The sequence below is a fragment of the Paracoccus aestuariivivens genome, assembly GCF_009711225.1.
Classification (GTDB): Bacteria; Pseudomonadota; Alphaproteobacteria; order Rhodobacterales; family Rhodobacteraceae; genus Paracoccus; species Paracoccus aestuariivivens.
On record NZ_WMIE01000001.1, the window covers coordinates 389,830 to 447,317 of the forward strand.

The window sequence follows — 57,488 nt, forward strand, 5'->3', positions numbered from 1 at the left end:
GCCAAATGGATGCGCGACCGCCCCGGTGTCGAGCCAGAACTGGTCGTGCGCGAGGGCGAGCCGGGCAATGAACTTCTGGCGCAGCTTGGCGACGACCCCGAGATCGGCATCGTCGTCCTAGCGGCTTCGGTCGAGAATACCGGCCCCGGGCCGCTGATTTCGCGCCTCATGCGCGAGATGGCGACGCTGCCCTGCCCGATCACCATCGTTCCCGGCGACATCTCTCGCGAACGACTGGAAGAAATCACCTGATGGATCGCCATCTAGCGCGGGCTGCCCTTGTGGCAATCCCTGTGCTGGCGGTCCTGTTCCATAGGCTGGCGCTCAGCGGGCTGCGGCCTTTGACGGCCTGCATGATCGGGTTGGCCGTTTATTGGTCTTGCCTGATGATCGCCCTGCTGTGGCGCAGGGCATGGTCATTGCGGCCGCGCTGGCCGGGGTATTGGATCGGCTTGCCGCTGATGGCGCTGGTCCTGTTTGCAGCCATCGCCAGTGCAGGCGATCTTGCGCGGCTTTCGTCGCATGTCCTTGCGGCGGTCCTGATTTGTGCCGCCATCAATGGCACGCTGGAGGAAGCCTTCTGGCGCGGCGCGCTTGTCCCGCATATCCGATCCGGCGAAGAAGCCGAAGCCTTGAAGGCCGTCGGGCTGTTCACGCTATGGCACGTCGCTCCGGCAGCCACGCTGGTCGCGCTGGACGCGCCCGGCGGAATTGCCGGAATGCTGGTCGGTGCCCTCGTGCTGGGCGGGCTTGGCATGGCTGCGCGGATTTCCTCGACAACGGCCGGATTCGGAGCGATCTGCCATGTGGTGTTGAATATCTGTACGTTCGGCGTCCTTGCCGCGACAAACAGAACCGCGCCTTTTCCTTGACTATCCCCCCCTACAATCCCCATATCCTCCGCAAAGGAGCGCGCCCATGTTCATCCAGACCGAAACCACCCCGAACCCCGCCACGCTGAAATTCCTGCCGGGCGAGACCGTTCTGGGAACCGGCACCGCCGACTTCCCCGAAATCGACTCGGCCGTCACCAGCCCGCTTGCCCGCCGCATTTTCGCCGTGCCGGGCGTTGCCGGTGTCTTTCTTGGTTCAGACTTCGTGACTGTAACCAAAGCTGACAGCGCGGTCTGGGATCACCTGAAGCCCTCGGTTCTGGGGGCGATCATGGAGCATTTCCAATCCGGCGCTCCGGCGATCGAAGGCAACTCGACCAGCGGTCACAACGATCAGGACGGCCCCGACGCCGAGATCGTGACCCAGATCAAGGAACTACTTGATACCCGCGTCCGCCCCGCCGTGGCGCAGGATGGTGGCGACATCACCTTTCACGGCTTCGACCGTGGCGTCGTCTATCTGCACATGCAAGGCGCATGCGCGGGCTGCCCGTCCTCGACCCTAACGTTGAAGATGGGGATCGAAAACCTGCTGCGTCATTATATCCCCGAGGTGACCGAGGTTCGTCCCGTTGCCTGAGGCGATTTCGCTGGGATTTGATACATCGGCCGCGCATTGCGCGGCCGCTTTGTTGCAAGGCGACCGGGTGCTGGCCACCCGCCACGAAGAGATGTCCCGCGGTCAAGCTGAACTGCTTTTTCCCCTGCTGACCGAGATCATGGCCGAAGGCGGCGTCGATTGGGGCGACCTTGCCGTGATCGGCGTCGGCACCGGACCGGGCAATTTCACCGGCATCCGCATCTCGGTTGCGGCGGCGCGCGGGCTGTCGCTGTCCTTGGGGATTCCGGCCATCGGCGTGGGCATCACCGAGGCCGCCGCGCTGGATCTGCCCCGTCCCTGCCGCGTTGCCGTGCCTTCCCGTGCTGGCGAGGTCATCTGGCAGGACTTCGGCACGGGTGTCGAAACCGCGCCGGATCAAGGCGCGCTGCCAGACCTGCCCGCCGGACCGGCTTTGCTGTCGCCCCTGCATCCCGTGGCCGAGGCGATTGCCCGCATCGCGCTGACCCGTCGTCACCAGACCGGTCTGCTGCGACCCGCGCCGATCTATCTGCGCCCCGCCGACGCCGCCCCCGCCCGCGACCGTGGTCCCGTCATCCTGACATGAGCGCTGATCTTCTGGCCGATCTGCATCTGCGCTGCTTTCGCGCCTATCCCCGCCCGTGGTCGGCGGCGGAAATCGAGGATCTGCTGGCCAGCAGGCTCAACTTTCTGCTGCACCGGCCGAACGGCTTCCTGATCGGACGCAACGTCGCGGACGAGGCAGAGCTGCTGACGGTCGCCGTATCTCCTGATTCCCGCAGGCAGGGGCTGGCCCGCTCGATGCTGGGCGAGTTCCACGAAACCGCGCGCGCACGCGGCGCAATCGAGGCTTTTCTAGAGGTCGCGTCGGATAACGAGCCGGCACGCGCATTGTATCTGTCCGAAGGCTGGGCCGAAGTCGGTTTGCGTCGGAATTACTATGCAAGAGGCATAGATGCGGTGCTGATGCGGCGCGCGCTCTAGCCGCGCAGAAGGCTGTTGACGCAAGTTGGCCCATGCGCCCTAATCCAATCATCACTCGGGCTGATCTGCCCGCAAACAGGTTGAGGTTCTGGAATGTCCCTGATGAAAACGCTGCTGGCAGGTGCCAGCCTGTCCCTATTGCCGCTGGCCGCAATGGCCGATCCGGCACTGATCTTCGACCTGGGCGGGAAATTCGACAAATCCTTCAACGAAGCGGCCTTTAACGGCGCCGAACGCTGGAAGGCCGAAACCGGCGGCAGCTACAAGGAACTCGAGATGCAGTCCGAGGCGCAGCGCGAGCAGGCTCTGCGTCGTCTGGCCGAGACCGGCGCCAACCCGATCGTCATGACCGGCTTTGCCTTTGGCGAGGTTCTGAACAAGATCGCGCCGGACTATCCGGACACGAAATTCGCCATCGTCGACATGGTCGTCGAACAGCCGAACGTGCAATCCATCGTCTTCACCGAGGAACAAGGCTCGTATCTGGCGGGCGTGATGGCGGCCAAAGCCTCGAAGTCGGGCACGGTCGGCTTTATCGGCGGCATGGATATCCCGCTGATCCACAAATTCGAATGCGGTTATGCGCAGGGTTTCAAAGCCACGAATCCCGAAGGCAAGGTCATCATCAACTATACCGGTACAACCCCCGCTGCATGGAACGATCCGGTGAAAGGCGGCGAACTGGTCAAAGCCCAGATCTCGCAAGGCGCGGACGTCATCTACGCAGCGGCGGGCGGCACGGGTATCGGCGTCCTGCAAGCCGCTGCGGATGCCAACATCCTGTCGATCGGCGTCGACAGCAACCAGAACCACCTGCATCCGGGCAAGGTCCTGACCTCGATGGTCAAGGGCGTCGACAACTCGATCTACGAGGCATTCAAGGCAGGAACCGATCTGCAGCCGGGCATCAAGGTCATGGACCTTGCTTCGGGTGGCGTTTCGGTTGCGCTGGATGACAACAACAAGCCTTTGGTCACCGAGGACATGACCGCCGCCGTCGATACCGCAAGCAAGGGCATCACCGGCGGCGAGATCAAGGTTCATGACTACATGACCGACAACACCTGCCCGGTGCAGTAATGGCGGGCCAGCCCGGCGCCGCGAACCCGTCCCCCGCAATCGAATTGCAGGGGATATCAAAGGCTTTCGGGCCGGTGCAGGCGAACAAGGACATCAATCTGGTCGTGCCGAAAGGCACGATCCACGGCATCATCGGCGAAAACGGGGCCGGAAAATCGACCCTGATGTCGATCCTTTATGGCTTCTACCGTCCCGATTCCGGCGAGATCCTGATCGGTGGCCAGCCCATCGCGATCACCGACAGCCAGACTGCCATCCGCGCGGGTATCGGCATGGTGTTCCAGCATTTCAAGCTGGTGCAGAACTTCACCGTGCTGGAAAACATCATCCTTGGTGCCGAGGATGGCGGTCTTTTGCGTCCCTCGCTGTCCCGCGCGCGCGGCGAGTTGAAACGGCTGGCCAACGAATACGAATTGCAGGTCGATCCCGATGCCTTGATCGAGGATCTTTCGGTCGGCCACCAGCAGCGGGTCGAAATCCTGAAAGCACTGTACCGTCAGGCCGACATCCTGATCCTTGACGAGCCGACCGGCGTCCTGACACCGGCCGAGGCCGATCACCTGTTCCGCATCCTGCGCGGGCTGCGGGACGAAGGCAAAACCATCATCCTGATCACGCATAAGCTGCGCGAGATCATGGAGATCACGGATAACGTCTCGGTCATGCGACGCGGCGAGATGGTCGCCTCGGTCAAGACCTCGGACACCAGTCCGGCGCAGCTCGCCGAATTGATGGTCGGGCGGAAGGTGCTGCTGCGCGTGGAAAAGGCCCCTGCCCGACCCGGAGCGCCGGTCCTTGAGGTGCGCGGTCTGCGCATGGTCGATGCCTCGGGCGTCGAGCGGCTGCGCGGCATCGATCTGGATATCCGCGCCGGTGAGGTTCTGGGAATCGCGGGCGTCGCGGGCAATGGCCAGACGCAATTGCTGGAAATCCTGGGCGGCTATCCCGAAACCGGCGCGAAGCTTGAGGGACAGATAAAACTCAAGGGCCAGCCTCTAGCGCTTGCCGGATCGGATGCACGGGCGCGGCGGCAGGCCGGCATCGGCCACATCCCCGAGGACCGGCAGGTCGAAGGGCTGATCATGGATTTCGCCGCGTGGGAAAACGTCGCCTTCGGCTATCACGACGCGCCCGAATTCCAGAATGGAATGCTGATGAACCAATCCGCGATCCGTGCGGATGCCGCCGCCAAGATGCAGCGCTTTGACGTGCGCCCGCCGAACCCCGAACTTGCGGCCAAGAACTTCTCGGGCGGAAACCAGCAAAAGATCGTCGTCGCGCGCGAGGTCGAGCGCAATCCCGATCTGTTGCTGATCGGTCAACCGACACGGGGCGTGGATATCGGCGCCATCGAGTTCATCCACAAGCGGCTCATCGAATTGCGGGACGCGGGCAAGGCTGTGCTGCTGGTTTCGGTCGAACTGGACGAGATCCTCGCGCTTTCGGACCGGATAGCCGTGATGTTCGACGGTCGTATCATGGGCGAACGACTGCCGCATGAAGCGACGACCGCCGATCTGGGCTGCCTGATGGCCGGAGTCGATCCCGCCACCACCGCGCCCGAGGATGCGATCCCGCCAGCCGCCGCCCATGTCGGGACACTGCCCGGACATACGGGATGAGACGCCGTCTGCCTCGGGCAGCGGTAACTGGAAAACAAAGAAGCCAAACAAGGCGCGTAAGGGGTAGGTAATGGACCGAATGCCGAAATGGGCGGATGTGATCCTGACGCCGCTGCTCTCATTGCTGCTGGCCTTTGCGATCTCGGCGCTGGTGATCGTGGCGATCGGAGAAAGTCCGGTCGAGGCGCTGAAGGTCATGGTCGAGGGGGCTTTGGGTTCCAGCTATGGCTGGGGCTTCACGCTGTATTACGCGACGAATTTCATCTTCACCGGTCTGGCCGTCACGGTCGCCTATCATGCCGGACTGTTCAACATCGGCGGTGAGGGCCAGGCAGCCATGGGGGGCTTGGGAGTCGCCTTGGTCCTGCTTGCCGTGCCATGGCCGCATTGGGCGCTGGCTTTACCAGCCGCGATGGTCGGGGCAGCGGTCTTCGGGGCATTGTGGGCGCTGATTCCGGCATGGCTGCAAGCCAAGCGCGGAAGCCATATCGTCATCACCACGATCATGTTCAACTTCATCGCGGCGGCGCTTTTGAACTACATGCTGGTGAACGTTCTGCGACCGGTCGGCAGCATGGATCCAGCCTCGGCCAGTTTTGCCGCTTCGACACATTTGCCCAAGATCTCGGACATGGCGCTGGCCTTCGGGATCACATGGGGCAAGAACACGCCCGCCAATGTCAGCTTCTTCGTCGCCGTCATCGCCTGTCTGCTGGTCTGGCTGCTGATCTGGCGCAGCCGTCTGGGATTCGAGATCCGCGCCCTTGGCAAATCCGAGCGCGGCGCGGTTTACGCCGGTATCTCTCCGGTCAAAATCACGGTCATCGCCATGCTGATCTCGGGCGGCTTGGCCGGACTGATGGCGATCAACAACGTCATGGGCGAAGCCGAGCGGCTGGTCCTGAACGCGGTCGAGGGCGCGGGCTTCATCGGAATCGCGGTCGCCCTGATGGGCCGCAACCATCCCGTCGGCGTATTGCTGGCGGCGCTGCTGTTCGGGTTCCTCTATCAGGGCGGAGGCGAACTGGCGCTATGGACCTCGGTCCCGCGCGAACTGATCGTGGTGATTCAGGCGCTTGTTATCCTGTTCACCGGAGCTTTGGACAATATGGTCCGCATTCCGCTTGAGCGGATATTCGCGGCCCTGCGCCGGAAGGGGAAAGCATGATGGATTTCCCGACGATCCTTCAAATTCTGGACTCCGCCGTCCGGCTGATGACCCCTTTGCTGCTCGCCTGTCTGGCCGGACTGTATTCCGAGCGCGCGGGCGTGTTCGACATCGGGCTGGAAGGCAAGATGCTGATGGCCGCATTCACCGCCGCCTCGGTTGCCTATGCCACCAACAGCGCATGGCTGGGCCTGTGCGCGGGGATACTTGGTGCGCTGGCGATGTCGATGATCCACGGGCTGGCGGCCATCACCTTCAGGGGCAACCAGTTGATCTCGGGGGTGGCGATCAACTTTCTTGCCTCGGGATTGACGGTGTTGCTCGGGCAAAAGATCTTCGGGCTAGCCGGGCGGACGCCTTCGCTGCAAGGCCCCGCGCGGTTCGGCGAAATCACTCTGCCCTTTGTCGATGCACTCAGGCCCGTGCCGATCATCGGCCCGATCTATGCCGAACTGATCTCCGGTCATTCGATCCTTGTCTATGTCGCCTTCGCGATGGTTCCGCTGACATGGTGGGTGCTATACCGCACCCGCTTTGGCCTGCGCCTGCGGGCGGTAGGCGAAAACCCCGCCTCGGTCGATACGGCTGGCGTCTCGGTGGCGCGGATGCGCTTTGCCGCCGTCGCGATCTGTGGCGTGCTATGCGGCATCGCCGGAGCTTATCTGGCCACCGGCATCTCGGCTGGATTCGTCAAAGAGATGACTGCCGGACGTGGCTTCATCGCGTTGGCCGCACTGATCTTTGCCAAATGGCGGCCGTGGAGCGCCTTGGGCGCAACATTCCTGTTCGGCTTGCTCGAGGCCTTGGCGAACCGCTTCCCGAATCTCGATCTGGGTATCGTCACCGTGCCCTCGATGTTCATGAGCGCACTGCCCTATATCCTGACCGTAGTCATTCTGGCCGGCTTCGTCGGCCGCGCCGTCCCGCCCCGCGCCGGAGGAGAGCCCTATGTCAAAGAGCGCTGAACTGGCCCGCCTGATCCGCGACCGTGCAGGTGAAGCCGCGCCGGAATTCGGGCTGATCCTTGGATCGGGTCTGGGGCATCTATCGGGCACGGTCGATGGAGTTGCCATCCCCTATTCCGACTTGGCCGGTTTCCCGCATGCCGGAGTCTCGGGTCATGTGCCGCAACTGGTGATCGGCGAACTCGAAGGCCGTCGCGTCGCGGTGTTTGGCGGTCGGGCGCATTACTATGAAACCGGTCGCGCCGATGCCATGCGCCTGCCGCTCGAGGTACTGCGTGAACTGGGGTGCGAGCGGATGATCCTGACCAATGCAGCCGGATCGCTCAGGGCCGATCTGCCGCCCGGATCACTGATGCTGCTGAACGATCACATTGCCTTCGCAGGTACCAATCCCTTGATCGGGGAACCGTCCGAGGCAAGGTTCGTGCCGATGACCGCGGCGCATGACCCCGACATCCGCGCGGGGCTGTCAGCCGCCGCAGCAGCCGAGGGCGTCGATTTGCCCGAGGGCGTCTATTGCTGGTTCTCGGGTCCGAGCTTTGAAACCCCTGCCGAGATCCGCGCTGCGAAAATTCTTGGCGCGGATGCCGTCGGCATGTCCACCGTCCCCGAGGTGATCCTTGGCCGGTTTCTTGGCCTGCGCTGTGCGGCGGTGTCCGTCATCACCAATATGGGCGCGGGACTGTCCGACGAATCGATCAGCCATGAACATACCAAAGCGATGGCGCCGCTGGGTGCAGCCAAGCTGGAAAAGGTGCTGCGGCGTTTCCTGCGCGCCTAAAGCGCGGCCAAGGCGCGTTCCACCTTGGTGGTCGCCGCGTCCAGATCGGCAAGATCTGACAGTTCGACAACAGGGATCTGCCCGTCATCATGTCGCGCGCGGTGACGGGCATAGCGCGGATCGTAGTGATCGTGCATAAGCCCTTCGGCCAGTCCGTTCCAATCGGCGGCATCGGCCTGCTTCAGCCATTCAGCGATGCGGTCCGCCGGATGCAGCGGCCGCAAACTGTCCAGTATCGCGGATAGCCGCGTCGCGTCCTGCGCAGCTTCGGAATAGGCTCCGGCAGTATAGGCCGCGCGGGCGGCCAGCGGGACAGACAACCGCAAGCGGGGTGCCGCGATGATTGCCTGCCAGATGCTGCGCGGCAGGTTCAGATCGCCGATACGCGAGCTTTCCCCCTCGAGAAGCAGGGGCCGCGTCGGGTCCAAGCATTCAAGCGCCATCGCAAGGCGGCTTTCGAACAGCTTCTGGGACGGTTGCCCGCCGGGCATCGCGCCGAACAAGCTGCCGCGATGGTTCGCCAGCCCCTCGAGGTCGATCATCTGATGCCCGCGTCGGGCCAGCCTTTGCAGGATCTCGGTCTTGGCGCTGCCGGTATTGCCGTCCAGCACGATCACCGGTGAGGCAATGGGCGTATTCTGCATCCGCTCGACAACCAAAGCGCGCCACGCCTTGTAGCCGCCCTCGATCCGTCCGACCCGCCAGCCGATCTGGGCAAGGATCGTGGCAAAGGCACCCGAGCGTTGGCCGCCGCGCCAGCAATAGACCAACGGCCGCCAGCCACCGCCATAACCGGAAAGCGGGCCAGCGATATGGCGCGAGACATTGGCCGCGACCATAGCTCCACCCAGTTTGCGGGCATCGAACGGAGAGATCTGCTTGTAGATCGTACCGACCTGCGCGCGTTCGTCGTTCGACAGGACCGGCAGGTTGATCGCACCCGGTAAATGATCCTCGGCGAACTCCAAGGGCGAGCGGGCGTCGATGATGGTGTCGAACCCGGCCAGCGCCGGATCCGACAACGATGTCAGACGAATGTCCAATCAGTAGACGTAGACGGGCGTTCCGACCGGAACTTGCTCGTACAGGTCCATGACGGCCTCGTTGCGCATCCGCAGGCAGCCGTTCGAAACCGCGCGACCGATCGAGCCCGGCTCGGTCGTGCCATGGATGCGGATCGAGGTGTCGTTACCCTTGGCGTCGTAAAGATACAGCGCGCGTGCGCCCAGCGGGTTGGTCGGGCCACCCGGCATACCGTCGGCCCATTTGCCATATTGCTGCGGCTTGCGCTTGATCATCGCGGGCGTCGGAGTCCAGCTGGGCCATTCGGTCTTGCGGCCAACACTGGCGCGCCCGCGCCAGATCAGTTCGGCGGTGCCGACGGCAACACCGTAGCGGATCGCGCGGCCCGGAGCGACGACGTGGTACAGGAAGAAGTCTTTCGAGACGACGACAATGCTGCCCACCTCGAAATCAGGGCGGATCGCCACCTCGGTCGGGGCATAGGGGTCACGCTTCGCAACCGGCTTGGCAGCAGGCGCAGCGGGCAAGTTTTTGGTTTGCGCCAGCGCCAGCGACGGCGCGGCCACCAGCGGCAGGGTAAGCATCAGCATCTGACGGCGGTTCATCATCCATTCCTGACTTCGGGCAAAGGTTGGGTTTCGGGTAACGATTCGCGGAGCCAGGATCAACTCAAAGCGCCGTGACGCGGTTGAAAGCTTGCGGAATCGTGCCTAGCTTGCATCGGGAAGGAGCCCGCAGATGTGCTGTGCGACCCAAATCACGCCAAAGCCGCGCCGTCGCGCCCATGCGCGACCCGAACATCTGTGTCGGGGCAGTGGCAATCGCGGTTGTCGCTGTCACCTTTCCGCGCGGCCACGGCTGTCCCATGCACCTGTCCTTCCTCCGGTCCGGTTGCGTGTTCCCGTAGCTGATGCGCCACAGCGCGCTCCAAGACGACCGCAAGCCCCGCCGCTCCTTGCCTGAAGCGCGTTTTCGCAATTCAGACAGGAACAGGAACCATGACAAAACATTCGAATATCCCGAACGGTGATGCACAACTGGCCATCACCGGAATGAGCTGTGCCTCATGCGTGGGTCGCGTCGAAAAGGCCCTGAAAGCCGTGCCGGGGATCAGCGCGCCCAGCGTGAACCTTGCGACCGGTCAGGCACATTTCCATCTGACCAGCCCCGACGGCATGGCCGATGCGGTGGCCGCGCTGGAGAAAGCGGGTTATCCGGCTGCGCTACTGGAAACCCGACTTGCGATCGAGGGGATGAGCTGCGCCTCATGTGTGGGTCGCGTCGAAAAGGCGCTGTCGGCCTTGCCCGGTGTCACCTCGGCCACCGTCAACCTTGCTACCGGAGCCGCGGCGATCAGCCACTCGCCCGCGACTGCACCGCAAGCACTGGCGGATACCGTGACCGCCAAGGGCTATCCCGCCAAGGTGATCGTCCCCGACCAGCACCACCATATGCACGATCACGGTGGCGATGCCGCCACCTTGCGCCACAATTTCTTGCTCGCGCTGGCTCTGACTATACCCGTCTTTCTGGTCGAAATGGGTGGCCATGCCTTTCCCGCGCTGCATCACTGGCTATATGCAACCATCGGCCGGACACCGCTTTGGTTCTTCGGGTTCTTGCTGACGACAGCGGTACTCGCCGGACCGGGCAAGGTCTTCTTCCGCGTCGGTATCCCCGCCTTGCTGCGCGGCGCACCTGAAATGAACAGCCTTGTCGCGCTGGGGGCGGGTGCGGCCTGGCTATATTCGACGGTCGCGACCTTCCTGCCGCATGTGCTGCCCCAAAGCGCGCTGCATGTCTATTTCGAGGCCGCCGCCGTCATCGTCACGCTGATCCTGATGGGCCGCTGGCTGGAGGCGCGCGCCAAAGGCCAAGCCGGAGCCGCGATCCGGCGGCTGGTCGAACTGACGCCCGATACCGCGCTTGTGGAACGTGGCGGACAAGCGGTCGAACTGCCGGTAGCCCAACTCGCAGCAGGTGACATCGTGCATCTGCGCCCCGGCGAACGGGTTGCCGTCGATGGCCTCCTGACCGTAGGCAGCGGAGCAATCGACGAATCCATGCTGACCGGAGAGCCGGTTCCAGTCACCAAATCCGCAGGGGATCCGGTCACGGGGGGCACGGTCAACGGCATGTCCGCCCTGACCTATCGCGTCACGGCCACCGGCGCGGATACCGTACTGGCGCGCATCATCCGGCTGGTCCAGGACGCGCAGGCCAGCAAGCTGCCGGTTCAGGCAGCCGTCGACCGTATCACCGCCATCTTTGTGCCGGTTGTGATCGGGCTGGCGCTGCTTGCCTTTGCAGGTTGGTTGCTGGCGACGGGCTCGTTGGGTCAGGCGCTGGTCGCCGCGATCTCGGTCCTGATCATCGCTTGCCCCTGTGCAATGGGGTTGGCCGTGCCGGTCTCGATCATGGTCGGAACCGGACGCGGGGCCGAACTCGGGATTCTGTTCCGCCGCGGCGACGCCTTGCAGCATCTAGCGGATGCCGAGATCGTCGGCTTCGACAAGACCGGCACGCTGACCTTGGGACGCCCTACCCTGCGGGAACTGATGACGAATGGCCTGTCCAAGGACGAGGCTTTGCGCCTTGCCGCCTCGGCCGAGGCCCGCTCGGAGCATCCGCTTGCAGCGGCAATCGTCGCGGCGGCCAAGGAACGCGGGCTTGGATTGGCCGATGCTCAGTCCGTCACGGCCAGCGTCGGGCGCGGCCTGACCGCCCGCGTTGACGGGCATGATCTGTTGATCGGCAATGCCGATGCCATGACCGAGGCCGGAATAACCCCGGATGCGACCTTGATCGACCGCGCCCGCGATTGGGCCAGCGAAGGCGCGACGCCCGTGCATCTGGCCTGTGATGGCCGGCACATCGCAGCGATGGCTCTGGCTGATCCGCTGCGCCCCGAGGCCGCCCAAGCCATCGCCGAACTGGATGCGATGGGGCTGCAAACAGTGATGATCTCGGGGGATGTGCAGGCCACGGCCGATGCGGTCGGGCGAAAACTGGGCATCGACCGGGTGATCGCAGGCGTTTTGCCGGAGGGCAAATTGCAGGTCATTCGTGACATGGGCAAGAATACGGTTTTTGTCGGCGACGGGATCAACGACGCCCCTGCCCTTGCGGCGGCACGAACCGGAATCGCGATCGGAACCGGCACCGATGTCGCCATCGAATCAGCCGAAGTCGTCTTGTCCGGTGGTGATCCGCAGGGCGTTTCGCGCGCCATTCGGCTTTCGCGAGCTGTCATGCGGAACATCAGGCAGAACCTTTTCTGGGCGTTTGCCTATAATGCTGCGCTGATTCCGGTCGCGATGGGGATACTTGTGCCTTTCGGAGGGCCGCAGCTTTCCCCTATGCTTGGAGCGGGCGCCATGGCGCTTTCTTCGGTCTTCGTGGTGACAAATGCATTGAGGCTTAGACGTTTCGCATGATGCTACGTATCCTTGCCCTTCTGATCGGCCTTGGCGGCATTCCTGCCGCCAGTTGGGCGGATCCTGTCAGGCTTCTGGTCTTTGGCGACAGCCTCACCGAGGGCTATGGTCTTGCCACCGATGACGGTCTGGTCCCGCAGCTGCAGCAATGGCTGGTCGCGCGGGGCCATGATGTCGAAGTGATCAATGACGGGGCATCAGGTCACCAGACCTCGGATGGCAAGAAACGCATCGCATCTTCGCTGGAACGGTTCTCGCCTGATGCGGTCATCGTCGAACTGGGCGGGAACGACCTGATCTCGGATGTCGATCCGAAGGTGACCGAAGCCAATCTGGATTCGATTCTGGCGCAGGCAGGCACGGACGGCAGGCCGCTGCTTCTGGTCGGGATCGCCCGACCCGAGCGTGACCGCATCCGACGTCAGGCATGGGCCGATATCTGGCCAAGGCTGGCGCAGAAACATGACGCCCTGCTGCTGGAAAACCTGTACGGGCCGTTCTTTGGCCTTACGAGGCGACAGCAGGCCAAGATGTTGCAACAGGACCGCATTCACGCCTCGGCGGAAGGGATCAAGCTGATCATCGAAAGTCTTGGCCCTAAGGTCGAGGAACTGGTCCATGAGGTCGAGGCGATGAAGGTCGGTACAAACTGACCAGTCACAGAGTTCACATCGCACTTGCTAGAAACGACTTCACCCCGCCTTTTCGGGCAGGGTGTGGTCACTGTCATTTCCGCCGACCGCGAATCGATCGATCAGCGGAGGCAGGAGCGGATCAGGCTTTCGCCAGCTCGCGTTTGATTTTCAGCGCGCGGTCCGAAAGCTCGGCTTCGCGGGCTTTGATCAGGAACGCGTCCAGACCACCACGGTGGTCAACCGAACGCAGAGCAGCAGCCGAAATACGCAGCTGGTAGGTACGGCCGAGTTTTTCCGAGATCAGCGAGACCTCGTTCAGGTTCGGCAGAAACCGGCGGCGGGTTTTGTTATTGGCGTGGGACACGTTGTTGCCGCTCATCGGGCCCTTGCCGGTCAGTTCGCAAACGCGCGACATGATCTTTTTCCTTCGATTCGATCCTGCACGGGCGGTTGCCCGCAATATGAAAGGGCGCCGCGTGGCAGCGCCCGGAAATCTGTCTGCGGGGAAATACGGGTTGATTGGGGGCGCGTCAAGTCTTTTTGCCAGCGTTTCCTGAGCTGGCGCGGGGTTGAAGCAGCTTTCCCATGCGTTTTCCGACAGTTCCCCACATATAGGCCAATGCAGCAGCGGTGTGAAGACGCCGAATCCGGGCGAATCGCAGCGATCCGATGGATGACCGCCCACGAATCCCGATCACCCGCCTTGCCGAGCACCTGACCGGTAACTAGCTTCGCCTGACATGAAACCACGTTTCGACCATATCACTCGCCGCTCACTTCTGGTCGGCATGGCAGCGACAGGCTGGACCGCAGCCGCGCAGGCCAAAGACGCAACCGCGCTGCGGTTGATGATGGTACGCCGCAAGGGCTGCGTCTACTGTGCGCAATGGGATCGCGAGATTGCTCCGATCTACGGCCAGCACCCCGAGGGGCGCGCCGCACCTTTGGTCATGCTGGACATAGACGGCCCCTATCCCGATGGATTGGCGCTGGACCGGATGCCCTGGCTGACGCCCAGCTTCATCCTGCTGAATGGCGGTATGGAAATCACCCGATACGAAGGCTATCCCGGCGCCGACCACTTCTTCCCGATGCTGGGAACGATGTTGGCGCGGGCCCGCGCCTCTGGCTGAGGCTTTCACCCTGCGCAGGCTTGCGCTATCTGATGCCCCGTAACCAATTTGATGAACGGGGCAGCCATGCACGACATCCGCGCTATCCGCGAAAATCCCGCCGCTTTTGACGCAGCCCTCGGTCTGCGCAACATGCCGCCGGTTTCGCCCGAGATCCTGTCGCTGGACGCCGACCGCCGCTCTCGCATCACCGCCGCAGAGGCCGCTCAGGCCGAACAGAACAAGGCCAGCAAGGAAGCCGGAGTTGCCAAGGGCCGCGGCGACGATGCCGAGTTCGAACGTCTGCGCGCCTTGGTTTCGGCCAAGAAGGAAGAAGTCGCGCAGATGCAGGCCGAGGCCGCCGCGCTGGACGAGCGTCTGAACGAGATGCTGCAAGGCATCCCTAACCTGCCGATCGAAGGCGTTCCCGCCGGTGCGGACGAAAATGACAATGTCGAAATCCGCCGCTGGGGTGAGCCGCGCAGCTTCGACTTCACGCCGCGCGAACATTACGAGATCGGTTCCGTCGTTCCCGGCATGGATTTCGAAACGGCGGCCAAGCTTTCCGGCTCGCGCTTTGTTCTGCTCAAGGGCAGCGTCGCCCGCATCCACCGCGCGCTTGGCCAGATGATGCTGGATCTGCATACCGAAGAACACGGCCTGAACGAGACATGGACTCCGGTTCTGGTCCTGTCGCGCATGATGGAGGGCACCGGACAGCTGCCGAAATTCGGTGAGGACAGCTACCAGACCCGCGAAGGCTGGTGGCTGATCCCGACGTCAGAGGTGACGCTGACCAACACCGTTCATGGCGACCTGATCGAACAGGCATCGCTTCCGCGCCGGATGGTGGCGCATAGCCAGTGCTTCCGCTCGGAAGCGGGCAGCGCGGGGCGGGACACGTCGGGGATGCTGCGTCAGCACCAGTTCGAAAAGGTCGAGATGGTCTCGATCACCGATGCCGAAAACGGCATGGCCGAACATGCCCGCATGACCCGCTGCGCCGAAGCCGTACTGGAACGACTGGGCCTGCCCTATCGCACCATGCTGCTGTGCGGCGGCGATATGGGCTTCGGTGCACGGATCACCCACGATCTTGAGGTCTGGCTACCCGGCCAGAACCGTTATCGCGAGATTTCCTCGGTCAGCTATTGCGGCGACTTCCAGGCTCGCCGGATGAACGCCCGCTACCGTCCCGAAGCCGGTGGCAAGCCCGAATTCGTCCACACGCTGAACGGCTCGGGTCTGGCGGTCGGGCGTACGCTGATCGCGGTGCTGGAAAACGGACAGCAGGCAGACGGTTCGGTCGACCTGCCCGAGGCGCTGCATCCCTATCTGGGAGGCAAAACCCGCCTTGATGCCGAGGGCCGGCTGGTCTGACGGAACGGAACGGTGCGGAATTCTCTCTGCGCCGCCGAAAAGACCGAAACCCGGCGGGCCTGTGCCGCGTTCCGCTAGCATGAGACCTGCCGGGGCTGTCATCCTTTTCATCACCACGCTGGCGTTCATCGTCAGCACGATGGCCTATGCCCTGCGCCCCGTCGCTGCGGCGATGGTTCCTGCAGCCGACTATACATCGGGTCCGCTCATCGAAATCCAGATCCAGTTTCTGGATCTGGCCGGTCAATTCATACAACCGCGCGTCTTGGCGATGTCGGGGCTTCTGACAGTGACATGGCTTGCGCTTGGCTACCACGCCATCCGTCAATTCGGTGCGGAACAACTGGATCGCGTCCGCGGCGAAGGTCTGGGAGACAACGCGGTCCTGATCGCGGGCCTTTTGGCCGGAGCCTCGTGGCCATGGCTGCGCGATGAACATCCGATGCCCAGCTTTCTGCTTTGCTTGCTGATGCTGGCCGGATTTCTGGGCGCGGCGTTACGCAACATGCGATTGGCCGGAGAGTTCCGCAACAGCGCGGCGCTGGGTTTCGCGGCAGGCTGGGCGACGCTTGTGACCTGCGCCCTTTTCGCGACCTTGCTGCAATCCGAGCTGGGCGCGCCGATGACGCTGGCAACCGGAGTCGCGATCCTGATCGCGGCGCTTGCTTCGGTCAATGTGCAACTGCGGATCGGTCAGACCATCAGTTTCAGCATCGCCGTTATCTGGGGAATGATCGGGCTGGCCGCAGGGGCCGTCACCGCCGAGGCTGCGCTGGCGATGATGGCCGTTCTGGCAATTGCGGTGATTGCGGTGGCGTTGGTGCGGGTCACGACCTGACCCGCATTCTCACGCGTCCTTCGGCTTCTGCCGGACCTTGTGCTTGGACAATGCACCCGACTGGTTGATCTTGTTTGCCTTGGCCAGATAGGGGTTCTTGGTCCCCTGATCGCGGAAGGTCAGACGGATCGGCGTGCCCGGCATGTCAAAATCCGCACGCAAGCCGTTCACCAGATAACGCGCATAGCTGTCGGGAATTTTGTCGGTATGCGTCGCCATGACGACAAAGGCCGGAGGCCGCGTCTTGATCTGGGTCATATAACGCAGACGGATGCGGCGACCACCGGGGGCTGGCGGCGGGTGCGCCTCGGTCATGGCGCCCAGCCATTGGTTCAGTCGGGCGGTCGGCACGCGGCGGTTCCAGACGTCATGCGCCTTGATGATCGCATTGTGCAAACGGTCCAGCCCCTTGCCCGTGCGAGCCGAGACAGTAACCAGCGGTGCGCCTTTCAACTGCGGAAGCAGACGCTCGAATGCCTCGCGCAATTCGTTCAGTTTTTGCGGCTTGTCGTCTTCAAGATCCCATTTATTCGCGGCGATCACGACGGCACGGCCTTCGGTTTCGGCGAAGTCCGCGATGCGCAGATCCTGCTGCTCGAAGGGGATGCCCACATCAAGCAGCACGACGACAACCTCGGCAAAGCGCACCGCGCGCAAGCCATCGGCAACGGAAAGCTTCTCGACCTTGTCGGTGACACGCGCCTTTTTGCGCATTCCCGCCGTATCGAAGATACGGATAGGCGTACCCATGAAATCGGCACTGACACTGATCGAGTCGCGGGTGATCCCGGCCTCGGGACCGGTCAGCAGCCGGTCCTCGCCGATGATCTTGTTGATCAGCGTCGACTTGCCCGCATTCGGACGACCGATAACGGCGATCTGCAAGGGCTTCGCGGCACTGGGACGCCAATCCTCAAGGTCTTCTGCATCATCGTCTTCGGACACGTCGACATCGGTGACGGGCGCTTGATGGACGTTCTCGGCCTCGAACACATCTGCGAGCGGCACGAGAACGCGGTACAGATCGTCCATCCCCTCGCCATGTTCGGCGGACAGTCGCAGCGGTTCGCCCAAGCCAAGCCCGTAGGCCTCAAGCACACCGGCTTCGCCAGCGCGACCCTCGGCCTTGTTAGCGGCAAGGATGACATGCTTGGCGCGTTTGCGCAGAATATCGGCGAAGTATTCGTCCGCCGCAGTCACGCCGACGCGGGCGTCGATCACGAACAGGCAGATGTCCGCTTCATCCACGGCGCGCTCGGTCAGGCGGCGCATCCGCCCTTGCAGACTGTCATCATCGACCAGTTCCAGACCGGCCGAATCGACGACGATGAAGCGCAGGTCGCCCAACCGCCCCTGCCCCTCGCGCAGATCGCGCGTGACACCCGGCTGATCATCGACCAGCGCCAGTCGTTTACCGACGAGGCGATTGAATAGCGTGGACTTACCGACATTCGGCCGCCCGACAATGGCGAGTGTGAAGCTCATCTGTATGCGATCAGTTGGCCGCCATGAGTGACGACATAAAGGGTCTGGCCTGCGACAGCCGGGGCCGCTGCGGCGCCGCCCGGGATCTCGGCAGTGCCGATCAGGGCGCCCGTTGCGGGGTCGAAGACGCGCAGATAACCGTCCGACGAGGCAAGGTAAAGCCGATTCCCTGCAAGAACCGGACCGTAGTGATTCCAGACCTTGTCCTGCTTGCGCACGATTTCCTTGGTGAAATACGGCAGCTTCTGCGCCCAGACCCTTGCGCCGTTCGACGCATCTAGCCGCAGAAGCTGGGCTTGGTCATTGACGACAAAGACAGAATTGCCTGCAACCAGAACCGGACTGGAGGCGCCTTCGGGAGCTTCCCATTTGGTTGCGCCGGTGGCCAGATCATAGGCTCCGACACGGCCCGAATTCGTGCCAGCATAGACCGTGCTGCCCACGATGACCGGATCTCCGGTCACGTCGCGGAACAGGGTAACCGAGCGGCCAAGCCGCGAACCGGCGACGTTCGCGGTCCAGATCTGGGAACCTTGCGATGTATCGACGCCGACAAGTTGGCCCGAGGTAAAGGGGAAGACAGCCGTTCCGCCAGCCACTGCCGGACCGCTGCTGCCCATAACGCCAGCCATGCCGTTATTGCCGAAGGCCCGCCACATGACCTTGCCATCCGACGCCCGAACGGCCCAACCGGTCCCGTTGCGTCCCATGACATAGGCAATGCCGTTTTCAACGGTCGGCGCGCCGCCAATCGGGGCCTCGACCCGTTGACGCCATGCGACACCACCAGTGCGGGCATCGATCGCAACCAGTTCGCCATATCCGGTCGTGGCAAAAACGCGACCACCTTCATAGGCCAGCCCGCCGCCCGAGACACTGCTGTTGCTTTCAGCCGCGGGACGAAGGTTCGTACTCCAGACGCGGCCGCCATTGGTGGCCGTCGCGGTAACAGTCGATTGCGAGTCAAGCGTATAGACAAGCCCGCCTGCAACTATGGGATCGGCCGTGATGCGATAGCGGCGATCCGAGGCCGCGCCGATCGGAGCAGCGAAGACACGGTTCGTTCCCGCGCCTAGCGCCATATTCCCCGAGGAATGGCTGGCGCTGCCCGCACGTTGCGGCCAGTCCGAGTTCCCGCGTACCGGCGGCAATGACAGGGCGGTGGTCGTCGGACCCACCGCACCCTGCACTGCAGGCCCGTCGGGCGAGGTTACAGCACGCGGGCTCAGCCGTTCACCGGGCAGAACCTCATCACGCTGGTTGCAGGCCGTCAGGGCCACGATGCCGGTCAGGGCGGCAATCAGGGGCAACCGGGTCATCGCTGTCTCCTCTTTGCGGCGCGACGGATCACGCCTTTATCGTTCCTTTGTCCCGACCGCTTTCGGCCGAACACCGGGTTATTCGGACGGGGCCACCGTCGTCGATTGCGGTCCGGGGCCTTGCGCCTCATCGGGATCGGCGCCAAGCGTGATCATCATCTCGGCAAGGCGGCGGCGCAAGGGCTCGGAAAGGCCATCCTTTTGCTGGATCTGACGGATCAGCACGATGGCGTCCTCGGTCCGGCCCGCGCCGATCAAAGCAACGGCCTTCTGCTCGAGGGCAAGCATCTCGAACGGAGCGCCGGGCTTGGACAGTGCGGCAAGGATACCGTCGCGTTGGGCCGCGTCCATTTCGGCACCAGCCACCATGACAGCCTTGAGTTGCGCCAGATCACGCAAAAGAGGTTCAAGGCCCGGCTCATCGGCGGCAGCCAGCAGGCGCTGCGAGGCCTTGTCGGCCTGACCGGCCTCGGCCTCGGCACCAGCGGCCAGCATCTCGGCCAGCACCTTGCGACCGGCCACATCGCCGGCATCGATCCCTTCAAGCGCAGCGACACGGTTCTCGGCGTCGTCGGCGGCCATGATCGCATCGCCCCACGCGCGGGCGCTGGACTCGGCGCGGCTGTTCGAATGCTCGCGCCATGCGGCTCCGCCAACCAACGCAAGGATCAGCGCGATGGCGATCCAGCCATAGCGGCGGAAAGCCGTAAACAGCCTGTCGCGGCGCAGCTCGTCGGTAACCTCGTCAATGAAGCTGTCGTTCTGGTTCGCCATGTCGTCCCCGTCTACTTTCGCGCTGTTCTATACGGGCTTGGGGCCATTTGCCAATGCCGGCGCGCGATTGGCGGGTTCACGCATTGCGGCGCAGCTCGGCCCGCCCCTTCAATACCGCCGAAGCCGAGTAGATCGCCAAGGCAGCCCAGATCATCGCAAATGCCATCATATGCCAGCCGGTGAAATTTTCCCCGAACACCATGACCGCACACAGGAACTGCAAGGTCGGATTGAGATACAGCATCAGACCCAAAGTCGACATCTCGACCCGACGCGAGGCATAGCTGAACATCACAAGTGGCACGGCCGTGATGATCCCGGACGCGGCAAGCAGCATACTTTGCCCCGCATCCGCACCAAATACGACCGGCTGGGTCAGCGCATCCGGCATAAGCTGCGCCTTTTGCAACAGAAGCCACCCCAGAGCCAGCGGCGCAAGAATTGCGACCTCGCAGGCGACAGACAGGACGGGGCCGACAGGCAGGGTCTTTTTGGTCACGCCGTAAAGCCCGAACGAGAATGCCAGCGACAGGCTGATCCATGGCGCGACACCCAGCCCCCATGTCAGCAGAACCACCGCCAAAGCCGCGATCAGCACGGCGACGGCCTGCGCCGCGTTCAGCTTCTCACCGAAAAAGACCAGCCCCATGACCACGGCAAGCAACGGGAAGATGTAATAACCCAGCGAGCTTTCAACGACATAGCCGACTTTCACCGCCCAGATGAAGATGCCCCAGTTGACGGAAATCACCAGGGCGGCAAAGGCCAGACGCAGGAAATACGGACCAAACAACACCTGCCGGAAATCGGCCAGACGGCCCTGGGCCGCCAAGATGCCGACAAAGAAGACCAGCGACCAAAGTGTACGATGGGCCAGCACCTCGATCACCGGCACATCCGAGAGCATGTGATAGAATAGCGGCGACAGACCCCAGGTCACACAGACCACGATCATGGCCCAGAATCCCTTGCTCCACTCGCTCATATCGGCCTCCGTTCGAAGCACCGGACATGCGCCCGTTTGTCGCAGAGGGCAAGAGGGGGCGCTGCGCTCGCGGCGGGTGTTTTGGCACCACGATAGAAAAAGGCCCGCCGAGCGGGCGGGCCTTGATCGAATTCCGGTTCGGGGATCAGAAGCGCGAGGCCACGTTTTCCCAGTTCACCAGATTGTTCAGGAAGTTTTCCAGATATTTCGGACGCGCGTTGCGGAAGTCGATGTAGTAGCTGTGCTCCCACACGTCGCAGCCCAGCAGAGCGGCCTGGCCGAAGCACAGCGGGTTCACGCCGTTTTCGGTCTTGGTGATTTTCAGCGAGCCGTCGGCGTCCTTGACCAGCCATGCCCAGCCCGAGCCGAACTGGCCGACGCCAGCAGCCGCGAAGTCCGCTTTGAACTTGTCGACCGAGCCGAAGGATTCGGTCAGCGCCTTTTCCAGCTCGCCCGGGATCGCGCCGGGATTCGGGCCCATCATTTCCCAGAACTGGGCGTGGTTCCAGTGCTGGCTGGCATTGTTGAAGATGCCGTTCTGCGCGACTGCGCCGGACTGGTAGGTGCCCTTGACGATGTCCTCAAGGCTTTTGCCTTCCCACTCGGTGCCCGCCACCAGCTCGTTGAGCTTGTCGACATAGGCCTTGTGGTGCTTGTCGTGGTGATACTCGAGCGTCTCTTTCGACATGCCGCCTGCAGCAAGCGCATCGTGAGCGTAAGGAAGATCGGGAAGCGTGAAAGCCATTTTCGAAGTCCTTTCCAAGGGGTTCGGAACAGGGTTCTGACACAGCTGCGATGCGGGGAAAAGCCCTGTATCGAACCGGTCGTGTCAGGCCAGTCAACGCGCCGCCTGCAGGGGGGTTCCCGCCTGATCAGCCGTCGGGCGACACGCAGCGCCCGTTGCCGCGCATGACGTTTTCGTATTCCTGCGCTTTCACTTGCAGATCGGCCCGCCCCGTCGCCTTGCTGACCTTCAGCCGGTAATCGAGCCGCTCGGTATATTGACCAGAGTGGTTTTTCACCCCCCCAAGCGCCCAGCCATAGGTCCGGCTCAGCGGGGTATCGACCGTCACAACTGCTTCTATCGGACGACGGACCAGCTTTTGCAGGATCGGATCGAACACTTCGATGCGACCCTGATGCGGCCCCGCATCCTGACGCGTGAACATCAGGAACTCGGGCACCCAGCCCGAACCGCTTTCATCGACCATCTCGCACATCATCACGCGCAGGGGTTGTTGGGCCTCTTGCCCCTGAGCCGTCAGGGGCAAGGCCAGTAACAGGGCGGCAGGCAGAAAATGGCGCATTGCAATCCGGATCAGTTCTGTCCCTAAGGAATAGTCCGGACGGGCGCGATCACAAGACAAGAACCAGAGATTCAGCGCGGGTCCAGTTGAGTCCCTGCCTGTGCCGCGCCATTCAGCAAGCCCAGCAGGTAGTCCGATACCGACCTGAAGCCGATCAGGACAAAACCGTCGCCTTGTCGCCAGACACCGCAAGCGACCTGCGCCGCGCGGGTGCGGCGCATGCCATCGGCAGGCATCTTCGCCAGATCCGCGGGACATAGCTTCATCAGAACCTGTTCGGCCTTGGCCCCTTCGATGCCGAAGGCCGAGCGCATATCGCTGACATCCAGAACCAGCGCGTGTTGACCTTCCAGAGCGGCCGTCAGGGCCACGACGGCTTCCGGCACCTCGGCCAGTGGCAGGACCAGCAAAAGCTCGTCAGGAGACATCCAACACAGACGGCGCGGCGCTTTGGCCACCATCGCCGTTGCAGCAGGGATCGCCACGCCACAGGCGGCAGCAATCGCATCTCCTGCCGCTGCCAGATCCGCGCGAATCTGGATCATGCCCAGATCGGTCAGCTTCGTGATTCTTGCGAGCGCCTCAGCCATTCGTCCGGCTCCCTTCCTTGTCGTAGAAAACCGGATCGACGATCCGCGCCCTGTAGCTCACCTGCCCCTGTACCGGAAACTCCAGCATCTCGCCCATGCGGTCGGGACCGTGCAACACCAGCCCCATCGCAATCGGCTGGTTCAGCGTCGGCGAGACATAAGTCGAGGTGACCCGCCCCTGTAGATTGCGCTGGCCGTTGGCATTCTCGCCTTCGGCCACGGCATAGACACCGTCGGGAAGCATCCGCCCATCGGTGCTTTCCAACCCGACCAGCTTCCAGCGCTCGGTCGAGGCCATGAAGCTGCGCTCTTGCGCGCGCTTGCCAATGTAGTCGGACTTTTTCTTGCTGATCGCCCAGCCAAGACCCAGATCCTGCGGGATCACGGTTCCATCCGTCTCGTCCCCGATCATGATGAAGCCCTTTTCGGCGCGCATGACGTGCATCGCCTCGGTGCCGTAAGGTGTGATGCCCAGATCAGCGCCCGACTCATGCAGTTTTTGCCACAGTTCAAGGCCGCGCTTGGCAGGAACCGCCACCTCGAAGCTGAGTTCCCCCGAGAAGCTGATGCGGTAGATGCGGGCGGGGATTCCGGCAATCGTGGCCTCGGCCCACCCCATGAAGGGCAAAGCCTCGGCGGACAGATCGATGCCACCCAGACGTTCCAGAAGCGTACGGGCCTGCGGGCCGACAACCGCGACTTGCGCCCATTGTTCGGTCACGTTCGCGGTGTAGACTTTCCAGTCCCACCACTCGCATTGCAGCCAGTCCTCCATATGGGCGTGGATCCGGTCCGCGCCACCCGTGGTGGTATGGACCAGCCATGTGTCATCGGACAGGCGGGCCGCGACACCGTCGTCGATCAGGAAACCGTTCTCGTTGCAGATCAAACCGTAACGGCATTTCCCGACCGGCAGGCTGGACATCATGCCGGTATAGATCATGTCAAGGAAACGCCCCGCATCCGGACCTTTGACCACGATCTTTCCCAGCGTCGAGGCGTCGAGCGTCCCGACCCCGCCCCGCACTGCAAGCACTTCGCGCGCGACCGCGTCGGAATGACTTTCACCGGATTGCGGATAGCAATAGGGCCTGCGCCAGTGGCCGACCGGTTCCCAATGCGCACCATGCGCCTCGTGCCAGCCGTGCATCGGAGTCTTACGCAAGGGCTGGAACAGGTCGCCGCGCGCTTCGGCAGCGATGGTGCCCAAGGTCAAGGGTGTATAGGGCGGGCGGAATGTGGTCGTGCCGGTTTGCGGGATCGGCTGCTTCAGCGCCGCCGACAGGACCGCAAGACCGTTGATATTGCTGACCTTGCCCTGATCGGTCGCCATGCCCAGCGTGGTGTAGCGCTTGGTATGTTCGACGCTTTGATAGCCTTCCTGCGCGGCCAGCTCGACATCCGAAACCTTCACATCGTTCTGGAAATCCAGCCACATCTTGAACTTCATTTTCCGGCTGGCATGCATCGGCATGACCCAAACCGGCATCAGAGGCTGTTCGGGCGCTGCGCCGGTCGCGCCAGAAACCGCAAGATCGCCCGCAGCCGCCCCGACCGGAGTGGCCATCCCCATGCCATCCGCGCCGGTCGGCGGGCGAGAGATATCAGGCAGGAACATCGCCTGCGTTTCGGACCAGATCAGCTTTCCGCCGCAATGGCTCCACAGATGGACGACAGGGGACCAGCCGCCGGACATTGCGACGCAATCGGCCTCGATGATCTCAAGCACCTTGCCCTCACCGGCATGCGAGCAGATCTTGACGGCCTCGACCGAGGTGCTGCCATTGATCCCCGCAATAGCACTGGCCGTCAGGACGCGGACGCCGCGCGCGCGAACGGATTCGGGCAGCGCGCCCGTCGCATTGGGGCGGGCGTCGATCACCGCAACCACGTCCAGACCCGCATCCAAAGCGGTCAGCGCCGTGCGATAGGCATCGTCATTATTCGTGACGACCACGATGCGTTTGCCGGGCGCGACACCGTAATCCGCGATGAAATCCCGCACCGCCGAGGCAAGGATGACGCCGGGAACATCATTACCCGCAAAGCTGAGCGGTCGCTCCAACGCGCCGGAGGCCACGATCACATGCCCCGCCCGAATGCGCCACAGACGCTGGCGCGGGATACCGGCGTCGGGATCATGATCGGCCAGCGCCTCGCGCGCCAGCAGGTAGCCATGATCGTATAGTCCGGTCGCCATCGTGTTCCGGCGCAACGTGACATTGGGCAGCGCGCGCAATTCGGACAGCAAAGCCTCGATCAGGGCCTGACCATCGGCATGGTCGGTCGGGGTGCGGCCACCCCAATGCGGGTTTTGTTCGAGCACCGTAACCGACTTGCCGTCCCTTGCCGCATCGCGCGCGGCGGTCAGACCGGCGATACCGCCACCGACCACGACCAGATCGACATGGGAATAGGCCTGTTCGTAGGTATCGGGGTCGGCCTCGGTCGGAGCCTTGCCCAAACCGGCCGAGCGGCGAATGATCGGCTCGAACAGGTGTTTCCATGCCGCTCGCGGATGGATGAAGGTCTTGTAATAGAAGCCCGCCGGAAGAAAGCGGTACATCCAGTTGTTCATCACACCGATATCGACGCTCAGGCTGGGCCAGCAATTCTGGCTGTTCGCCACCATCCCTTCCAGCAACCGGGTCGTGGTCGCGCGCTGGTTCGGCTCGAACCGCCCGCCTTCACCTAGCCCCAGCAGAGCGTTCGGCTCTTCAGCTCCGCTGGCAAGGGGACCGCGCGGGCGGTGATATTTGAACGACCGCCCCATCATCATCTGACCGCAGGCAAGCAGGGCCGAGGCAATCGTGTCGCCCTGAACCCCGCGGAATTCGCGCCCGTCAAAACGGAACGGCAATTGATAGGCGCGGTCGATCAGGCGACCGCCTTTGGACAGGCGGAAGGGTCCGGAATCGCTCATTCGGTCAGGCTTTCGGCAGAGGAGGTCTTGGTTTCGGTCCAATCGGGCTGCCAGTCCGGGCGCTTGGCGCGGATCGACGCGACGATTTCGGGCGTGGGATGCGGGTTCTGGGCCTTGTAAGTCCCGAACACCTCCAGAGTGACGGTATCGCGCGCCGCAAGGAACCATTTCCCGCAGCCATAGGCGTGCCGCCAACGTTCGAAATGGACGCCTTTGGGATTTTTGCGGGCGAACAGATAGGCCTCGAAATCGCCGTCACTGGAACCGGGGCCAAAGCGTTTCAGATGCGCCTCGCCGCCCGGATGAAGCTCGGTCTCTTCGGCAGTGATACCGCAACAGGGACAGGTCAGGGTCAGCATCAGTCACTCCTTCGGCGGCAGGACGCGCACGATATTCGACGCCCGAGCAATCTGCCGGACGTGTGTCTTGGAAATCGGAAAGAAAGCTTTGCGATGGCCACCCGTCGGGCAAGGCCAAGCGCCACGAACCATCAAAGCGATAACCGGAATGTCCGGCGCATGTGGTTCGAAATCAGCATCGGGACCGCACAACATCAGGCGGTCCGCGCGATCAATACGGCAACCGAGGGGCGGCAAGCCCCTCGGTCCAATGTGATGACGGCGCCGGCCTTAGTTGGCGGGCGGGGTCGTGGTGGTGCCAGCCGGAGCAGGCTCAGCCGGTGCGGGTGCCGGTTCGGTCGTGGCCGGAGCTGCGGGCTCGACGCTGACAGCGCCATCGGTCGGTGCAGGTGCGGGGGTCGTGACAGCGCCCGTTTCGGCGGGAGCCGTCGGCTCGGGCGTACCCCCGGACATGAACCAGTAGATGACGGCCAGCACGACGACGATAGCGCCGATGATGAGCCACAGATTGCTCTTGTTCTGTTCGGCCATGAAAAAAACTCCTTAGTCATGGTGACGTCCTGCACCAATGCGCCATGACCGAAAGAGTTCCGTTGAAATCGCAGCATTTTTCGCGGGCCGCCACGATGGGCGAAAAGCCGCCCGAGCGTCAGGGCAGGTTCACGGCGCATCAATGCGCAACCCCTGCCGCCACGCTTTCATCGATGAACCGGCCTTCCTTGAAGCGATCCAGCCCAAATTCCGCAGCCAAGGGGCCCGGCTGACCTTTCGCAACCAGTTCCGCCATCGCCCAGCCCGAACCGGGAATGGCCTTGAAGCCGCCGGTGCCCCAACCGCAATTCACGAAGATATTCCCGACCGGCGTCGTCGACAGGATCGGAGAGCGGTCGCCCGTCATATCGACGATCCCGCCCCATTGCCGCAGCATCTTCAGCCGCGACAACATCGGGAAGGTCTCGATCAGGGCGCGAATGGTTTCCTCGATATGCTGCCACGAGCCGCGCTGCGAATAGTTGTTGAACCCGTCCGTGCCGCCACCGATCACCATCTCGCCCTTGTCGGATTGCGACAGGTAGCCGTGAACGGTGTTGGCCATGATCACCAGATCGCAGCTGGGTTTCACCGGCTCGCTGACCAACGCCTGCAGGGCCATCGATTCGATCGGCAGGCGGAAGCCCGCCTTCTCGGCCATGACCGAGGAATGCCCTGCCACGACCAAGGCCAGCTTGTCACATTCGATGCGACCCTTGCCAGTGTTCACCGCCTTGACCTGACCGGCTCCGGTCTCGATTCCGGTCACTTCGCAGTTTTGGATGATGTGCATCCCCATGGCCGAGCAAGCCCGCGCATAGCCCCAAGCCACCGCGTCATGCCGCGCCGTGCCGCCGCGTTCCTGATAAAGCCCGCCCAGAACCGGATAGCGCGGCCCGTCGATATTGATGATCGGCAGCATCTGCTTGATGCGCTCGGGCGTGACCCATTCGGTCGCCACGTCCTGCAACTGGTTGGCATAGACGGTGCGCTTGTAACCGCGCACCTCATGTTCGGTCTGGGCCAGCATCAGCAAGCCGCGCGGGCTGAACATGACGTTGTAGTTCAGATCCTGCGACAGGTTTTCGTAAAGCTTCAGCGCTTTGTCATAGATCGCCGCCGATGGATCTTGCAGGTAGTTCGAGCGGATGATCGTCGTATTGCGGCCGGTATTGCCGCCGCCCAGCCAACCCTTTTCGATGATCGCGACATCGGTGATGCCGAAGTTCTTGCCAAGATAATAGGCCGTCGCCAGTCCATGCCCGCCCGCGCCGACAATGACGACCTGATATTTTTTCCTTGGCTCGGGGCTGGTCCATGCCCGTTTCCATCCGGAATGCAGACGCATCGCCTCGCGCGCGATGGCGAAAACCGAATAGCGACCGGTGCTGCTGGAAGCGGGATTGGAGGACATGGGCGCGACCTTGACTGAGATTCTCGACCCGCAGAGTGGAGCCTGGCCGCACAAGGGGCAAGTCGGCTGTGCGACGCGGTGACAGTCGATATGCGTCACGGCAGGGCGCAGATCTTCCGCCCTGATCCTTCTGTCAGAAGTCGCGGGCGTTTGACTTTTTCCGACCGCTCAAACCAGCTATGACCGGATTGCGCCATGGGAGTATGCGATGTTCTGGATCATCTGCGCCGCCTTGTCGGCTATCGTCGCGATAGCGATTGCCGCACCATTGGTGCGACGCCGCGCCGCTGGCGAGGAACCGGCCGCCGCCTATGATCTCAGGATCTATCGCGACCAGCTTCGCGAGGTCGAACGCGATGTCGAACGCCGTCTGGTCGATCCCTCCGAAGCCGAGCGTCTGCGCAACGAAATCGGTCGCAAGGTGCTTGCCGCAGACCGCGCGCTTGAGCGTGAGGGCGTCGCGGGGAGGGTATCGGGTGGACCGGCTGCGCTGGCCATTCTGGCGCTGCTGCTGGCCGGCGCGGTGGTGCTGTATGAACGGATCGGCTCGCCCCAGATGCCCGATGAGCCGATCGCATCGCGCATTTCCCTATCGGAATCCTTTTACCAGAACCGCCCCAGTCAGGCCGAGGCGGAAAAGGCTGCGCCGAAACGCGAACAGCCAGCGCCGGACCCTGAATATGGCGCTTTGATCGAACAGCTTCGCAGCACGGTCACGAAGAACCCCGACGATCCGCGCGGGCAGGAACTCCTGTCGCTGCACGAGGAACGGCTGGGCAATATGATCGCCGCGAAGCAGGCCCAAGCCAAGCTGATCGCGCTGCGTGGCGATAAGGCCACCGCCGAAGATCACATCCGTCTGGCCGCGCTGACGGTCGAATCCGCCGGTGGCATGATCACCCGCGAGGCCGAGGATGAAATCAGGCGGACGCTCGATCTTGATCACGCCAATCCGCAGGCGCGCTTCATGTCGGGGCTGGTCCAGATCCAAAGCGGTCGTCCCGATCTGGCCTTCCCGATCTGGGCGCAACTGCTTAGCGAGGGCCACCGTGACGCACCTTGGCATGACCTGATCGGCTCGGCCATTCAGGATCTGGCGTGGTTTGCCGGCCAGCCCGATTACGTCCCGCCCGAGGACCAAAAGGCTGCCCCTCTGCCCGGCCCCGATGCCGATGCAATGGCTGCCGCTGCGGACATGAGCCCAGAGGATCGCCAGCAGATGATCGAGGGCATGGTCAAGGGGCTGGAAACCCGCCTTGCCACCGAAGGCGGCACGCCCGAGGAATGGGCCCGTCTGATTTCCGCCCTTGTCGTCTTGGGCAAAAAGGACCATGCGCAGGATATCTTGGGCGAGGCGCGGACGCGCTTTGCCTCCATTCCCGAGGCGCTCGCGACGGTCGAGGCTGCGGGCAAAAAGTCGGGACTGCAATGATCTGCGAAACAATCGAGGAATTTGCCGCCGCCCTGCCCCGTTTCGGTGCGGTCGCAGGTCTGGATCTGGGCACAAAAACCATCGGCGTCGCGGTCAGCGACGGGATGCGCAGCGTCGCCTCGCCCATCACGGTGATCCGGCGCGTCAAGTTCACCGCGGATGCCAACGAGCTGCTGAAGATTGTCGCGGACCGCGCACTGGTCGGGCTGATCCTTGGCCTGCCCCGCAATATGGACGGTTCCGAGGGGCCACGCGCGCAATCGACCCGCGCCTTCGTCCGTAATCTGGAGCGGCTGACACCTTTGCCGATCAGCTATTGGGACGAGCGCCTGTCCACCGTCGCAGCCGAACGCGCTTTGCTTGAGGCCGACACCTCGCGCAAGCGCCGCGCCGAGGTCATCGATCAGGTCGCCGCCGGATATATCCTGCAAGGCGCGCTGGATCGGCTGCGTTTTCTGGCCTGACCCTACGCCCTGCAAAAAAGAAAAGCGGCCCGTCGGGGCCGCTTTTTTTGTTTTGCCCGATCGGCTCAGTTCGCGGCGGCGGTCTTGGTGCCCAACGGGAAGGACCACATCAGCGTCTCGCCCGAGGCATCGTCCACCCCGTCATTGTCCGTCACGGTCCAGACCTGCCCATCGGGGGTGATGGCCATGCCCTCGACCTTGTCCTGAACGTAGCCGTTCCACTGTTTCAGTTCGGGGATCAGATCGCGGACGACCTTCTTTTCGACCAGCGGCAGTTCCCCACCCAAAGCCACCGGCTTGAGATCGGCCAGCGCGACCGAGGTGATCTGCTTCAGTTTGGCGGCTTGGCCGATCAGATTGTCGCGCTCGATCAGGTACATGTTGTCGCCGTGGATGGCGATTTCGGACAGACCGACCCAGCCCTCGCCTGATTCCAGCGGATAGCGCACACCGGCCCATTCGCCCGAAGCCGGATCGAATTGCAGAAGTTTGGTCTGCCCCTTGGGGTCGTCTTTCCATTCGCGCTGAACAGCCATCCAAAGCTTGCCGTCGCCGGCCAAGGCAATGCCTTCCAGCCCGAAACGGGTCGATTGCGCGACCAGATCGGCGGGCAATTCGATCGCTTGTGACACCGCGCCCCTGGGGTCGACATGCAGGATCTGATGCGGGATCTCTTTTTCGGGATTGCCTTCGCTGGCCAGCCAGAAGCCGCCCTGGTCGTCAGCCGCGATGCCCTCCAGATCCAGCTTTTCAGCCGCAGCGCCGTCCTTGGTCACGACGATTTTCCGCGTGATGCGGGCTGGCTTCGTCGCGGTTTCGATGCGGTAGATCGAAGGCTCGCTGCCATGGGCGCTGTCGCTGATCGCATAAAGCACCGCCGGATCGGTCGGATCGACGGTCAGACCCGAAAGCGCACCCCAGCCGATAAGCTGCTCGGTATCCGAAACGATAGTCGGATAGGCAGCCGTGCCTTCGGACTGCTCGAAGATCATGACATGGGCACGCGCCGCGCCGTCTTCGCCCAGATCGGTTTCGTTGGCGCTGGCAAACAGGTTGCGCTGCGGGATCGCGACTAGACCTTCCGGCCCGATGCCCGAGGGCAGCAATTGGGTCAGCTTCGGTTCAGCCGTATTGGCGACATCATAGACGCCAATGATGCTGCCGCGCTCGGAGCCGACGAACAGCAACTTCCGGTCCCCGAATTCGGCGAACTTCAAAGCTTCGGGCTCGACGCCTTTCTTGTTCGACCGACCCTCAGGATAGTGGCCGATGCGGACAAGGGCGTGTTCGAAGCTGTTTCCGGCATCATAGGCGACCGAGCCGTCACGGTTCCAGATCGTGAAACCGCGCGAGCCGCCTTTCCAGTCGCCTTCATTGGCGGTGGCGAAGTGATCGTTGTCGATCCAGCCCACGGTGTCCGGCTCGCGCGGGACGGCCTTGAGGCTGCCCGAGAAATCCAGCTTGCCGTCTTTTTCGACGTCGATTCCGTCCAGGTCGACAGTGCCAGCGCTGAAATGCGTGGCGACCTTGCCTGCAGCGTCGATGATGACGATGTGGTTGTTTTCCTGAAGCGTGACGACCAGATCGCCATTGTCGTTGAAGTCCAGATATTCCGGCTCGGGATCATCGCCGCCGACTTCGGCCAGACCGGTCAGTTCGACCATCTGCTTCGCGGCGCAATCTACCTGACCGTCCTTGATCGGCAGGCGCACGACAAAACCGGCGGGCATCTGCGGCAAGGCACCCTCGTTCACGTCCTCGTCGCGCTCGTTCTCGATGGCGACGGCCAGCATATCCCCTTTGGGCGACAACGCGACCGAGTCGGGTTGGCCGCCCAGATCGCAATTCGCCGTGACCGATTTGCTGGCCAGATCGACCGAGCGCAACACGCCCGACGGATTGGTGAAGCTTTCCGAGGTGTTCACGCCGACAAAGGCCATTTTGCCCAGAACGACGGTCGTGGTCGGCTCGCCGTCCATGGCGATATTGCCCAGCGGCTTGGGGTTTTTAGGATCGGCGATGTCGATCAGGCCAATCGCCTTCAGCGGGCTGTCGGAATAGATCAGCTCCATGCCGTCGGCGGTCGCGGTCATGATCTCGGCCGAGGTTGCGCGGGCGGCGTCCTCGCCCTTGGCCATGTTGTCGATGGTCGCAAAGCTGGAGATCCGGTTGAAAACCGGCTCGGCGAAAGCGGGCGAGGCCGCTGCCAGCGCTATGAGCGAACAGAAGGTCAGGCGGAACGTCATGTCTTCCCTCGGGGTTAAGCAAATCCCCGGCGGTGTCGCGCCAAGATGTGACATGGCCTTGTCGGCGCGATGACGGTTTCGTGACCTTTAGTCGCGTGTGATCACACGCACCTCGCGGATTGCAGCCTTAAGGCGAACGCGGGTCTCGACAGGTTCACGCGCGACGGCATCCAGTATGGCATGCATATCGCCGCGCAGCCCGTGCAACTGGTCGACCAGCGACAGAACCAGCGCCAAAGCTTCGTCGTCCAGATGGAACCCTTCGGAGAGATCGACCACCAGATGCAGGCGGGCAATGTCCAGATCGCGGAAAAGCGGTCCCGCCTCGGATTGCACCGGCTGGACGACGCCGTTGCGCATGTAGCTTTCAATCTGCTCGCGGTCGAGTTCAGGCAGTTCGACCAAAGTTTCGGTCAGGGTGTAATGCCTGCGCGTCATTTGCCCCTCCTTGGGTCATAGCCATGGTTCTCGCGCCAGTTCTCCATGAAGCGCGCCAGTTCATCGTCAATCCGTGGCGGCATGACGACCTTCAGCACGACATGCTGATCGCCGCGATGCCCCCCTTCTCCCTTGAGGCCACGCCCCTTGAGCCGCAGCTTCTGTCCGGTACTGGCACCGCGAGGAACGGTCAGCATGACGGTGCCATCGATGGTCTCGACCTCGACCTTGCCGCCCAAGACCGCCTCGTCCAAGGTGATTGGCAGGGTGGTTTCCACATCGTCGCCGTCACGTCGCCAGTCAGGGTCTTCGGCCACGACCAGTGTCAGCAGCGCATCCCCCGGCTGTCCGTCGCCATAGCCAAGGCCGCCCTTGCCGCGCAAACGGATGATCTGGCCGTCCCGTGCGCCTTCGGGGATCTTGACCTCCAACAGCGCGCCATCGGGCATGGTGATACGGGTAGAACCGCCCCGCGCCGCCGTCATGAAATCGATCTCCATGGTGAAGCGCTGGTCCTGACCGCGCATGTCGAAACTGCGCGCGCCTCCCTTCCTGCGCTGGCCGCGCTGTCCGAAAAGATCCGAGAACACATCCGACAGGTCGTCGAAATCTTGCGGGCCTTGCTGACGATAGGGATTGTCGCCCGCTTGCGCGTAATCGCGGTAGTAGTGCCGCTGAGGGCGCTCCTGTCCCGAGGCGTCGATCTCTCCCCTATCGAACCGCGCCCGTTGCTCGGGGTCTTTCAGCAGATCATAGGCTGACGAGGCCGCTTTGAAGCGTTCATGGGCATCGGGATCGGGCGTCAGGTCGGGATGATCGGTCTTGGCGATCTTGCGATAGGCCTTCTTGATTTCTTCCGGCGTCGCAGACTTGCTAACGCCCAGCGACTTGTATGGATCATCGGCCATCGCCGTTCCGTCCTTTCAACTGAAAGAGGTCAGCGAGTTAAGGACGCGACCATTTTCGACATGGGACACGAGACGGGCGATTTTGTCCAGTTTTCAACGCTTGAGTGACCCGCCCCGTCCTGCAGTCCTATTTCCGCTCGCGCGGATCATGTCTTGGGGCGAAAGGCCTTGATCCGGTTCGGGTCCGTGTCGATGAAACCCGCCCCGATCAGACCAAGGCAATAGGGTACGGCGGCAAAGACCGCATCAAGACAGGTCGCAATCGCCGAGGGCTTGCCGGGGATCGAGATCATCAGGGTGCTGCCGCGAATCCCTGCTGTCTGGCGGGACAGGATCGCGGTCGGGACTTCGCGCAGGCTGGCGCGGCGCATTTCCTCGCCGAAGCCCGGAAGCTCCTTTTCCATCACATCGGCCATGGCCTCTGGGGTCAGATCGCGGGGCGCAGGGCCGGTGCCGCCGGTGATCAGGATCAGGTCCGCCCCCTTATTGTCGCAAAGATCGCGCAAGGTGGCGGCCACGACCTCGCGGCCATCGGGGATGATGACGCGCGAGATTTCGACCGGTGAGGTGATGGTGGCGCGTAGCCAGTCCTCGGCTCCGGGGCCGCCTTTGTCCTCGTATTCGCCGCGACTGGCGCGGTCCGACACGGTGACAATCGCGATCTGGGCGGGACGGATCATGGCATGGGGCCTTTCGGAACGAAAAAGGCCGCGGGGTTATCCCGCGGCCGATCCGGTTACTTGCTGACGCGCGCGTTGCGGGTCGCGATCAGCTTCAGGCGCAGCGCGTTCAGCTTGATGAAGCCCGCCGCGTCCTTTTGGTCGTAAGCGCCGGCATCTTCCTCGAAGGTGACGTGCTTTTCGCTGTAAAGCGAGTGGTCAGACCAGCGGCCGACGCAGGTGGCCGAGCCTTTGTAAAGCTTCAGGCGGACAGTGCCGGTCACGTGCTCTTGCGACTTGTCGATCAGGGCTTGCAGCATCTCGCGCTCGGGCGAGAACCAGAAGCCGTTATAGATCAGCTCGGCATAGCGCGGCATGATCGAGTCCTTCAGGTGACCCGCGCCGGCGTCCAGCGTGATCTGCTCGATGCCGCGGTGGGCTTCCAGCAACACGGTGCCGCCGGGGGTCTCGTAGATGCCGCGCGACTTCATGCCGACGAAGCGGTTCTCGACGAAGTCCAGACGGCCGATGCCGTGCTTGCCGCCCAGCTCGTTCAACTTGGTCAGGATCGTCGCGGGCGACAGAGCCTCGCCATTGATCGCGACGGCATCGCCCTTCTCGAAGGTGACTTCGATGAATTCCGGCGTGTCGGGCGCTTCCTCGGGGGAAACGGTGCGCTGGTAGACATATTCCGGCGCGGCCTCGGCCGGGTTTTCCAGCGCCTTGCCCTCGGACGAGGTGTGCAGCAGGTTCGCGTCGACCGAGAACGGAGCCTCGCCGCGCTTGTCCTTGGCGATCGGGATCTGGTTCGTTTCGGCGAACTCGATCAGCTTGGTGCGCGAGGTCAGGTCCCATTCACGCCACGGCGCGATGACCTTGATCGAGGGGTCCAGTGCATAGGCCGACAGCTCGAAGCGAACCTGATCGTTGCCCTTGCCGGTCGCGCCATGCGCCACGGCATCGGCGCCGTGCTTATGGGCCAGTTCGACCAGATGCTTCGAAATCAGCGGGCGCGCAATCGACGTGCCCAGCAGATACAGCCCCTCATACAGCGCGTTGGCGCGGAACATCGGGAAGACGAAGTCGCGCACGAATTCTTCACGCACATCGACGATGTGGATGTTCTCGGGCTTGATGCCCAGCAGCTCGGCCTTGGCGCGCGCGGGTTCCAGTTCTTCGCCCTGGCCCAGATCGGCGGTGAAGGTGATGACCTCGCAGCCATACTCGGTCTGCAGCCATTTCAGAATGATCGAGGTGTCGAGCCCGCCCGAATAGGCAAGGACGACTTTCTTCGGCGCGTCGGACATGCGTAAGCCCCCTTTGAATGTCGCGCAGGGAATAGGACCATTTGGCGATTGTCACAAGGGGAGCATGTCGCAGCCCTTGCCAATCCGCGCGATTCGCGCCATTCGCGAGGACATGGAAAAATTTGCCGCCTCTGTCCGCCAGGCAGAGATCGCGCTGCGCGACCTCTTCGAGCCGACACCCCTGCAGAAGAACGACCACCTTTCGGCCAAATATGGCGCCGAGATCTGGCTCAAACGCGAAGACCTGACGCCGGTGCGCAGCTACAAGCTGCGCGGGGCCTTCAACGCCATGCGCAAGATCATGGCGCAGGGCGGCGCGGGCCATTTCGTCTGCGCCAGCGCCGGAAACCATGCGCAGGGCGTCGCCTTTGCCTGCCGCCATTTCGGCGCGAAAGGCACGATCTTCATGCCGGTCACCACGCCGAAGCAAAAGATCGACAAGACCCGCATCTTTGGTGGCGGCGCGGTCGAGATCGTCCTGACCGGCGATTACTTCGACCAGACACTGGCCGCCGCGCAGGAATTCTCGCGCGCGCAGGGCGCGACATTCCTGTCGCCCTTCGACGATCCGAATATCATCGAGGGCCAAGCGACCGTCGGGCTAGAGATCATGGACCAGCTTGACGAAGCCCCCGATCTGATCGTGCTGCCTGTCGGTGGCGGTGGATTGTCGGCAGGCGTGACGCGTCTGATGGGTGAGCTCTCGCCCAAGACACGCGCCGAATTTGTCGAGCCCGAGGGCGGTGCCAGCCTGCGCGAGGCGCTGTTGAACAAGGTTCCGACAACGTTACCCGCCGTCGATACCTTCGTGGACGGCGCGGCGGTGGCGCGGATCGGCACCCTGCCCTTTGCCCAGCTTGGCCAGTTCTCGGCGGATCAGGTCCATCTGGCCCCCGAGGACCGGATTTGCGCCACCATGCTGGAAATGCTGAACATCGAAGGCATCGTGCTTGAACCGGCGGGCGCCTTGGCGATCGACGCCTTGCGCGATATTCCCGACCTTGAAGGCAAACGCGTCGTCTGCGTCTGCTCGGGCGGGAATTTCGATTTCGAACGCCTGCCAGAGGTCAAGGAGCGCGCCCAGCGTTTCTCGGGACTGAAGCGTTACTTCATCCTGCGCATGCCGCAACGCCCCGGCGCTTTGCGCGATTTTCTGGAATTGCTCGGACCGGATGATGATGTCGCGCGGTTCGAATATCTCAAGAAATCGGCCCGCAATTTCGGTTCGATCCTGATCGGCATCGAAACCAGCGCACCGGAAAACCTTGACCGGCTGCGCGAACGGCTGGAAGCCGCAGGGATCGGGTATCGCGACATTACCCGCGACCCCGTGCTGGCCGAATTCCTGATCTGAGGCGTCCCGCCTCAGATCCTTTGCAGCGCCAGATTGGCGAAGTGCCGCGACCCCGGATCGACAAGCAGCCGGTGCATCGCGTCTAGCGGCACCCAATGCGCCTCGTGCCCCGGCTCGCTTGGCGGACCCAGACGCGTGATCGGACGCGCCAGCCAGACCGAGCACAGTTTCTCGGCCCAGAAGCCGTATTCCGGCATGTAGCAATAGCGGCGATAGACGCCCAGACGCTTTGGCGCGCTGATCGCCCAGCCGGTTTCCTCGAAGACCTCGCGATGCAGGGCAGCGATGGGGGATTCGCCCGGATCGACCCCGCCGCCAGGAAGTTGGAACTCGGGTTCGGGCTCGTGCTGGAATGTAAGCAGCGCCTTTCCATCGCGGATCAGGACGGCATAGGCCCCCGGTCTGCGCCGATATTCATGTGGACCGGGCGGCGGGCCGAAGCGAGGTATCATCAAGGACTCTCCATTTCGCCCCGAGACTTGCCCGCCAACGAACCAATCCGCAAGCCTCGGTCCGCCGCGATTCCAGTGCAGATCGCGGATAGCAAAAACCCCCGGAAACACGAAGTTTCCGGGGGTTTTTGTAGTGGTGCCCAGGAGAGGACTCGAACCTCCACGCCTTGCGGCACACGGACCTGAACCGTGCGCGTCTACCAATTCCGCCACCTGGGCAGGTGGTGTGAGCGGCTGATAAAGGCAGTCGAAGGTGGCGTCAACTCGATCCGACACAATTTTGAAAATTTTGATGCGGCGTCGCGAACGGTCCGACCGGCAGCACTCGGCGGAATGGGCAAAGCCGCGAGCGGACAAGCAAAACCCCCCGGAAACACGAAGTTTCCGGGGGGGTTTGTAGTGGTGCCCAGGAGAGGACTCGAACCTCCACGCCTTGCGGCACACGGACCTGAACCGTGCGCGTCTACCAATTCCGCCACCTGGGCAGGTGGTGTGAGCGGCTGATTAAAGACAGTCGCAGGGGGCGTCAATGGGGAGAAAGTCGATTCTTCATCCAGCCTTCATATTTTTCTTACGGGCCCCGATCCGCACCAAAAACCGCATGTAAACTGCCCTGACCTTTCCGGCAGCTTGTCGGTCGTTTGCCCACAGGCCTAGAAATAAAGGACAAATTCGCGCGAGGAACGGGATGCTGGCTGAAATCGCGACAATGACCTGGGACGTGATCGTCATCGGCACCGGCATCGGCGGCGGCAGCGTCGGACGCAGACTGACCGAATTGGGCCTGAAAGTCCTGTTCCTCGAGAAAGGCCCCGATCTGGGTGACGCCAAAGTTCCCGGACTGGCAATCGACCAGACCGATCCCGAAAGCCGGATGGCCGTGGGCGCATGGCCCAAGCAGATATCGGCACGACTTGACGGCAAATGGTGCGAGATCGACGGCATGATCGGCTCGAATGTCGGCGGCACCTCGGCCTTCTATGCCGCGACGCTCGAGCGGCCCGAGCGGCACGATCTGGACAATGCCGAGCACCTGCCCCATCCGACCGGCGGCTGGCCCGTCGGCTTCGAGGAAATGCGCCCCTGGTTCGAGATGGCGGAACGCTATTACGAGATCAGCGGCGAATCCGATCCGCTTGATCCGGTTCCGGCGAACCTGCCGGCGCCTCCACGGGCCTTGCCGAAGTCGGACATCGATCTGATGGCCGATCTGGTCCGTTCGGGCATGCATCCCTATCAGACCCATATGGCCGCACGCTTCGTGCCCGGATGCGAGAATTGCTTCGGTCGCCGCTGCCATCGCCGCTGCAAGATGGACGGCCGCTCGGCAGGAGTGCTTCCGGCAATGGAAAGCGGTCGTGCGACCCTGATCGACCGGTGCAACGTCTCGCGGATCGAAGCCGACGCCACCGGCGTACAATCATTGATCTGCAACCGTGATGGCGAGACGGTGACGCTCAAGGCGCATCGCTATGTGCTGGCGGGCGGCGGTCTTGGATCGCCATCCCTGATGTTGCGGTCGCGTAACGAATATTGGCCCGAGGGCTTGGGCAACCGCAACGACATGGTGGGCCGCAACCTGATGTTCCATCTTAGCGAGATCATCGCGATCTGGGCCGGACGGGGGCGCGGAGAGCCCGTCGCCTCGCGCTCGATCAGCATGCGCGATCTGTATTTCATGAATGGAGAGCGTCTTGGCACTGTGCAGTCCATGGGTCTGACCGCCGGATATGGCGAGATCCTTCACGTGCTGCACAACCGTTTCGACACATCCGCGCTGCGAAAGCTGCGTCCACTGCGCGTGGGCCTGCGTCTTCCGGCGCGGATCGCGACAACCATGCTGGGCCATGCGAAACTGTTCGTCGGCGTGCTGGAAGACCTGCCCTATGCCACGAATCGGCTGGTGCCCGATCCGACGGACGAGGACCGGTTCGTCTTCCATTACGACATCTCGGACGAACTGCGCCGCCGTCGGGCGATCTTTCGCGAAAAGATGCGCGCGGCATTCCGCCCGCACAAGGCGCTGTTCATGGCAGCGACACCGCAACTGAACTTCGCGCATCCCTGCGGCACGCTGCGCTATGGCGACGATCCGGCGTCCAGCGTTCTGGATCGGGACTGCCGCGTGCATGGTCTGGACAATCTGTATGTCACCGATTCCAGCTTCATGCCGACCTCGAACGGGGTGAATCCCAGCCTGACCATCGCGGCAAATGCGCTGCGCGTGGCGGACCGCATCGCCGAGTCGATGCGCCCGCGACTTGCCGCAGCCGAAAGCCTTGGGTAATGAGCGGGTGAAAGCACGCCATCCAAGGTCGCCACGAAGGAGCGAAAGCCATGTCCGCAGCCAAGCTTGTCACGATCTATGGTGGGTCAGGATTCGTGGGCCGTCAGATCGCAAAGGTTCTGGCCTCGCAAGGCTGGCGCGTCCGCGTCGCCGTCCGCCGCCCGAACGAGGCAGGCATCGTGCGGACCTATGGCGCCCCCGGCCAGATCGAACCCGTACCCTGCAACGTGCGCGATGACCGTTCGGTCGCAGCCTGCATGGCCGATGCCGATGCCGTGGTGAACTGCGTAGGCATTCTGGTCAAAGAAGGCAGGAACACCTTCGAGGCCATCCACGAGGAAGCCGCAGCCCGCGTCGCCCGCCTGTCGGCGGAACGCGGCGTGGCGCATTTCGTGCATATCTCGGCGCTGGGGGCCGACAAGGATTCCGACAGCCACTACGCCGCCTCGAAAGGTCGGGGCGAGGCCGCCGTGCTGGCCGCGCGCCCTGACGCGGTGATCCTGCGCCCGTCGGTCATGTTCGGCTCGGACGACCATTTCTACAACCGCATCGCGTCGGCCTCGCGGTTGGGGCCGGTCATGGCCCTGCCCGGAGCGGATGCGGAACTGCAACCGGTCTATGTGATGGATGTCGCCGCCGCCGCCGCCAAAGGCGCGACGGGCGAGGCTGCACCGGGCATTTACGAACTGGGCGGTCCCGATGTCATCACCATGCGCGAACTGGCCGGTCAGGTGCTGACCGCCATTGACCGTCGCAAACTTGTGATCGGGATGCCGTCGTTCCTGAGCGGGATCATGGCGGCCGTGCTGGACGGCGTGCAGACCCTGACGGGCGGCTTGCTGACCAACCGCATTCTGACGCGCGACCAGTTGCGCAGCCTGAAACATCCGAACAAGGTATCGGCGGATGCCAAAACCTTTGCCGATCTGGGAATCCAGCCGACGGCTGCTCCTGCTGTTATCGGCGAATATCTGTGGCGCTTCCGTCCTTCGGGGCAATACGAGTCGATGACTGCAACTGCGAAGAACCTGCGCCGGAGCTAATGGAACATAACACGATTGTCGCCGCCCTACTCGGTCTGCTGGAAGGCCTGACCGAGTTCATCCCCGTCTCATCCACCGGACATGTGCTGCTTGCCGGCCACTTTCTGGGATTTGACTCACCGGGCAGAGCCTTCGAGGTTCTGATCCAGCTCGGCGCAATCCTTGCCATTCTAGGCGTCTATTCCAAACGGATCTGGGACACCTTCACCAGCGCCCCGCATGATCCGCGCGCGCGCCGGTTCATTGCGTCAGTGCTGCTGGCCTTTCTGCCCGCAGCCGTCATCGGCGCAATGGCGCATAAGACGATCAAGGAAGTCCTGTTCGAAACCCCGATGCTGATCGCCTCGATGCTGATCCTTGGGGGCGTCGTCCTGCTGTTCGTCGACCGGATGGCGAAGAATCCGCGCTATCATGCCGCAGAGGACATCCCGATCAGCCGCGCCATCTGTATCGGTCTGATCCAGTGCCTTGCGATGATCCCCGGGGTTTCGCGCTCGGGGGCGACGATCACGGGTGCCCTGCTTCTGGGCGCTGACAAGCGATCTGCCGCCGAGTTCAGCTTCTTCCTGTCCATGCCGACCATGCTGGGCGCTTTTGTCTATGATCTCTACAAGAATCGGGACATCCTTGATGCTGCCTCGGCCACAAACATCGTGGTCGGTTTCATATGTGCGTTTTTGTCTGCGTTGGTCGTGGTCAAAGTGCTGCTCAACTACGTCTCGCAGCATGGCTACGCGGTGTTTGCTTGGTGGCGAATCATCGTCGGCGCAGCGGTTCTGGCGGCCTTGGCGGCCGGTTGGTAAACTATGCTGACCTATTTTTTGCCATTTAGCCGCTCATCCAAGGCTTCGGGCGGGAAAAATCGTTAAATAGGTCAGTCTTGCTGACTTTTAATCAATTCCGCCCTGTTTTATCAGGCTGTCAGCAGTCAGATATTCGGGGGATGCGCAGCTATGGCCACGCAAAAAATGCTGAAGTTCGTCACCATCGGGCGCGAGATGCCCGAGAAGCGTGACGCAGCTGTCCGCTCGGAAGACTTTCACGAGATCTATCGCGAATTCGCCGCAGCCAAAGCCACGGAACAAGCCAGCCGGTGCAGCCAATGTGGTGTGCCTTATTGCCAGTCGCATTGCCCGCTTCATAACAATATTCCGGACTGGTTGCGCCTGACCGCCGAAGGCCGCACGCAGGAAGCCTATCTGCGCAGCCAGGAGACCAACACCTTCCCCGAGATCTGCGGCCGCATCTGCCCGCAGGACCGGTTGTGCGAAGGCAATTGCGTCATCGAGCAATCGGGCCACGGCACCGTGACCATCGGCGCGATCGAGAAATACATCACCGACACCGCATGGGAAGAAGGCTGGGTCCAGCCCATCGTTCCCGCGGTCGAGCGTCCTGAATCCATCGGCATCATCGGTGCCGGCCCCGGTGGCCTTGCCGCTGCCGACCGCCTGCGCCGCATGGGCTATCAGGTCACGGTCTACGACCGCCACGACCGCGCGGGCGGGCTGATGATCTATGGCATTCCCGGCTTCAAGCTGGAGAAACCGGTCGTCGAGCGCCGCAACAAGCTGCTGGCCGATGCCGGTGTCGAATTCGTCCTGAATGCCAATGTCGGCGAGGATATCAGCTTCGACGCGATCCGCGGCAAGCATGATGCGGTGTTGATTGCGACCGGCGTCTACAAGACCCGCGATCTGGACATCGACAATGCCGATGCCAAGGGCGTCGTGGCGGCGCTGGACTATCTGACGGCCTCGAACCGCGTCGATCTGGGCGACGAGATCCCCGATTACGAGGATGGCGAACTGAACGCGAACGGCAAGCGCGTCGTGGTCATCGGCGGTGGAGATACCGCCATGGACTGCGTCCGCACCGCGATCCGCCAAGGCGCGCAATCGGTGAAATGCCTCTATCGTCGCGACCGCGCCAACATGCCCGGTTCGCAGCGCGAAGTGCAGAATGCCGAGGAAGAAGGCGTCGAATTCGTCTGGCTTTCCGCCCCCGGCGCATTCAGCGGCCATGTCACCGGCGAAGCGATGGAAGCGCAGGAAAGCGACGTTGACGAGGTGGGCGATGTCCCGACCATCAGCGCCGTGCGCGTGCAAAAGATGCGTCTGGGCGCGCCGGACGTGACGGGTCGCCAGTCGCCCGAACTGATCGAGGGTGCGGATTACGACGAGCCCGCCGATCTGGTCATCAAGGCGCTTGGCTTCGAGCCGGAAGAACTGCCGAAGCTTTGGGGCGTGGACGGGTTGGAAGTGACCCGCTGGGGCACGATCAAGGCCGATTTCCAGACGCACCAGACCAGCCTGCCCGGCGTCTTTGCCGTGGGCGACATCGTGCGCGGCGCAAGCCTTGTCGTCTGGGCAATCCGTGACGGCCGCGAGGCCGCCGAAAGCATCGCCGGATTCCTCTCCGGCGCTGCCCGCGTCGCCGCAGAATAGGACTGTGACCATGGTGCACAAGCCGTACACAGGCTGTACACCGCGCGTACACCGGCAGCGAGCGTTGCATGTTGCGCGCGGATCGGCAGCTCCGGCAGGACTGTCAGTCTTGCTGACCCTTTTTGCGCTACCCGCGCTGGCGGCGAATTTCACGCCGCCGCAGGGTTGCCAGCTGGAAGTCACGGTGCAGAACCGCGGCTGTTCGGTCTCGCAGCATTACCGTTGCAGCGGGGATACGCCGGGCGATCAATGGGTGACCTATTTCACCCCCGATGGCCCGACCTACCAGTCGCGCATCGACGCCGAGACGCGCTGGATGGAAAGCACCGATCTGGCCACCGGTCTGGTCGACACGCTGGAAGACGGGGCAAGGGACGACGCGTCGTTCTCGACCCTGCTGAAAACCGGCGCGGATGATTTCGACTTCTGGACGCGCTCGAACAGCGGCGAGCGGCTGCACCATATCGGTCGTGACCGCTTGACCGGCGAGAAGATCGACATTGACGGGGTCGAACTGGAGATCACGCATTTCCAGCTGAAGACCCTGAGCGAATCCGGTGACGAGCTGATCAACCGCGAAGGTCAGCAATTCATCAGCCGCGCCCAAGGGCGCTTTTACGGCGGCATCGAAAAGTCCACGGATTGGACAGGTGCCGCCGAGAACTCGAATGACAGTCCGGTGAGCTTTTCCTTTCCGGGCCAGCCCGGATTTGGCTCGACCAAGCCGGAATATGATTGCGACCTGCAGATGGTCCGTGGCGGCAAGCCCGACCTGATGAGGCAGCTTATGATCTTGAAGGAGGCTCGGACGTGATGGACTGGGAACAAAAGGAACAGGCCCGCCGCGACTGGATGGCGGAAAACTCGCTTTACCGTGCCGAGGACGAGCATTCGTCCTGCGGCGTCGGTCTGGTGGTCAATCTGGATGGCAAGTCCAGCCGCAAGGTTGTCGAGGCCGGTATCAACGCGCTGAAGGCGATCTGGCACCGCGGTGCGGTCGATGCCGATGGCAAGACCGGCGACGGCGCGGGCATCCATGTGCAGATCCCCGTCCCCTTCTTCTACGATCAGGTCCGCCGCACCGGGCATGAGCCGGATCAATCCAAGCTGATCGCCGTCGGCCAGTGCTTCCTGCCGCGCACCAATTTCGCCGCGCAAGAGGCCTGCCGGACCATCGTGGAATCCGAAGTCCTGCGCATGGGCCACTATATCTATGGCTGGCGCCACGTTCCGGTGAACACGAGCGTTTTGGGCGAGAAAGCCAACGCGACCCGCCCCGAGATCGAGCAGATCCTGATCCGTTGCGAAAAGGACATCGACCACGAGCAGTTCGAGCGTGAGCTTTACATCATCCGCCGCCGGATCGAGAAAGCCGCCATCGCGGCGCAGATCGGGGGCCTGTATCTTTGCACCCTGTCCTGCCGCTCGATCATCTACAAAGGCATGATGCTGGCCGAGCAGGTCGCGGAATTCTATCCCGACCTCAAGGACGAGCGCTTTGAATCGGCCTTCGCGATCTATCACCAGCGCTATTCGACCAACACCTTCCCGCAATGGTGGCTGGCCCAGCCCTTCCGCATGCTGGCCCATAACGGCGAGATCAACACGCTTCGCGGCAACTCGAACTGGATGCGCAGCCACGAGATCCGCATGGCCAGCCGCACCTTTGGCGAGATGGCCGAGGATATCAAGCCGATCATCCCCGCCGGTTCGTCTGACTCGGCGGCACTGGATGCGGTGTTCGAGGTCATGGTGCGTTCGGGCCGTTCTGCTCCGATGACCAAGACAATGCTGGTGCCGGAAGCGTGGTCGAAAGCCACGACCGACATGCCGAAAGCATGGGCCGACATGTACGCCTATTGCAACGCCGTGATGGAGCCGTGGGACGGTCCCGCAGCACTCGCGATGACCGATGGCCGCTGGGTTTGCGGCGGTCTGGACCGCAACGGTCTGCGTCCGCTGCGCTATGTCGTGACCGGTGACAACCTGCTGATCGCGGGCTCGGAAGCGGGCATGGTTCCGGTCAACGAAAGCAATGTGCGCGAAAAAGGCGCGCTCGGGCCGGGGCAGTTGATCGCCGTCGATATGAAGGACGGCAAGCTTTACCACGACCGCGAGATCAAGAACCGCCTTGCCAACAGCCAGCCCTTTGGCGAGTGGCTTGAAAAGGTCGTCGAGCTTTCCGAAGTGATGAAGGATCTGCCCGAGCAGGTCGTCTTCGCGGGCGACGAACTGCGCCGCCGCCAGATCGCGGCCGGCTACACGATCGAAGAGATCGAGACCATGCTGACCCCCATGGCCGAGGACGGGAAAGAAGCCCTTGCCTCGATGGGTGACGACACGCCGCCTGCGGTCCTGTCGGGGCAATATCGCCCGATGTCGCATTTCTTCCGCCAGAACTTCAGCCAGGTCACCAACCCGCCGATCGACAGCTTGCGCGAAACCCGCGTGATGTCGCTGAAGACGCGGTTCGGCAACCTCAAGAACGTGCTGGATGAATCCTCGGCCCAGACCGAGATTCTGGTGCTGGAATCGCCCTTTGTCGCGAATGGCGAATTCGCCGAGATGACCAAGCTGTTCGGCGATACCGTGACGCTGATCGACTGCACCTTCGCCGACGGAGCCGGCCCCGAAGCCATGTCGGAAGCTTTGGCCCGTATCCGCGCCGAAGCCGAGGACGCCGTCCGTTCGGGCGCGGGCCACCTGCTGCTGACCGACGAGCGTCTGGGCGAGGACCGCATCGGTCTGCCGATGATCCTTGCGACCAGCGCGGTGCATAGCTGGCTGACCCGCAAGGGGTTGCGGACCTTCTGCTCGCTCAACGTGCGTTCGGCGGAATGCATCGACCCGCATTACTTCGCGGTGCTGATCGGCTGCGGCGCGACCACGGTGAACCCGTATCTGGCGCAGGACACCATCGCCGAGCGGATCGAGCGCGGCCTGCTGACCGGCTCGCTGATCGAGAACATGCGCAACTATCGCGAGGCGATCGACGGCGGTCTGCTGAAGATCATGGCGAAGATGGGCATCTCGGTCCTGTCGTCCTATCGCGGCGGTCTGAACTTCGAGGCCGTGGGTCTGTCCCGCGCCATGGTCGCCGAGTATTTCCCCGGCATGCAGTCGCGCATCTCGGGCATCGGTCTGCATGGTCTGCAAGCCAAACTGGAGGACGTGCACGCCAAGGGCTTCCAAAGCCAGGCGACCGACCTGCTGCCGGTCGGCGGCTTCTACAAGGCGCGCCGCTCGGGCGAGAAGCACGCATGGGAAGCCAACACCATGCGCCTGCTGCAGCTTGCCTGCGAGAAAGCGTCCTACGACGTCTGGAAGCAGTTCACCGCGACGATGCGGGCGAACCCGCCGATCCATCTGCGCGACCTGCTGGACATCAAATCGCTGGGCAAGCCGGTGCCGCTGGAAGAGGTCGAATCGATCACCTCGATCCGCAAGCGCTTCGTGACGCCGGGCATGTCGCTGGGGGCGCTTGGGCCGGAAGCCCACATGACCCTGAACATCGCCATGAACCGGATCGGCGCGAAGTCGGACTCGGGCGAAGGCGGTGAAGACCCGGCGCATAGCCACCCGCTGCCGAATGGCGACAACCCCTGCGCCAAGATCAAGCAGGTGGCCTCGGGTCGTTTCGGCGTCACCGCCGAATACCTGAACGCCTGCGAAGAGCTGGAAATCAAGGTTGCCCAAGGCGCGAAACCCGGCGAGGGCGGCCAGCTTCCCGGCATGAAGGTCACCGACCTGATCGCCCGCCTGCGTCACTCGACCAAGGGCGTCACGCTGATCTCTCCGCCGCCGCATCACGACATCTACTCGATCGAGGATCTGGCGCAGCTCATCTATGACCTGAAGCAGATCAACCCGCGCGCCAAGATCACGGTGAAGCTGGTGGCGTCGTCAGGCGTCGGCACGATCGCGGCGGGTGTGGCCAAGGCTAAGGCCGACATCATCCTGATCTCGGGCCATAACGGTGGCACGGGCGCATCGCCCGCGACCTCGATCAAATATGCCGGTCTTCCGTGGGAGATGGGTCTGACCGAGGCGCATCAGGTTCTGGCGATGAACCGTCTGCGCGACCGCGTCACCCTGCGCACCGATGGTGGTCTACGGACGGGCCGCGACATCGTCATGGCCGCGATGATGGGTGCCGAGGAATACGGCATCGGCACCGCCGCCCTGATCGCGATGGGCTGCATCATGGTCCGTCAGTGCCAGTCGAACACCTGCCCGGTGGGCGTCTGCACGCAGGACGAAAAGCTGCGCGCCATGTTCAACGGCTCTGCGGACAAGGTGGTCAACCTGATCACCTTCTACGCCACCGAAGTCCGCGAGATCCTTGCCAGCATCGGCGCCCGTTCGCTGGACGAGGTGATCGGTCGCGCCGATCTGCTGACGCAGGTCAGCCGTGGTGACAAGTCGCTGGATGACCTCGACCTGAACCCGCTGCTGATCACCGTCGATGGCTCGGAAAAGATCGTCTACGACCGCTCGAAGCCGCGCAACGCGGTGCCGGACACGCTGGACGCCGAGATCATCCGCGATGCCAGCCGCTTCTTCTCGGATGGCGAGAAGATGCAGCTGTCCTACGCGGTGCGGAACACCCTGCGGACCGTCGGCACGCGGACCTCGTCGATGATCGTCCAGACCTTCGGGATGCGGAACAACCTGCAACCTGACCACCTGACGGTTCGCCTGACGGGTTCGGCGGGTCAGTCGCTGGGGGCCTTCGCGGCTCCGGGTCTGAAGATCGAGGTTTCGGGCGATGCGAACGACTATGTCGGCAAGGGTCTGTCGGGCGGCACGATCACCGTGCGTCCGCCGATGGCCAGCCCGCTGGTCGCCGCTGACAACACCATCATCGGCAACACCGTGCTTTACGGGGCTACCGATGGTTACCTGTTCGCGGCAGGCCGCGCGGGTGAGCGTTTCGCGGTGCGGAACTCGGGTGCGAAAGTCGTGATCGAGGGCTGCGGCTCGAACGGTTGCGAATACATGACCGGCGGCGTCGCCGTGATCCTTGGCCGTATCGGCGCGAACTTCGGCGCGGGTATGACCGGCGGCATGGCCTATCTTTACGACCGCGAGGGTCTGGCGCGCGATTACATCAACGCCGAGACGCTGATCCTATGCCCCGTGACCCAAGCCCATTGGGAAGCCGAGCTGAAAGGTCTGATCGAGCGGCACTACAAGGAAACCAACTCGCGTCGGGCAAGCGACATCCTGCAGAACTGGGCCGAGGAAAAGGCCTATTTCCTGCAGGTCTGCCCGAAAGAGATGCTGCCGCATCTGAAGCATCCGATTGCCGAGGTGGACGATCTGGCCGCCGTTCCGGCCGAGTGAACCTGAAACGGGGGCCGATTGGCCCCCGTTTTCATTTCCGCCCCTCGCCGACGGTCCGGCTAGCTTGCCGGATCAAATCCGAACACGCGCAGTTCCTGCGAACAGCGGCAGGCCGCAGCGAGCTTTGCGGCCCATTCCACCGCTGCCTCGCGGGTCGGCAGTTCCAGCACCGCGAAGCCGCCATTGATTCGGCTACCGGGATATATCCGGGACGATACTGCCCCATCGGCGGAAACCAGCACCGGTGCGACCGATTCGTCGATACCGCCGCCAAAGACATAGACACCGGCCCGCTTGGCCTCTTCGATCACCGCATGGGAATCGGTGTCGATCATGGGAAGTTCGTCGTCGGAAACGACAAAGGCTTCGCTGGGAAACGAGATGAGATATTTGGCCATAGCGCCATGATGGGCCTCGTGGTGAGTCGAGGCAACTGCACATCCTGCCAATCCGGCTGACCGCAATCCGACGGTTGGCGAAGGCAACGAACCCCGCTAAAACGCCCTTTCAAGGGATTCGAACAGGGAAGCGCGTATGTCCGCGACCGAAAGAATCGCGATCGGCAGCATTTTCGTCGGCATCCTCGTCCTGAGCCTCAAGACCTTGTCATGGTGGCTGACGGGATCGGTCGCGCTGTTGTCGGATGCGATGGAAAGCATCGTGAACGTCGCGACCGCCGTCGCGGCGCTGATCGCAATCCGCGTGGCCGCGCGCCCCGCCGACCGTGAACATCCCTATGGCCACCACAAGGCCGAGTTTTTCAGCGCCGTGCTGGAAGGCGCGATGATCATCGTCGCCGCCCTGCTGATCCTGCGCGAGGCGGTGCATGGCTTCATGAATCCGCGCGTACTGGATGCTCCGCTTGAAGGGTTGCTGATCAATATCGGGGCCAGCGTCATCAATGCGTGGTGGTGCTGGGTGCTGATCTCGCGCGGGCGGAAGCTGCGTTCTCCGGCACTGCTGGCCGACGGGCACCATCTGCTGTCGGATGTGCTGTCCTCGGGCGGGGTGGTGATCGGAGTCACGCTTGCGGTGATTTCGGGCTGGGCCGTTCTGGACCCCGCGCTGGCGGCGCTGGTCGCGGTAAACATCCTGTGGTCGGGCTGGAAAGTCATGACCAGATCCCTATCGGGCCTGATGGACGAGGCCGTGGCCGAGGACACGCTGGACAAGATCCGCGGCACGATCTCGGATCATGCCACCGGCGCGATCGAGGCGCATGACCTGCGCACCCGCCATGCCGGACCCAAGACCTTCATCGACTTCCATCTGGTGGTGGACGGCCAGACCACAGTCGAGCAGGCGCATGACATCTGCGACCGCGTCGAGCAGGCGTTGCGCCGCGAACTGCCCGAGTCGACGATCACGATCCACGTGGAACCCGAACACAAGGCCAAGCATTCCGGCGTTCTGGTGATCTGACGGCAATATTGCGCGGCGCGCCTGCGGCTGTCACATTTCCGTCCGGGGACCGGAGGAAATTACATGGCACAGATTTGCGTGGCGCGATGCGCTTAGGCGGATCATCGGGCACGGTTTGGCGCGCCGTTCTGGGGTCGGCGGGGCTGGCGCTGACCGTCTGGCTTTGCGCGCAATGGGCCAATCAGCATTATCTGACAGCGGGGCTGGGGCGGGCCTCGACCGCGCTGCGGCTGACGGTGAACGCCTTGCAGGCCGATCTGGCCCGCTACGAGGTCGTGCCGCAACTGGTCGGCGATCTGGACCTGATCCATCAACTTGCCGCCGATCCGGAAAATCCAGATCTGCGCGCCCGTACCAATCTGTGGCTGGCCGAGCAGAATCTGGCCGTGCAGGCCTCGGATATCTATCTGATCCTGCCCGATGGCGAAACGATCGCCCATTCGACCCACGAAGGGCCGAACAGCTTCATCGGCCAGAATTTCAGCTACCGCCCCTATTTCATCGACGCGATGGCGGGGCGGACGGCAAGGTTCTATGGCGTCGGCACGACGTCGGGGGTGCGAGGCTATTATTTCTCGGCGCCGGTTCGGGACGATCTGGGACGGATAACGGCGGTTGTCGCGGTCAAGATCGGGGTCGAACGGATCGAGGCATCATGGCGCGGCGGCGAATATCGCGTGCTGGTCACCGATCCCGACGGCACGGCCTTCTTGTCCTCGGAACCAAGCTGGCTGTATCATAGCCTGCACCCCCTGACGCCAGAACGCATGGCGCGCAGCATCGCCGTGCGGCGCTATGCCGAGACGCCGTTGGCAGAGTTTCCGAATCAAGCCGACACCCAGTTTGACGTGCCGATGCTGCGTTTGACCGATCGCACGGGGCCGCAGGAGTACATCATCGCCTCGGAACTGATGCCGGATGCGGGCTGGACGGTGCATGTGCTGCTCAACAGTGCCGAGTTGCGATCCGAGGCGCGGTTGGCGGTGCTTGGTCTGATCTTGCTGTTAACGGCGGCGGGTTTCGGCGCGCTGATGTGGCGGCAGCGCCGCGTGCAGACTGCTCAACGTCTGGCGATCGAGCGTTTCGCCCATGCCGAGCTTGAGCGTCGCGTCGACGAACGTACCGCCGCCTTGGCGCAGGTGAACGGCCAGCTTGAGCAGGAAATCGCGGAACGCCGCGCGACCGAGGCCGAGTTGCGGGCAACGCAGGCAAGTTTGGTGCAGGTTGGCAAGCTGGCGGCCTTGGGGCAGATGTCGGCGTCGCTGTCGCACGAGATCAACCAGCCCTTGGCGGCGGCACGGAACTATGCCGACAGCGCCGCCATCCTGATCGAGCGCGGGGACTTGGCTCGGGCGCGCGAGAATATCGGCCAGATCCTGTTGCTGGTCGATCGCATGGCCGCCATAGGAAAACATCTGCGGCAGGCGGCACGGAAGCCCGACGATGTTCTGGGCGCGGTGACCCTTGCCCCGCTGCTGGACGAAACCCGCACCATCGTCGAGGCGCGGCTGGCCAGTTCCGGCGCGGTGCTGGATTGCGATCTGCCGCGTGATCTACCTGCCCTGCGCGCGGGTCCTACACGGCTGCAGCAGGTGCTGGTCAACCTGATCTCCAACGCCGCCGACGCGGTCGAGAATGCGCCGGATCGCCGGATCACCCTGACCGCGCGGGCCGAGGGGGATCAGGTCGCGATCCGTGTCCGTGACCGTGGCGCGGGCATCCCCGAGGCGATTCTACCTCGGATTTTCGATCCGTTCTTCACCACCAAGGGCGTGGGCGCGGGGCTGGGCCTGGGCCTGTCCATCACCGCCAATATCATCCGCGATTTCGGCGGCGAAATCACCTGCCGCAATGCCGCGACAGGGGCCGAGTTCTGTATCCGCCTGCCCATCGCCAAACCCGCCGAGGTTGCCGCATGAGTCGTGTTCTGTTGATCGACGATGACGAGCAGATGCGCTCCTCAACCGCGCAGGCGCTGGATCTGGCGGGGTTTGCCGTCGATGCGCTGAGTTCGGGCGACGAGGCACTGGCTTTGGCGGGGCCGGGCTTTGCTGGCGTTGTCGTCAGCGACATCCGCATGCCGGGGATGGACGGCATGACCCTGTTGGGGCGGCTGCATGAAATCGACCCCGAAATCCCGGTCATTCTTGTCACCGGCCATGCCGAGGTTCCCTTGGCGGTCGAGGCGATCCGCGGCGGGGCCTATGATTTCATCGAGAAGCCTTTTGTCGTGCAGGAACTGGCAACCGTGATCCGCCGCGCCTTGGAACATCGTGGGCTGATTTTGGAGAATCGTCGCCTTCGCGCCGTCGCGGGCAAGCGCGACGATGTCGAGGCGCGCTTGCCGGGCCGTACGCAGGTCATGGTCGATCTGCGCTACCGCTTGCGGGCGATCGGGGCCTCGGATGCAGATGCGCTGATCATTGGCCCGACCGGGGCTGGCAAAGAGGTCGCTGCCCGCACTTTGCATGACATCTCCTCGCGCGCGGGTCGACCCTTTATCGCGATCAATTGCGCCGCCTTGCCCGAGGCGCTGATCGAATCGGAACTGTTCGGACACGAGGCGGGGGCCTTTCCCGGCGCGCTGCGGCCCCGTTATGGCAAGTTCGAACATGCCCGAGGCGGCACGGTGCTGCTGGATGAGATCGGCTCGATGCCGCTGGAATTGCAGGCGAAACTTCTACGCGTCTTGCAGGAACGAGTGATCACGCGGCTGGGCTCGAACGATCCGGTGCCGCTTGATGTACGGTTCATTGCCACCAGCAAGGTCGATCTGGCGACGCTGGTCGCCCAAGGCGCATTCCGCGAGGATCTGTTCTGGCGGCTGAACGTCGCCGTGCTGCATGTGCCGCCGCTGGCCGCGCGGCGCGAGGATATTCCGCTGCTGTTCCTACAGTTGCTTCGGGAATCCGCTGCGCGCCATAACGTACCCGAGCGAGAGGCTCCGGCGAGCCTGCTCTCTAGCCTTGCCGCGCGGGACTGGCCCGGCAACGTGCGTGAGTTGCGCAATCTGGCCGAGCGTCTTGTGCTGGGTTTGGACGGGGCCGAATCCCTGCCCCCCTCGGGCGCGCGTCTGGCCGAGCGTGTCGCGGATTTCGAGCGCAGCCTGATCGCCGGGACTATCGCCGCGCATGGCGGGCGGCTGCGTCCGGTCTATGAGACCTTGGGGATTTCCCGAAAGACGCTTTACGAAAAAATGCAACGCTACGCCTTGGACCGTCATCTGATCGTCGAGACCCCCGGAGAAGATGTTTGATGGGTGGATTTCCACCCATCTCGGATAGCGGCTTGTTACCTTTTCTACCCAATTCCTGCCCTATTGCCGCCCGACACCACCGCGCCACCGGATAATTCCTTTTGCGCGATGGCCATGCTTCGCGCAGTCTGTCAGCCAGCGGCGGCATCGGGAGTGACCGCCGATTTCATTCCTTGGGAGGGGAAGATGGCTTTCAAGAAGCTTCTCGGTGCGCTTGTCGCCGCCACGATGCTGACCGCTCCGGCCTTTGCCGCGGGCTATCCGGAACGCCAGATCACCATGGTCGTGCCGTTCTCGGCCGGGGGGCCGACCGATACCGTGGCGCGTCTGGTCGCCGAGAAGATGTCCAGCGATCTGGGCCAGCAGATTGTCGTTGAAAACGTCGGCGGCGCTGGCGGCACCCTGGGCGCGGGTCAGGTCGCCAAGGCCGAGGCTGATGGCTACACCGTGCTGTTGCACCATATCGGCATGGCAACCTCGGCCACACTTTACCGCAACCTTGCCTATGACACCCTGAACGCCTTTGAATATGTCGGGCTTGTCACCGAGGTGCCGATGGTCGTCGTCGCTCGCAAGGATTTCGAACCGGCGGATTTCAATGCCTTCAAGGATTACGTCAAAGCGAATGGCGACAAGCTGACTCTGGCCAATGCCGGAATCGGCGCGGCCTCGCATCTGTGCGGGATGCTGCTGATGCAGGCGCTGGAAACGCCGCTGGTCACGGTTCCCTATAAGGGCACCGGCCCCGCGATGACCGACCTTCTGGGCGGGCAGACCGACATCATGTGCGACCAGACCACCAACACCACGCAGCAAATCCAGGGCGGCACGATCAAGGCCTATGCCGTGACCACGCCCGAGCGTCTGCCGCTGTTCCCCGACCTACCGACGGCCAAGGAATCGGGCCTCGACAGTCTGGAATTCGCGATCTGGCACGGCATCTACACGCCCAAGGGCACGCCCGCCGAGGTGAATGAGCGCCTGTCCAAGGCCCTGCAGGCAGCGCTCGCCGATGGCGGCGTGATCAAGGCCATGGCCGATCTGGGCACCGCCCCCTCGCCCGCCGAGGATGCCACCCCCGCCGCGCTGAAGGCCAAGCTGGAAGCCGAGATCACCCGCTGGAAACCGGTGATCGACGCCGCTGGCACCTACGCCGACTGATCCTTCCGGTCCCGCCGCGCCTGCCGTGGCGGGATCGATTCCGACAGGGGGAAGAACATGTCCGCAAAACCCAAGGACAGAACCGATATCGCGACCGGACTGCTGCTGATGGCGGCGGCGGTTTTTTTTGGCTGGCAGACGATGGGGCTGGAGATCGGCACCTCGTTGCGGATGGGGCCGGGTTATTTCCCGATGGTCCTGTCGGGCCTGCTGTTCCTGCTGGGGCTGCTGGTCTTTCTGAAAGCTTTCGGGCGCGAGGACGAGCCTTTCGGCAAGGTCGCTTGGCGCGGCATGGCCTTCATCCTGCCTGCTCCAGTCTTTTTCGGCCTGACGGTGCGCGGCTTGGGCTTCGTGCCGGCGCTATTTCTGGCGGCGCTGATCGCGGCGCAGGCCTCGACCCGGCTGAAGCCGTTGCACGGGCTGGTGCTGGCGGTGATCGTCACCATCGCCTCGACGCTGATCTTCAGCTACGGGCTGGGCCTGCCCTTCCGCCGCTTCGGCCCTTGGCTGCAATTCTGAGGGGGCGGGGATGGATCTGCTAAACAACCTCGCGCTTGGCTTCTCGGTCGCCTCGTCGCTGGCCAATATGGCCTTCTGCCTGATCGGGGTGATCCTTGGCACGCTGATCGGCGTCTTGCCCGGCATCGGGGCCACGGCGACCATCGCCATGCTGCTACCGATCACCTTCCAGCTTGAGCCGGTCTCGTCGCTGATCATGCTCGCTGGCATCTATTACGGCGCGCAATATGGCGGCTCGACCACGGCGATCCTGATCAACATGCCGGGCGAAAGTTCCTCGGCCGTGACCGCCATCGACGGCTACCAGATGGCGCGGAAGGGTCGCGCCGGGACCGCACTGGCAACCGCCGCGATAGGGTCGTTCTTTGCCGGGACCGTGGCGACCTTTCTGGTGGCGATCTTCGCGCCGCCCTTGACCACGATCGCGCTGAAATTCGGCGCGGCGGAATATTTCAGTCTGATGGTCATGGGGCTGGTCATGTCGGTGGCGCTGGCGCATGGCTCCGTCCTGAAGGCGCTGGCCATGGTGGTGCTGGGCCTGCTGCTGGGCCTCGTCGGCACCGATATCTATACCGGCGCGCCGCGCTTCACGCTGGGCATCACGCAATATGCGGATGGGCTGAATTTCGTGGCCCTCGCCGTCGGCGTCTTCGGCATCGCCGAGATCCTGCGCAACCTTGAGGACGAGCATGATCGCGAGGTGATGACCAAGAACATCAACCGCCTGTTCCCCACCCGCGAGGAATTGCGCCAGATGGTCGGCCCGGTCCTGCGCGGCACAGCGGTCGGCTCGGTCCTAGGCATCCTGCCCGGCGGCGGGGCGATCCTTGCCAGCTTCGCCAGCTACACGGTGGAAAAGAAGATCTCGAAACACCCCGAGGAATTCGGCAAGGGCGCGCTGGCGGGCGTCGCTGGCCCCGAAAGCGCGAACAACGCGGGCGCGCAGACCAGCTTTATCCCGCTGCTGACACTGGGCATCCCCGCAAACCCGGTCATGGCGCTGATGATTGGCGCGATGATCATCCAAGGCATCGTGCCGGGCCCGAATGTCGTGACCGAGCAGCCCGCGCTGTTCTGGGGCATCATCGCCAGCATGTGGATCGGCAACCTGATGCTGGTGGTGCTGAACCTGCCGTTGATCGGGCTATGGGTGAAGCTGCTGACTGTGCCCTATTACATCCTGTTCCCGATCATCATGGCGATGTGTTCGATCGGGGTCTATTCGGTCGCCTCGAACACCTTTGACCTATACGCCGTCGCCTTCTTCGGACTGCTCGGATACCTGATGTCCAAGCTGCGCTGCGAGCCTGCGCCCCTGCTGCTGGGCTTTGTCCTTGGCCCGCTGCTCGAGGAAAACCTGCGCCGCGCCATGATCCTGTCGCGCGGCGATCCCACCACCTTCATCACCCGCCCGATCAGCGCGACGCTGCTTTTGCTGACCGCCGCCGTGCTGGTGCTGGTCTTCTTGCCGCAGATCCGCAAGCGCCGGGACGAGGTCTTCACCGAAAGCGACGCATGATCACTAAAGGGAGGAAGAACATGACAATGAAACTGACCCGCCGCCTGATGCTGGGCGCGGCCATGGCGATGGGACTGGCGGGGGCGGCAAGCGCCGCCTTCCCCGAGCGCCAGATCACGCTGGTGATCCCCTTCGCCGCCGGAGGCTCGACCGATGTGGTGGGCCGGATCGTCGCCGAGCGGATGGGCAAGGCGCTCGGCCAGCAGATCGTCGTGCAAAACGTGGGCGGCGCGGGCGGCAGCCTTGGCGCGCAGCAGGTGGCAAAGGCCGATGCCGATGGCTACACGATCCTGATGGGCACGGTCGCGACCCATGCGCTGAACCCGCTGATCCTGAAGCAGAAGCCCTATGATCCGGTCGCGGATTTCGCGCCGGTCTCACTGCTGGTTCTGGTCCCGAACGTCCTGGCGGTGAACCCTGAACTGCCGGTGAACTCGGTGCAGGAGCTGATCGATCTGGCGAAGAAAGAGGATCTGTCCTTTGCCTCCTCGGGCAATGGCACGCCGCTGCATCTGTCGGGCGCGCTGTTCAACTCGATGGCGGGGACCGAGATCGCGCATATCCCCTATAAGGGTTCGGGTCCGGCGCTGACGGATGTGCTGGGAAATCAGGTGCCGATCATCTTCGACAACCTGCCTTCGGCATCTGGCCATATCACCAGTGGCAAGCTGAAGGCGCTGGGAGTCACGACCAAGGAACGCGCCCCATCCTTCCCCGATGTCCCGGCCATTGCCGAGACCCTGCCCGGCTATGAAACCTATAGCTGGAACGCGCTTTTCGCCCCCGCAGGCACCCCGCCCGAGGCGATTGCCGCGCTGAACAAGGCCGCGCTGGAAGCCATGGCCGATCCCGAGGTCGCGAAACGCATGGGCGAATTCTCGGCCACCATCGTCGCCTCATCGCCCGACGATCTGGGCAAGCATGTCGCGACTGAGATGGCGAAATGGGAGCCGGTGGTGAAAGCCGCCAATGTAAGTCTGGATTAGGGTCGGCTGCGCCAACCGTCATGTCATTCAAACAGATTTCGTAACGCGGGCCTATGT

The 57,488-nt window shown here is 63.2% G+C and carries 52 protein-coding genes and 2 tRNA genes (1 of these 54 running past the window's edge); 31 read left to right on the top strand and 23 right to left on the bottom strand.

Going from position 1 to position 57,488, the window contains the following annotated elements; translation table 11 throughout:
• The 10 genes from GL286_RS02020 to GL286_RS02065 form a co-directional block, all read left to right on the top strand.
• Positions 1-252, top strand: partial view of a universal stress protein gene (locus tag GL286_RS02020; RefSeq protein ID WP_155093875.1) — the 3' portion only. It extends 204 nt beyond the left edge of the window; the window shows 252 of its 456 coding nt (coding positions 205-456); the start codon falls outside the window, past its left edge; the stop codon is at positions 250-252.
• Positions 252-872 carry a CPBP family glutamic-type intramembrane protease gene (locus GL286_RS02025; RefSeq protein ID WP_155093876.1) on the top strand — a complete coding sequence of 207 codons (621 nt, stop codon included), beginning with the start codon at positions 252-254 and terminating at the stop codon, positions 870-872. The genes GL286_RS02020 and GL286_RS02025 overlap by 1 nt, the downstream gene beginning before the upstream one ends.
• 46 nt (positions 873-918) lie before the next feature.
• Positions 919-1,473: a NifU family protein gene (locus tag GL286_RS02030; RefSeq protein WP_155093877.1), complete on the top strand. Its 555-nt coding sequence runs from the start codon at positions 919-921 to the stop codon at positions 1,471-1,473.
• Positions 1,466-2,059, top strand: coding sequence for a tRNA (adenosine(37)-N6)-threonylcarbamoyltransferase complex dimerization subunit type 1 TsaB (tsaB, locus tag GL286_RS02035; RefSeq protein ID WP_155093878.1), 594 nt, complete (start codon positions 1,466-1,468; stop codon positions 2,057-2,059). Before GL286_RS02030 ends, tsaB begins: the two co-directional genes overlap by 8 nt.
• Positions 2,056-2,457, top strand: a complete 402-nt coding sequence (locus GL286_RS02040) for a GNAT family N-acetyltransferase (RefSeq protein ID WP_155093879.1) — start codon at positions 2,056-2,058, stop codon at positions 2,455-2,457. Before tsaB ends, GL286_RS02040 begins: the two co-directional genes overlap by 4 nt.
• A gap of 93 nt (positions 2,458-2,550) precedes the next feature.
• Positions 2,551-3,537 (top strand): BMP family lipoprotein, encoded by a 987-nt coding sequence (locus tag GL286_RS02045; protein WP_155093880.1) that lies wholly within the window; start codon positions 2,551-2,553, stop codon positions 3,535-3,537.
• Positions 3,537-5,159 (top strand): ABC transporter ATP-binding protein, encoded by a 1,623-nt coding sequence (locus GL286_RS02050; protein WP_155093881.1) that lies wholly within the window; start codon positions 3,537-3,539, stop codon positions 5,157-5,159. The genes GL286_RS02045 and GL286_RS02050 overlap by 1 nt, the downstream gene beginning before the upstream one ends.
• 70 nt (positions 5,160-5,229) lie before the next feature.
• The gene (locus tag GL286_RS02055) at positions 5,230-6,327 is read left to right on the top strand and encodes an ABC transporter permease (RefSeq protein WP_155093882.1); all 1,098 of its coding nucleotides are present in this window, start codon (positions 5,230-5,232) and stop codon (positions 6,325-6,327) included.
• Positions 6,327-7,292, top strand: a complete 966-nt coding sequence (locus GL286_RS02060; RefSeq protein ID WP_155094497.1) for an ABC transporter permease — start codon at positions 6,327-6,329, stop codon at positions 7,290-7,292. The genes GL286_RS02055 and GL286_RS02060 overlap by 1 nt, the downstream gene beginning before the upstream one ends.
• Positions 7,276-8,073: a purine-nucleoside phosphorylase gene (locus GL286_RS02065; protein ID WP_155093883.1), complete on the top strand. Its 798-nt coding sequence runs from the start codon at positions 7,276-7,278 to the stop codon at positions 8,071-8,073. The genes GL286_RS02060 and GL286_RS02065 overlap by 17 nt, the downstream gene beginning before the upstream one ends.
• Here GL286_RS02065 and mnmH read toward each other — a convergent pair.
• Both mnmH and GL286_RS02075 read right to left on the bottom strand, forming a co-directional pair.
• Positions 8,070-9,116: a tRNA 2-selenouridine(34) synthase MnmH gene (gene mnmH / locus GL286_RS02070; protein WP_155093884.1), complete on the bottom strand. Its 1,047-nt coding sequence runs from the start codon at positions 9,114-9,116 to the stop codon at positions 8,070-8,072. The two genes, GL286_RS02065 and mnmH, sit on opposite strands and share 4 nt — an antisense overlap.
• Positions 9,117-9,701: a L,D-transpeptidase gene (locus tag GL286_RS02075; RefSeq protein ID WP_155093885.1), complete on the bottom strand. Its 585-nt coding sequence runs from the start codon at positions 9,699-9,701 to the stop codon at positions 9,117-9,119.
• 393 nt (positions 9,702-10,094) lie between these two features.
• Here GL286_RS02075 and GL286_RS02080 point away from each other — a divergent pair, with 393 nt between their 5' ends.
• Positions 10,095-12,533, top strand: coding sequence for a heavy metal translocating P-type ATPase (locus GL286_RS02080; RefSeq protein WP_155093886.1), 2,439 nt, complete (start codon positions 10,095-10,097; stop codon positions 12,531-12,533).
• On the top strand, positions 12,530-13,186 hold the full coding sequence (locus GL286_RS02085) for a GDSL-type esterase/lipase family protein (RefSeq protein ID WP_246184800.1): 657 nt from the start codon (positions 12,530-12,532) through the stop codon (positions 13,184-13,186). The genes GL286_RS02080 and GL286_RS02085 overlap by 4 nt, the downstream gene beginning before the upstream one ends.
• Before the next feature lie 121 nt (positions 13,187-13,307).
• On the opposite strand, the gene rpmB is transcribed toward GL286_RS02085, so the two are convergent.
• The gene (gene rpmB / locus GL286_RS02090) at positions 13,308-13,583 is read right to left on the bottom strand and encodes a 50S ribosomal protein L28 (RefSeq protein ID WP_155093887.1); all 276 of its coding nucleotides are present in this window, start codon (positions 13,581-13,583) and stop codon (positions 13,308-13,310) included.
• A gap of 325 nt (positions 13,584-13,908) precedes the next feature.
• Between rpmB and GL286_RS02095 the strand changes: the two genes are divergently transcribed.
• The 3 genes from GL286_RS02095 to GL286_RS02105 all read left to right on the top strand — a co-directional run bounded on the left by GL286_RS02095 (position 13,909) and on the right by GL286_RS02105 (position 16,498).
• Entirely contained in the window at positions 13,909-14,301 is a 393-nt protein-coding gene (locus GL286_RS02095; protein WP_246184801.1) for a thioredoxin domain-containing protein, read from the top strand.
• Positions 14,302-14,367: 66 nt separating this feature from the next.
• Positions 14,368-15,660 (top strand): serine--tRNA ligase, encoded by a 1,293-nt coding sequence (gene serS, locus GL286_RS02100; RefSeq protein WP_155093888.1) that lies wholly within the window; start codon positions 14,368-14,370, stop codon positions 15,658-15,660.
• A gap of 79 nt (positions 15,661-15,739) precedes the next feature.
• A complete protein-coding gene (locus GL286_RS02105; protein ID WP_155093889.1) occupies positions 15,740-16,498 on the top strand; it encodes a hypothetical protein in 759 nt (252 codons plus the stop codon).
• 9 nt (positions 16,499-16,507) lie between these two features.
• Here the strand turns inward: GL286_RS02105 and der are convergent, their stop codons facing one another.
• From der to GL286_RS02160, 11 genes are all read right to left on the bottom strand, one after another.
• The gene (gene der / locus GL286_RS02110) at positions 16,508-17,983 is read right to left on the bottom strand and encodes a ribosome biogenesis GTPase Der (RefSeq protein ID WP_155093890.1); all 1,476 of its coding nucleotides are present in this window, start codon (positions 17,981-17,983) and stop codon (positions 16,508-16,510) included.
• Complete coding sequence (locus GL286_RS02115) at positions 17,980-19,302, bottom strand: PQQ-like beta-propeller repeat protein (protein WP_155093891.1); 1,323 nt, start codon at positions 19,300-19,302, stop codon at positions 17,980-17,982. Before GL286_RS02115 ends, der begins: the two co-directional genes overlap by 4 nt.
• Before the next feature lie 78 nt (positions 19,303-19,380).
• A complete protein-coding gene (locus tag GL286_RS02120) occupies positions 19,381-20,076 on the bottom strand; it encodes a tetratricopeptide repeat protein (protein WP_155093892.1) in 696 nt (231 codons plus the stop codon).
• Positions 20,077-20,152: 76 nt separating this feature from the next.
• Complete coding sequence (gene rarD / locus GL286_RS02125; RefSeq protein ID WP_155093893.1) at positions 20,153-21,061, bottom strand: EamA family transporter RarD; 909 nt, start codon at positions 21,059-21,061, stop codon at positions 20,153-20,155.
• Between the two features lie 145 nt (positions 21,062-21,206).
• Entirely contained in the window at positions 21,207-21,806 is a 600-nt protein-coding gene (locus GL286_RS02130; RefSeq protein WP_155093894.1) for a superoxide dismutase, read from the bottom strand.
• A gap of 127 nt (positions 21,807-21,933) precedes the next feature.
• The gene (locus GL286_RS02135) at positions 21,934-22,368 is read right to left on the bottom strand and encodes a hypothetical protein (RefSeq protein ID WP_155093895.1); all 435 of its coding nucleotides are present in this window, start codon (positions 22,366-22,368) and stop codon (positions 21,934-21,936) included.
• Between the two features lie 71 nt (positions 22,369-22,439).
• Positions 22,440-22,958 (bottom strand): sarcosine oxidase subunit gamma, encoded by a 519-nt coding sequence (locus GL286_RS02140; protein ID WP_155093896.1) that lies wholly within the window; start codon positions 22,956-22,958, stop codon positions 22,440-22,442.
• A complete protein-coding gene (locus GL286_RS02145) occupies positions 22,951-25,881 on the bottom strand; it encodes a sarcosine oxidase subunit alpha family protein (RefSeq protein ID WP_155093897.1) in 2,931 nt (976 codons plus the stop codon). The genes GL286_RS02140 and GL286_RS02145 overlap by 8 nt, the downstream gene beginning before the upstream one ends.
• Positions 25,878-26,240: a sarcosine oxidase subunit delta gene (locus GL286_RS02150; RefSeq protein ID WP_155093898.1), complete on the bottom strand. Its 363-nt coding sequence runs from the start codon at positions 26,238-26,240 to the stop codon at positions 25,878-25,880. Before GL286_RS02150 ends, GL286_RS02145 begins: the two co-directional genes overlap by 4 nt.
• A 270-nt stretch (positions 26,241-26,510) precedes the next feature.
• A complete protein-coding gene (locus GL286_RS02155; RefSeq protein ID WP_155093899.1) occupies positions 26,511-26,771 on the bottom strand; it encodes a flagellar basal body-associated FliL family protein in 261 nt (86 codons plus the stop codon).
• A 139-nt stretch (positions 26,772-26,910) separates the two neighbouring features.
• Entirely contained in the window at positions 26,911-28,185 is a 1,275-nt protein-coding gene (locus tag GL286_RS02160; RefSeq protein WP_155093900.1) for a sarcosine oxidase subunit beta family protein, read from the bottom strand.
• A gap of 208 nt (positions 28,186-28,393) precedes the next feature.
• Between GL286_RS02160 and ccmI the strand changes: the two genes are divergently transcribed.
• Together ccmI and ruvX are read left to right on the top strand one after the other, a co-directional pair.
• The gene (ccmI, locus tag GL286_RS02165; protein ID WP_155093901.1) at positions 28,394-29,617 is read left to right on the top strand and encodes a c-type cytochrome biogenesis protein CcmI; all 1,224 of its coding nucleotides are present in this window, start codon (positions 28,394-28,396) and stop codon (positions 29,615-29,617) included.
• Positions 29,614-30,081 (top strand): Holliday junction resolvase RuvX, encoded by a 468-nt coding sequence (gene ruvX / locus GL286_RS02170; protein WP_155093902.1) that lies wholly within the window; start codon positions 29,614-29,616, stop codon positions 30,079-30,081. Before ccmI ends, ruvX begins: the two co-directional genes overlap by 4 nt.
• Positions 30,082-30,146: 65 nt before the next feature.
• Here ruvX and GL286_RS02175 read toward each other — a convergent pair whose 3' ends face one another.
• The 5 genes from GL286_RS02175 to GL286_RS02195 all read right to left on the bottom strand — a co-directional run bounded on the left by GL286_RS02175 (position 30,147) and on the right by GL286_RS02195 (position 35,639).
• Entirely contained in the window at positions 30,147-32,327 is a 2,181-nt protein-coding gene (locus GL286_RS02175; protein WP_155093903.1) for an esterase-like activity of phytase family protein, read from the bottom strand.
• Between the two features lie 87 nt (positions 32,328-32,414).
• Positions 32,415-32,765 (bottom strand): hypothetical protein, encoded by a 351-nt coding sequence (locus tag GL286_RS02180; protein ID WP_155093904.1) that lies wholly within the window; start codon positions 32,763-32,765, stop codon positions 32,415-32,417.
• Positions 32,762-33,673 (bottom strand): DnaJ C-terminal domain-containing protein, encoded by a 912-nt coding sequence (locus tag GL286_RS02185; RefSeq protein WP_155093905.1) that lies wholly within the window; start codon positions 33,671-33,673, stop codon positions 32,762-32,764. Before GL286_RS02185 ends, GL286_RS02180 begins: the two co-directional genes overlap by 4 nt.
• 146 nt (positions 33,674-33,819) lie before the next feature.
• Complete coding sequence (gene mog / locus GL286_RS02190; RefSeq protein WP_155093906.1) at positions 33,820-34,353, bottom strand: molybdopterin adenylyltransferase; 534 nt, start codon at positions 34,351-34,353, stop codon at positions 33,820-33,822.
• 56 nt (positions 34,354-34,409) lie between these two features.
• A complete protein-coding gene (locus tag GL286_RS02195; protein WP_155093907.1) occupies positions 34,410-35,639 on the bottom strand; it encodes an argininosuccinate synthase in 1,230 nt (409 codons plus the stop codon).
• 112 nt (positions 35,640-35,751) lie between these two features.
• On the opposite strand from GL286_RS02195, the gene ilvA reads away from it, so the two are divergent.
• The gene (gene ilvA, locus GL286_RS02200; protein WP_155094500.1) at positions 35,752-36,993 is read left to right on the top strand and encodes a threonine ammonia-lyase IlvA; all 1,242 of its coding nucleotides are present in this window, start codon (positions 35,752-35,754) and stop codon (positions 36,991-36,993) included.
• Between the two features lie 11 nt (positions 36,994-37,004).
• Here the strand turns inward: ilvA and GL286_RS02205 are convergent, their stop codons facing one another.
• The 3 genes from GL286_RS02205 to GL286_RS02215 all read right to left on the bottom strand — a co-directional run bounded on the left by GL286_RS02205 (position 37,005) and on the right by GL286_RS02215 (position 37,930).
• Entirely contained in the window at positions 37,005-37,445 is a 441-nt protein-coding gene (locus GL286_RS02205) for an NUDIX domain-containing protein (RefSeq protein WP_155094501.1), read from the bottom strand.
• A gap of 134 nt (positions 37,446-37,579) precedes the next feature.
• A tRNA-Leu gene (locus GL286_RS02210) sits at positions 37,580-37,664 on the bottom strand.
• A 181-nt stretch (positions 37,665-37,845) separates the two neighbouring features.
• Positions 37,846-37,930, bottom strand: a tRNA-Leu gene (locus tag GL286_RS02215).
• A gap of 203 nt (positions 37,931-38,133) precedes the next feature.
• Between GL286_RS02215 and GL286_RS02220 the strand changes: the two genes are divergently transcribed.
• The 6 genes from GL286_RS02220 to gltB all read left to right on the top strand — a co-directional run bounded on the left by GL286_RS02220 (position 38,134) and on the right by gltB (position 48,568).
• Positions 38,134-39,732, top strand: a complete 1,599-nt coding sequence (locus tag GL286_RS02220; protein WP_170295009.1) for a GMC oxidoreductase — start codon at positions 38,134-38,136, stop codon at positions 39,730-39,732.
• 50 nt (positions 39,733-39,782) lie between these two features.
• Positions 39,783-40,775, top strand: a complete 993-nt coding sequence (locus GL286_RS02225) for a complex I NDUFA9 subunit family protein (RefSeq protein WP_155093908.1) — start codon at positions 39,783-39,785, stop codon at positions 40,773-40,775.
• Positions 40,775-41,578 carry an undecaprenyl-diphosphate phosphatase gene (locus GL286_RS02230; RefSeq protein WP_155093909.1) on the top strand — a complete coding sequence of 268 codons (804 nt, stop codon included), beginning with the start codon at positions 40,775-40,777 and terminating at the stop codon, positions 41,576-41,578. Before GL286_RS02225 ends, GL286_RS02230 begins: the two co-directional genes overlap by 1 nt.
• A gap of 150 nt (positions 41,579-41,728) precedes the next feature.
• The gene (locus GL286_RS02235; protein ID WP_155093910.1) at positions 41,729-43,222 is read left to right on the top strand and encodes an NAD(P)-dependent oxidoreductase; all 1,494 of its coding nucleotides are present in this window, start codon (positions 41,729-41,731) and stop codon (positions 43,220-43,222) included.
• Between the two features lie 109 nt (positions 43,223-43,331).
• Entirely contained in the window at positions 43,332-44,036 is a 705-nt protein-coding gene (locus GL286_RS02240) for a hypothetical protein (protein WP_155093911.1), read from the top strand.
• The gene (gltB, locus tag GL286_RS02245) at positions 44,036-48,568 is read left to right on the top strand and encodes a glutamate synthase large subunit (RefSeq protein WP_155093912.1); all 4,533 of its coding nucleotides are present in this window, start codon (positions 44,036-44,038) and stop codon (positions 48,566-48,568) included. The genes GL286_RS02240 and gltB overlap by 1 nt, the downstream gene beginning before the upstream one ends.
• Positions 48,569-48,627: 59 nt before the next feature.
• Here gltB and GL286_RS02250 read toward each other — a convergent pair whose 3' ends face one another.
• On the bottom strand, positions 48,628-48,966 hold the full coding sequence (locus GL286_RS02250; RefSeq protein ID WP_155093913.1) for a YciI family protein: 339 nt from the start codon (positions 48,964-48,966) through the stop codon (positions 48,628-48,630).
• 136 nt (positions 48,967-49,102) lie between these two features.
• Between GL286_RS02250 and GL286_RS02255 the strand changes: the two genes are divergently transcribed.
• The 7 genes from GL286_RS02255 (at position 49,103) to GL286_RS02285 (ending at position 57,431) form a co-directional block, all read left to right on the top strand.
• Positions 49,103-49,990, top strand: a complete 888-nt coding sequence (locus GL286_RS02255) for a cation diffusion facilitator family transporter (protein ID WP_155093914.1) — start codon at positions 49,103-49,105, stop codon at positions 49,988-49,990.
• Between the two features lie 86 nt (positions 49,991-50,076).
• Entirely contained in the window at positions 50,077-51,909 is a 1,833-nt protein-coding gene (locus tag GL286_RS02260) for a sensor histidine kinase (protein ID WP_155093915.1), read from the top strand.
• Positions 51,906-53,246: a sigma-54-dependent transcriptional regulator gene (locus GL286_RS02265; RefSeq protein ID WP_155093916.1), complete on the top strand. Its 1,341-nt coding sequence runs from the start codon at positions 51,906-51,908 to the stop codon at positions 53,244-53,246. The genes GL286_RS02260 and GL286_RS02265 overlap by 4 nt, the downstream gene beginning before the upstream one ends.
• Positions 53,247-53,432: 186 nt before the next feature.
• Entirely contained in the window at positions 53,433-54,407 is a 975-nt protein-coding gene (locus GL286_RS02270) for a tripartite tricarboxylate transporter substrate-binding protein (RefSeq protein WP_155093917.1), read from the top strand.
• A gap of 57 nt (positions 54,408-54,464) precedes the next feature.
• Complete coding sequence (locus GL286_RS02275) at positions 54,465-54,926, top strand: tripartite tricarboxylate transporter TctB family protein (protein ID WP_155093918.1); 462 nt, start codon at positions 54,465-54,467, stop codon at positions 54,924-54,926.
• Positions 54,927-54,936: 10 nt separating this feature from the next.
• A complete protein-coding gene (locus GL286_RS02280) occupies positions 54,937-56,445 on the top strand; it encodes a tripartite tricarboxylate transporter permease (RefSeq protein ID WP_155093919.1) in 1,509 nt (502 codons plus the stop codon).
• Between the two features lie 20 nt (positions 56,446-56,465).
• Positions 56,466-57,431, top strand: a complete 966-nt coding sequence (locus GL286_RS02285) for a Bug family tripartite tricarboxylate transporter substrate binding protein (RefSeq protein ID WP_155093920.1) — start codon at positions 56,466-56,468, stop codon at positions 57,429-57,431.
• Positions 57,432-57,488 lie beyond the last annotated feature (57 nt).

Coding starts and splice junctions, on each gene's coding strand:
- GL286_RS02025 (WP_155093876.1), top strand. CDS start 252: ATGGATCGCCATCTAGCGCGGGCTGCCCTTGTGGCAATCCCTGTGCTG.
- GL286_RS02030 (WP_155093877.1), top strand. CDS start 919: ATGTTCATCCAGACCGAAACCACCCCGAACCCCGCCACGCTGAAATTC.
- GL286_RS02040 (WP_155093879.1), top strand. CDS start 2,056: ATGAGCGCTGATCTTCTGGCCGATCTGCATCTGCGCTGCTTTCGCGCC.
- GL286_RS02045 (WP_155093880.1), top strand. CDS start 2,551: ATGTCCCTGATGAAAACGCTGCTGGCAGGTGCCAGCCTGTCCCTATTG.
- GL286_RS02050 (WP_155093881.1), top strand. CDS start 3,537: ATGGCGGGCCAGCCCGGCGCCGCGAACCCGTCCCCCGCAATCGAATTG.
- GL286_RS02055 (WP_155093882.1), top strand. CDS start 5,230: ATGGACCGAATGCCGAAATGGGCGGATGTGATCCTGACGCCGCTGCTC.
- GL286_RS02060 (WP_155094497.1), top strand. CDS start 6,327: ATGGATTTCCCGACGATCCTTCAAATTCTGGACTCCGCCGTCCGGCTG.
- GL286_RS02065 (WP_155093883.1), top strand. CDS start 7,276: ATGTCAAAGAGCGCTGAACTGGCCCGCCTGATCCGCGACCGTGCAGGT.
- GL286_RS02075 (WP_155093885.1), bottom strand. CDS start 9,701: ATGAACCGCCGTCAGATGCTGATGCTTACCCTGCCGCTGGTGGCCGCG.
- GL286_RS02080 (WP_155093886.1), top strand. CDS start 10,095: ATGACAAAACATTCGAATATCCCGAACGGTGATGCACAACTGGCCATC.
- GL286_RS02085 (WP_246184800.1), top strand. CDS start 12,530: ATGATGCTACGTATCCTTGCCCTTCTGATCGGCCTTGGCGGCATTCCT.
- rpmB (WP_155093887.1), bottom strand. CDS start 13,583: ATGTCGCGCGTTTGCGAACTGACCGGCAAGGGCCCGATGAGCGGCAAC.
- GL286_RS02095 (WP_246184801.1), top strand. CDS start 13,909: ATGAAACCACGTTTCGACCATATCACTCGCCGCTCACTTCTGGTCGGC.
- serS (WP_155093888.1), top strand. CDS start 14,368: ATGCACGACATCCGCGCTATCCGCGAAAATCCCGCCGCTTTTGACGCA.
- GL286_RS02105 (WP_155093889.1), top strand. CDS start 15,740: ATGAGACCTGCCGGGGCTGTCATCCTTTTCATCACCACGCTGGCGTTC.
- der (WP_155093890.1), bottom strand. CDS start 17,983: ATGAGCTTCACACTCGCCATTGTCGGGCGGCCGAATGTCGGTAAGTCC.
- GL286_RS02115 (WP_155093891.1), bottom strand. CDS start 19,302: ATGACCCGGTTGCCCCTGATTGCCGCCCTGACCGGCATCGTGGCCCTG.
- GL286_RS02120 (WP_155093892.1), bottom strand. CDS start 20,076: ATGGCGAACCAGAACGACAGCTTCATTGACGAGGTTACCGACGAGCTG.
- rarD (WP_155093893.1), bottom strand. CDS start 21,061: ATGAGCGAGTGGAGCAAGGGATTCTGGGCCATGATCGTGGTCTGTGTG.
- GL286_RS02130 (WP_155093894.1), bottom strand. CDS start 21,806: ATGGCTTTCACGCTTCCCGATCTTCCTTACGCTCACGATGCGCTTGCT.
- GL286_RS02135 (WP_155093895.1), bottom strand. CDS start 22,368: ATGCGCCATTTTCTGCCTGCCGCCCTGTTACTGGCCTTGCCCCTGACG.
- GL286_RS02140 (WP_155093896.1), bottom strand. CDS start 22,958: ATGGCTGAGGCGCTCGCAAGAATCACGAAGCTGACCGATCTGGGCATG.
- GL286_RS02145 (WP_155093897.1), bottom strand. CDS start 25,881: ATGAGCGATTCCGGACCCTTCCGCCTGTCCAAAGGCGGTCGCCTGATC.
- GL286_RS02150 (WP_155093898.1), bottom strand. CDS start 26,240: ATGCTGACCCTGACCTGTCCCTGTTGCGGTATCACTGCCGAAGAGACC.
- GL286_RS02155 (WP_155093899.1), bottom strand. CDS start 26,771: ATGGCCGAACAGAACAAGAGCAATCTGTGGCTCATCATCGGCGCTATC.
- GL286_RS02160 (WP_155093900.1), bottom strand. CDS start 28,185: ATGTCCTCCAATCCCGCTTCCAGCAGCACCGGTCGCTATTCGGTTTTC.
- ccmI (WP_155093901.1), top strand. CDS start 28,394: ATGTTCTGGATCATCTGCGCCGCCTTGTCGGCTATCGTCGCGATAGCG.
- ruvX (WP_155093902.1), top strand. CDS start 29,614: ATGATCTGCGAAACAATCGAGGAATTTGCCGCCGCCCTGCCCCGTTTC.
- GL286_RS02175 (WP_155093903.1), bottom strand. CDS start 32,327: ATGACGTTCCGCCTGACCTTCTGTTCGCTCATAGCGCTGGCAGCGGCC.
- GL286_RS02180 (WP_155093904.1), bottom strand. CDS start 32,765: ATGACGCGCAGGCATTACACCCTGACCGAAACTTTGGTCGAACTGCCT.
- GL286_RS02185 (WP_155093905.1), bottom strand. CDS start 33,673: ATGGCCGATGATCCATACAAGTCGCTGGGCGTTAGCAAGTCTGCGACG.
- mog (WP_155093906.1), bottom strand. CDS start 34,353: ATGATCCGTCCCGCCCAGATCGCGATTGTCACCGTGTCGGACCGCGCC.
- GL286_RS02195 (WP_155093907.1), bottom strand. CDS start 35,639: ATGTCCGACGCGCCGAAGAAAGTCGTCCTTGCCTATTCGGGCGGGCTC.
- ilvA (WP_155094500.1), top strand. CDS start 35,752: ATGGAAAAATTTGCCGCCTCTGTCCGCCAGGCAGAGATCGCGCTGCGC.
- GL286_RS02205 (WP_155094501.1), bottom strand. CDS start 37,445: ATGATACCTCGCTTCGGCCCGCCGCCCGGTCCACATGAATATCGGCGC.
- GL286_RS02220 (WP_170295009.1), top strand. CDS start 38,134: ATGCTGGCTGAAATCGCGACAATGACCTGGGACGTGATCGTCATCGGC.
- GL286_RS02225 (WP_155093908.1), top strand. CDS start 39,783: ATGTCCGCAGCCAAGCTTGTCACGATCTATGGTGGGTCAGGATTCGTG.
- GL286_RS02230 (WP_155093909.1), top strand. CDS start 40,775: ATGGAACATAACACGATTGTCGCCGCCCTACTCGGTCTGCTGGAAGGC.
- GL286_RS02235 (WP_155093910.1), top strand. CDS start 41,729: ATGGCCACGCAAAAAATGCTGAAGTTCGTCACCATCGGGCGCGAGATG.
- gltB (WP_155093912.1), top strand. CDS start 44,036: ATGGACTGGGAACAAAAGGAACAGGCCCGCCGCGACTGGATGGCGGAA.
- GL286_RS02250 (WP_155093913.1), bottom strand. CDS start 48,966: ATGGCCAAATATCTCATCTCGTTTCCCAGCGAAGCCTTTGTCGTTTCC.
- GL286_RS02255 (WP_155093914.1), top strand. CDS start 49,103: ATGTCCGCGACCGAAAGAATCGCGATCGGCAGCATTTTCGTCGGCATC.
- GL286_RS02260 (WP_155093915.1), top strand. CDS start 50,077: ATGCGCTTAGGCGGATCATCGGGCACGGTTTGGCGCGCCGTTCTGGGG.
- GL286_RS02265 (WP_155093916.1), top strand. CDS start 51,906: ATGAGTCGTGTTCTGTTGATCGACGATGACGAGCAGATGCGCTCCTCA.
- GL286_RS02270 (WP_155093917.1), top strand. CDS start 53,433: ATGGCTTTCAAGAAGCTTCTCGGTGCGCTTGTCGCCGCCACGATGCTG.
- GL286_RS02275 (WP_155093918.1), top strand. CDS start 54,465: ATGTCCGCAAAACCCAAGGACAGAACCGATATCGCGACCGGACTGCTG.
- GL286_RS02280 (WP_155093919.1), top strand. CDS start 54,937: ATGGATCTGCTAAACAACCTCGCGCTTGGCTTCTCGGTCGCCTCGTCG.
- GL286_RS02285 (WP_155093920.1), top strand. CDS start 56,466: ATGACAATGAAACTGACCCGCCGCCTGATGCTGGGCGCGGCCATGGCG.